Origin of the sequence: Halolamina sp. (genome assembly GCF_036626355.1) — an archaeon.
Classification (GTDB): domain Archaea; phylum Halobacteriota; class Halobacteria; order Halobacteriales; family Haloferacaceae; genus Halolamina.
In genome coordinates this window covers 1-56134 of the sequence record NZ_JAZKRY010000005.1, presented here as the reverse complement: position 1 = coordinate 56134, position 56134 = coordinate 1, and the positions used below count along the sequence as shown (strand labels likewise).

Here is a 56134-nt window from a genome sequence, read left to right as displayed (position 1 = left end):
CCGCGGCAAGAGGCTCCGTGGCTGGGCCACGAGGGCCCAGCAGTTCGCGCGCCGCGGGCGGTTACTCCACCGGCTGGAGGAACATCACGTTCACCCGGCCGACGGCGTCGAAATCCCGGAGCCGGTAGACCAATTCGCGGATGCGGCCGGCGTCGCCGGTGCAGAACACGGTCTCCAGACACCAGTCGCCATGGTGGAGATGCTGCGTCGTGCCGATGACGTCCTGATACTCGTGCTGGACGGTGTGGAGGTCGCCGATAACCAACGTGTGTTCGTAATCGAACGCCAGCGCGGCGACGGCGTCGCCGTCGATACTCTCCAGACTGGTGTGGCGCTCGATATACTCCTGCATCGCTTCGCGGACGGCCCGGGAGCGGGACTCCATTGCCTGCTCCTGCCACGTCTCGTCGAAGGAGTCCAGCACGTTGCTCGGAACGTTGAGGCTGGTTCGCACGCACCCCTGTCGGTCGGGGCCGCACTTCGGTATTACGCCCTGCCGGATTCGGTCGTACCAACCACTAATCCCGTGTCCGGCTGCGTTGTGAGCGTGCTCCACGGCGACGCGCTCGGACTGCTCCTCGGCGCCGTCCGGGATGGAGCCAGGCCACGGCTGGGCGGTTGCAGCCACGTCCGCGCTGGACCAGCCAACAGGTGGCTCGCCGGTTTCGCGGCCAGCGTCATCCTCGGAGTGGGCCACCTCCTCAGCAGTATCGCGACGGTCGGGCTGTTCTGCCCCCCAGCGACGTATTGCAGTACGCATAAATCCATTCACGCCGTCCCCCCGCTATGACTACGGAGGCGTTCACCTACAATGGGGGGCGTATCGACCCCGGCGAACGGCAGCGGCTCCGATTCACCATCAGCCAGACGTATCTCGGCGACCCGATCCGCATCCCCGTGACGGTCATCAACGGCGAGGAGCCGGGGCCGACCGCCTTCCTCTCGGCGGCTGTCCACGGCGACGAACTCAACGGTATCGAGGTCGTGCGCCGCGTGGCCAACGACTGGGAGCTCGCGGATCTCGCGGGGACGCTGGTCTGTCTCCCCATCATCAACGTGCCGGCGTTTCTCGCCCAGCAGCGCTATCTCCCCGCCTCCGAGCGTGACCTGAACCGCTCGTTCCCCGGCGCACCTGACTCGACGGCGGCAAAGCGGATGGCCGACCAGATCTTCCGGAACTTCATCGAGCCCTGCGAGTTCGGGCTGGATTTCCATACCTCGACGCGCGGCCGGACCAACACGCTCCATGCCCGTGCGGACATGGCCAACGACGACGTGTCACGGCTCGCCCACGCGTTCGCGACCAACGTCATCATCGATACCGCCGGGCCCACGGGGACGCTCCGGCGTGAGGCAACCGCTGCGGGCACGCCAACGGTCACGATCGAGATGGGTGAGGCCCACCGGTTTCAGGGGGAGTATATCGACCGGGCGCTGACGGGTGTCGAGAGTGTGCTCGCGGAGTACGGTATGCTCCCGCAGTCCGCCGTCACCTGGCCCGGCTGGCGCACCGTCGTCACTGGCGAGCAGGAGCGAACGTGGCTCCGAGCCGACGCCGGTGGTATCGCCGACATGCACGCCGACATCGGCTCGCTGGTCCAGGCCGGCGAGCCTGTCGCCACCATCTCCAACCCGTTCGCCAGCGATCGCTCCGTCGTCGAAGCGCCGTTTCCAGGGCTGCTCGTCGGGGCCCTCGAGAACCCGATCGTCTACCCGGGGAACCCACTCTGTCACTTGGCGCAGTTGGACGAGGGGACGCGCCGGGTGGTGGCAATGCGGCAGGGGCTCGACGTGGATGCCGACGATGACTGCTGACTCGGCCGAATATTTTCCCCACTGTGCGGTGCCTGTGGACTGTTGGGACAGGACGAGAGTGTGGGTCACGGCCGCGAGACGGTAACTTCTATACCCCTCGCGCACCGAGTTATCTTGTTACATGAGTCAGTCGTACGACCGGGGAACCGTCGAGGACTTCGGCCGGTGGCGGTCCTTTACCGCCGGCATGTGGGCATGGATATTCCACAAGTTCACCGGCTGGGTTCTCATCGGCTACCTGTTCACACATATCGCAGTCCTCTCGACGGCCATCACCGGCCCAGAGGTGTACAACACGACGATTCAGGGGCTGGAGAGCCTCGCAGTCGTGCGCCTGCTGGAGGTGGGGCTGCTTGCCGTGGCCGTCTTCCATATCCTCAACGGGGTTCGGCTACTGATGGTCGACCTCGGGGTTGGGTTGGAGGCACAGCAGGAGAGCTTCTACGCGTCGCTGATCATTACGGGCGCCATCACCGTCGCGAGCGTCCCGACGTTCCTCGCGGGGGTGTTCTGAAGTGGCTGAACATTACTCCTCGTTCGATCGCACGGGCACGCGGTGGCTGCTCCAGCGCCTGACGGCGGCGTTCCTCGTCGTGGTGCTGGCGTTCCACTTCTTCCTGCTCCACTTCGTCAACCACGCCGCCGACGTGACGTTCATGGGAACGTCCGCCCGGATGAGCACCTGGACGTACTTCTCGCTGATGGTGCTGTTCCTGCTGACGGCAACGTTCCACGGCGTCAACGGTGTCTATAACGCTGTCTCCGGGCAGGACGGCATCGAGGGCTGGAAGAAAACCGCGCTGGCCGCGGTGCTTACTGTCGCCAGCCTGGTGGTGGTGGTACAGGGGCTGCGAACCGCACTCGTCTGGACGAACCTCTTCTGATAATGAGCACGCAACTCGAACAAACCGACGACGAGACTGAATCGGAGGCCGAGGCAGCTGCGGAGTCGCCCGGCCAGCGCCGACGGCGCGAGAAGGCCGACCGGCAGTTCGGCGAGCGCGAAGCCGAACCCGAACCTGACCTGGGCGAGGACGCGGTCCTGCTGAAGGTGTTCCGCTACGACCCCGAGGTCGAGGGGAAACAGGAGCCGCGCTTCGACGAGTTCCGGGTCCCGTTCACCAAGGGGATGACCGCCCTCGACGCGCTCATCGCTGCCCGCGACACGTACGACTCCTCGTTGACGTTCCGGCACTCCTGCCGGCAGGCGGTCTGTGGCTCCGACGCCCTCTTCATCAACGGGCGCCAGCGCCTCGCCTGCCAGACCCAGATAGCGGAACTGGATGGCGACGCGGTCCGCATCGAACCGCTCCCCCACCAGGAGGTCGTGAAGGACCTCGTCGTGGATATGGAGCATTTCTACGACCAGATGGAGGCTGTCGAGCCCTACTTCCAGACCGACGAAACCCCCGAGGGCGAACTCGAAGAGCAGTTCCAGACCCCCGAGAACCGCGAGAAGATCAAGATGTCCACGCGCTGTATCTGGTGTGGTGCGTGTATGTCCTCCTGCAACATCGCCGCCAACGAGAACGAGTATCTCGGTCCAGCGGCCATCAACAAGGCCTACCGCTTCGCGATGGACGACCGGGAGGGTGAGAGCATGAAGGAGCACCGTCTCGAACTCATCGAACAGGAGAACGGCGTCTGGCGCTGTCAGACCCAGTTCTCGTGTACCGAGGTCTGTCCGAAGGATATCCCGCTCACCGAGCACATTCAGGAGCTCAAGCGGGAAGCTGTGAAGTCGAACCTCAAGTTCTGGTAATCATGAAAGAATACGACGTAATCGTGGTCGGCGCCGGCGGCGCGGGACTCCGCGCGGCTATCGCGGCCCAGGAAAACGGCGCGGACGTTGCGATGGTGACGAAACTCCACCCTGTCCGGTCACACACCGGCGCGGCGGAGGGTGGCATCAACGCGGCGCTCCGCGAGGGTGACGACTGGACCGATCACGCCTACGACACGATGAAAGGTTCGGACTATCTCGCCGACGCGCCAGCGGTTGAGGCGCTGACCCGCGAAAGTCCGAAAGAGACGATTCAGCTCGAGAACTGGGGGATGGCGTTCTCCCGCGACGAGGACGGCGTCGTCTCCCAGCGGCCGTTCGGCGGTCTCTCGTTCCCGCGAACCACGTACGCGGGCGCCGAGACCGGCCACCACATGCTCCACACGATGTACGAGCAGGTGGTCAAACGAGGCATCGAGGTGTACGACGAGTGGTACGTCACCCGCCTCGCCGTCACCGACGAGGAGGAACCCGAAGCCCGCGACTGCACGGGCGTCGTCGCCTACGACATCAAGAGCGGCGAAATCCAGGGGTTCAGTGCGCGGGACGGCGTGATTCTCGCAACTGGCGGGCTGGGGCAGGTGTACGACCACACTACCAACGCCGTTGCCAACACCGGCGACGGCGTCGCGATGGCCTACCGCGCCGGCGTCCCCATCGAGGACATGGAGATGATCCAGTTCCACCCGACGACGCTCCCATCGACGGGTGTGCTCATCTCCGAGGGGGTCCGGGGCGAGGGCGGGATTCTCTACAACGCCGAGGGCGAGCGGTTCATGTTCGAACACGGCTACGCGAACAACGACGGCGAACTCGCCTCCCGTGACGTCGTCTCCCGCGCCGAACTCAACGAGGTGAACCATGGCCGGGGAATCGAGGACGAGTACGTCCACCTCGACATGCGGCATCTGGGCGAAGACCGCATCCTCGACCGACTGGAGAACATCCTCCACCTCGCGGAGGACTTCGAGGGTGTCGACGGGCTGGCGGAGCCGATGCCCGTCAAACCCGGTCAGCACTACGCGATGGGCGGCGTCGAGACTGACGAGTGGGGCGCTACCTGCGTCAACGGGCTCTACGCCGTCGGCGAGTGTGCGTGTGCGTCGGTCCACGGCGCCAACCGCCTCGGTGGTAACGCGCTGCCCGAACTCACCGTGTTCGGTGCCCGTGCCGGTCGACACGCTGCCGGCGCCGTCGACGAGGAGCCACTCATCAGCACTGGCTGGGACGTGGACAGCGAGGAGGGCGAGAACGTCTCGCCCGTCCCGCTGGGCGAGGCTGACCTCCCCTCCGCGGGGAAGGGGGCGCTCGCCGACGGCGGCCGAGCGTCGCCGTCCGATGGAGCCGACAGCGGGACGTCCGTCGCGACTGACGTCGAGGGCGTCGTCGCGGAGGCCGTCCAGGCCGAGAAAGCCCGCGTGCGCTACCTGCTCGAGAAAGACGAAGGGGTCAATCACGCGGAGGTGCGTGCGGACGTCCAGAAGACGATGACCGAGAACGTGAACGTGTTCCGCGAGGAGAGTGCACTCGAGGACGCGCTCCGGGATATCCGGGAGGCACGCCAGGAGTACCAGCACGTCACGGTGTCGGACCCGTCGCGGACGTACAACACGGACCTCATCCACACCATCGAGACGCGGAACCTGCTCGACGTGGCCGAGGCCATCACCGTCGGCGCGGTCGCTCGCGACGAGTTCCGCGGCGCCCACTGGCGCCAGAAGCATCAGGAGCGCAAGGACGACGAGTGGCTCAAACACACGATGCTCTCGTGGAACGACGGGAGTCCCGGCCTCTGGTACAAGCCGGCGGTGCTCGAAGGCGAGGAGAAAACCTACGAGCCGAAGGTCCGGAGCTACTGAACCACCAGCACTGTTTTTCGGGGTGGGTTGTTATCGGGTTCAGCCCCTCGTCCACGAGCGGCTGCGACGTGTCAGCACGCAGCTGCGGTACGTCTCAGAGTGCCTGCTATGAGTATTTTCAGGAGTGGCGTCGAAGGATGTCGTATCGGACGCCAACTCCTCTGTATTGTTTCGCGATGGTGGTAACGAATCATCGCAGTCACTATCAGTCACCAGTCGTTTCCGCATCGCTCGTCGGTTTGTGTGCGCCGGCGGACGGCGGCGCGCCTATCGCAGAGAACGGTCCGCTACCGGTCAGTTTCCGCGGGTTGACCGCGCCGCCCGCACATCACTGCCGTCACGGATTTTGTCCTCACAAGATGGACAGACCCGTGGGGTTTCCCGCCCCTCGGGAGTGAACACCCGCACGTACCGCCGCGTGACGAACGAACTACAGTTCTGGCACTCTGGCATCGGTTAAGATTTCTTGAACACGTATGTAAAGCTTGGGCTTGCGATTCGCTCTCATGATAACCGGCCGACTCGTGCCGTCGACGACTGTCCAGAAATTGATAGATTGGCGTTCGCCTGTGGGAACGGGCCACGATGCTCGTGACCGACCGTCGCCGAAATGCGCGCGATCCGCAGGTGCTAATGCTCCTTACTGCGAATCTCACGTGCTGGGCCGCGAGCATCGTGTATCGGCATGGCGACCACATCTGCCTGAAACCTGTGTTTCCGACAGTTAGTGGCGGGAACCGGGCTCACCGGCCGTTCCGTAGCACATTTTTCAACTACTGATTTCTACGAACGTTTTCCCCGAGCCCGGCGGTGAACCGGTCGCCCGCGCGACCGTCGTAGACGACGGCACCGCCGACGACCGTTATCTCCGGGAACACGGCCTCCCGTCCCTCGAAGGGGCTCCAGCCGCATTTCGAGTGGAGGGCCTCGCCCTCGATCTCCTCGGTCTCGTCGAGGTCGACGAGCGTCAGATCGGCGTCGTACCCCTCCACGACGCGGCCTTTCCGGTCGAGCCCGAACCGCTCGGCTGGCCCCTCGGACACGAGTTCACAGACCCGATCGAGCGTCAGCCGCTCCTCGCGCACCTCCTGGAGCAGGAGCGGGAGCATCGTCTCGACGCCGGGGACGCCCGACGGCGCCGATTCGAGGTCGGTCTCTTTCTCGGTGACCGTGTGGGGCGCGTGGTCGGTCGCGATCATGTCGACAGTCCCGTCAGCCACCCGCTCGTAGAGCGCTTGGCGGCGTCCCTCGGTCCGGAGCGGCGGGTTCATCCGCCCGAACGTGCCCAGATCGTCGAGATCATCACGGGAGAGCAGCAGGTGATGTGGAGTCACTTCACAGCTCACGCCAGCATCGCTCGCGATATCGACCGCTTCGGGCGTGGAAGTGTGTGCGATATGTAGGTTCGCGCCGGCACCGCGGGCGACCTCACAGGCGTCCTCGACCGCCGCGATTTCGGCTTCGGCGGTCCGATACTGGCTCCAGCAGTCGGCGTCTGCATCGCGGCCCGTCCCGCCGGTATTGCCCTCCAGTGCGCTCTCGTCGAAGCGGTCAGCGTCCTCGGCGTGGACTGTCACGGGGACAGCCGCCTCCCCAGCGTGGGCGAGCGCCGCTTCGAAGCGCTCGGCATCGATACCCATGTCGCCGGTCGAGTCGGCGAGGAACACTTCCCCCAGCGCGAACAACGGGCACTCGAGCAGTTCGTCGGGCTTCCAGTCGGCGTTGACGCCGCCGTTGATGCCGTAGTTCACCAGGGAGTTCTTGGCGAACGCCTCCTTCTGGTCGAAGCGCTCGCGGTCGACGGTCGGCGGCGACGTGTTGGGCTGGTCGACGACGGTCGTGACCCCACCCGCGGCCGCCGAACGCGAGCCGGTGGCCCACGTCTCCTTCTGCTCGTGGCCCGGCTCGCGGAAGTGGACATGGACGTCGATTGCACCCGGGAGCAGTGTCAGCCCGGTGGCGTCGACGGACTCCTCGTTCGGCAGCGAGTGGAGGTTCTCGGCGATGTCGGCGATTCGCCCGTCTTCGGCCCGAACGTCCCGGACCCGGCCGTCTGGGAGTTCGGCGTCGGTGATGAGCATACGTCAACTCCGAGCGGCCCGCTCCTAAGCTTCCCGGCCTGTTGGTCCGATCGGGCCGTTACGACGAGCCGGCGTCCAACTCCTCGACGCCCGTCTCCCGGCCGTCGACGATGGCGCGTTCGAGCGCTAACTGAACCGGTTCGGGCGTCGCGGGCCCGCCAGCGGCGGCGACACAGCCGATCGAGTCCGGGTCGAACGGGACACCCAGCTCCGCGTACACTGGAGAAAGAACGCCACGAACGGCCGCCCGGTCGGTGACGACGACGACGCCCGCGACGAGGGCGGCGTCGGCCGTCACGCGCTGGGCGATGCCGGCGACCTTGCCTCGTTCGGGTTCTGTGTTTCGCCCCACGACGGGCGCCTGGACGGAGTACTCCCCGGGACAGAACGAGTTCGGCGGCTCGCCGGACTGAGCATCGACGCCGAGGGAGCCAAGCGCCTCGACCACGGTGTCGACGGCGGCTTCGTAGCGCTCGGTGAGCCCCTGGCGGGCATTCGCGAGCGGTTCGAGCGAGGCGAAGGCAACAGTGGTGCCGGTGTAGGCGACCGCTCGACCGCCGACCGAGCGCTCGACGGGTGGGAACTCGTGGGCCTCGGCGGCGGCTTTCGCCGCGTCGTAGCCCGGTTCGTTGGCATCACGCCGGCCGAAGGCGAGGTGGCGGTGGGGCGTCCACGCCCGGACCACCGGCACGCCGGTCTCGGCGACCTCGTCCAGTAGCTCACGAGTGGCTTCGCGGTCCGCGGTCGGCGAGTCGGCCCGACCCCTGACGACGCGCATGGTCGGGGGACGGGTCCGAACAACCTAAGCGTGACCGTCGCCTCCGACCGGGCATGACCGACGGGGCCGGCAGTGCTGATGCCACATCGGGCGCCACAGAGTCGGCAGTATCCGAACCGATCGCGCTTCCCCCGTCCCTGCTGGCGCGCTTCGAACGCTTCACCTCCTACAACTCCCCGTATCCGGCTCACGACCGGGGCTGTGCGATCGACCTCTACCCCGAGTCGAACGCCGGCATCTCGCCGGTCCCGGGAGCGGTGCTCGACACCCGAACCGTTCGGTGCCCTGACCGCACGTACGCTGTTGGCGAGGACCACCTCATCCTCATCGACGTCGCCGACGACTGGGCGGACGGTCGCGGTGCGGAGCTCACCGCCCGAGTGCTGCACGTCGACCCCGCTGTCGAGGCCGGCGACCGGGTTGAGCCCGGCGACCCGCTGGGCGAGATGGTGCGCTCGGGCTTCTTCGGCCAGTGGGTCGACAATCACGTCCATCTCGGCTTCCGCCCCGCTGGCGCGAACCCCTACCGGGCCTCGGGCTCACTCCCACTCGCTCCCGATGTCCCGGTCAGCGGGGCGACGTGGGATGGGACTGGAACCGTTGTCGAGACGGGGGAGACCTACGCCCGACTGGATGCCCCAGCCCACCCCGAGCCGGGTCACTGGGCGACGGTTGCGAGCGACGAGGGGACACCGCTCGACGGCGGCCTCGCTCACTACTCCGGCGGCGGCGTATACGGCGTCGATGACCCTGCGGCAGGACGAGACCTCTCGCTTCTCGGAACCCCGGTCGGATCCGTGGCACCGCGGGCGGAGGGTGGGGTGACTGCTTCGGCCACGGCCGACGTGACATGGAACGGCGTCGAGATCCGCGCGAACGACGAGCGGGCGACGGGCCTCTCGTTGTTCGCCTCGACGGGCCCGTTCGGCGCGAAGCTCGTCTTCCACGAGGGTCACGCGTTCTCGGTTGGGGACGAGCTCTCTGTCGAGATTTCGCCGGGGGAGTCCGTGCGGCTCGGCTGATCGCTCTACCCGATAAACGCCGGCCCGTTCCGTTCTCTCGGTGTCTCCATCCCCCGGCTACTTGCCTATCCCAGCCGGCGGGCTCGTTCAGCGCCTCGACGCCGAGGACCCGCTTGCGACGGAGGTAGCGTCGGTGACGCTGAACGTGAACTATCTCCGGCAGGCGACCGGCGACCTGCGTGGGACTGCCGAAATCATCCGCTCGGGCTCGACGGTCGGCGTGAGCGATGTCGAGGTGACGACTACGTCGCCGGCGGGCGACGAGAAACTCGTCGCCACCGGTCAGCCATCACACCGGCTCTTTCGCTGATTCGCTCCGTCGACCGACGCCAACGCCACGTCGTCCAGTTCGGTTATCTCCCCGAACAGCCAGTCGGCGTGCTCGACGGCGTACTCCTTGTGTCCCTCCTCGATGTAGCCCAGTGCGTCCTCGACGAGCACCGGGCGGTAATCCCGGAGTCCGGCGCTGCCGGCGGTGTGGAGCACGCAGACGTTCGCGAGCGTCCCGCAGATGAGCAGGTCGCCGACGCCGTGGGTGTCGAGATACCCCTCGAGGTTGGTCCGGTAGAACGCGTCGTAGGTGTGTTTCTCGACGATGTGGTCGCCCTCGCGCACGTCGAGGTCGTCGTGAAGCTCCGCGTCCCACGTCCCTTCGACGACGTGCTCGCCCCAACGCTCGAACTCGTCGTAGTAGTGGGTCCCGTCGAACTGCTCCTCGGGGTGGACGTCACGGGTGTAGACGACGGGCGCGCCGGCGTCGCGAGCCCGCGCGACAAGCTCTGTGACCGGCTCGATCGCGGCCTCGCTATCGGGTGCAAAGAGGCTCCCGTCCGGGTGGCAGAACCCATTCTGCATGTCGACGACGATGATGGCGGTGCTCTCTGGCTCGTACATAGTCGATGCTGAGGGCCTGAGACTCTTAGGCGTTCCCGATACGGCGAGGTGGTGACCCGGCGTCGGCGTCTTTTTACGGATACCTCCCAAATTAGAGGTATGCGACGTGCCCTCACGAGCATCGCGATGGCGCTTCTCGTTCTCGGCAGCCTTGTCCCCGCTGCCGCGGCGGCGCCCGCACCGGCACTGGAGCAGATCGGGGCGGAACAGACCTCATCGGCTGCATCGACGGAGTCGACGGCGATAGATCGCTCGACCACCGACGGGCCGCCGGACCCCGAGGAAGATCAGTTGGGATGGGAGAATGGCTACTGGCATAACGAGTCCATCGACGTGAACCAGAGCGACGGCCTCTCCGAGGCGGAACTGAACGCGACGGTCTCGCGGGCAATAGCCCGGGTGGAGGTGATCCGGCGGATGGAGTTCAACGAGACGGTCCCGGTCGACATCATCTCCCGTGAAGAGTTCCGCAACCGCTCGGGGAACCGAACGGTCAACGAGACGTTCCGGGCCTTCGACGACACGAAGTTCGAGGCGCTCCTGCTCGTGGGAGAGAACGAGGACTCCCTCGAAATACAGGAGGAGAATCGCGGGAGCTCGGTACTGGGCTACTACAGCCCGTCGGAGAATGCGATCGTCATCGTCTCCGAGAACGCAAGTTCGCCACAGATCGACGAGTTCACGCTGGCTCACGAACTCGTCCACGCGCTGCAGGACCAGCAGTTCAACCTCAGCAGCATCCGCAGTGAGACCCGCGACGAATCTAACGCCAACTCCGGCATCATCGAGGGCGACGCGAGCTTGGTCGAGCAACGCTACAAGAACCGCTGTGGCGAGGGCGGCGCCTGGAACGGGAGCTGTGTCCGCCCGGCAGTCTCTCTCGGCCAGGGTGGCGGTGGCGCCCCCGCGAACCTCGGTGTCTACTTCCTGAAGTTCCAGCCCTACAGCGACGGGCCACCGTTCGTCGCCTCCATCTACCGCGAGGGCGGCTGGGACGCGGTCAACGCCGTCTACAACGACACCCCCGAAAGTGCGGAGCAGGTGATCCACCCCGAGAAATACGGCGAGGACTCACCGACCGCGGTCGAACTCACTGACGAGAACAGCGGGGAGTGGACGCGACTTCGCCCGCCAAACCGGCTGGACTACGCCGAGGTGGGCGAGGCCGGCATCGCCTCGATGTTCGTCTACCCGCTCTACAACGAGGGCCAGGGTGGCAGTATCGTCCAGCCACAGAACTGGCTGAACTACACTGACGACGGCTCGGTCAGCCAGTTCGACCCGCTCAACTACGGCTTCGCCTACGCTGCGGGCTGGGACGGCGACCGGATGCATTTCTACCGGAACGCTGACGGTGAGACCGCCTACGTCTGGCGGCTGGTCTGGGACAGCCCCGCAGAGGCTGAAGAGTTCCGTGAGGGCTACGAGGAGCTCATCTACTACTGGGGCGCCGAGCAGGTCTCGGAGACCACCTACCGCATTCCCGAGGGTGACTCAGCGTTCGCCGACGCGTTCCATATCTCGGTCGAGGGAGAGACCGTCACGATCGTCAACGCGCCCACGACTGCGGAGCTGAGTGAGATCCGGAGCTCGGTCAACAGTAACAGCAACGCTGAGGAGACGGCGACGCCGACGGAGACGGAGACGGAGACGACAACGCCTGCGAACAACGCCGGAACAGAGAACACGTCGCCAGTGACAGAGCCCACTGGCACTGAGAGTCCCGGCTTCACGGTGCTCACGGCGACGCTTGCCCTGCTGCTCTCGGCGCTACTCGCGCGACTGCGGTAGACACGGCCAACGCTTTTTGCCACCGCGAACCCATCTTTTGGTGTGGAGCTCCGGACACTCGCCCTCGTCTGCTGTCTCGTCCTCGCCGGCTGTTCGGCGCCGACGCCCGCGTACGACGACACCCCCGTCGAACCGACCGAGACGGACGTCGGAACCAGCGACCCCGGTTCGGTCAGCGCGCCTGCTGACCCCGAGGAGGACCAGTTGGGTTGGGAGAACGGCTACTGGTACAATGAATCGATCGCGATCAACCAGTCGGACGGGCTGAACGAAAGCGAACTCGAGGCGTTCATCGCCCGAACGATGGCGCGCGTCGAGTGGATTCGGGGCGCGGAGTTCGAGTCGACCGTTCCCGTTGAGGTGATCTCCCGTGAGGAGTTCCGAAGCGGCCCGGGTCGGGACACGACCGTCGACAGCTCGCGGGAGCGCGCCCGCGAACAGCTCTGGGAGGGGATGCTGCTCATCGGTGAGGACCGAACCGTCGGCGCGGCGTACGAAGAGCTCTACGGCGGCACGGTGCTCGGCTACTACTCGCCGAGAGAGGACCAGATCGTCATCGTCAGCCAGAACGAGACGCCCGTCGTCGACCGGGTGACGCTGGCTCACGAACTCGTCCACGCGCTGCAGGACCAGCGGTTCACCTTCCTCCGCGGCGACACCCACGACAGCGGGATCGCCGGCACCAGCGTCACCGAGGGTGACGCGAGCTACGTCGAGCAGCGCTACGAGGAGCGCTGTGGGGCCAACTGGAGCTGCGTCGACCGACCGGAACAGTCCAGCGGCGCCGATATCGCAGATCGCAATCTCGGGGTCTACGTCACTATCTACGCGCCGTACAGCGACGGCCCGGCGTTCATCCACGATATCTATCAGCGCGGTGGCTGGAACGCGGTGAATCAGCTCTACAGCCAGCCCCCGGAGACGACCGAACAGCTCATTGATCCCGAGCGCTACCCGGACGACGGGCCCGAGACGGTGCAGGTGCCCGATCGCTCGGGGGAGAACTGGCAGCGCTACGGGGGTGCCGAACGCGTCGGGGAGTCCTCGACTTACGCGATGCTCTGGTTCCAGCGCGGGCTGAACCGCTCGACGTTCTCGGAGGAGTCCGACCCCTACTCCCGGTACAACTACACCGCCGAGGCGACAGACGGGTGGGCGGGCGATACGTTCGTCACCTACCGGAACGGCGACGCCGGCGGCTACGTCTGGAAACTTCGCTGGGAGAGCCGGGATGACGCCGTCGAGTTCGCGTCGGCCTACCGGACGGTACTCGTCGACCGGTTGAACGCCTCGGCGGTCGAGCCGAACGTCTACCGCGTTCCGGACTCCAGCCCGTTCGGTGACGCGTTCCGCGTGACACGGGACGGGCGGACGGTCACCATCGTCAACGCACCCCAGGTCCGTGCGTTGGAGAACGTTCACGCCAGCGAGGAGTAGACGACGGTAGAACGGTCGGGTCGGTGTTGTCCCCGAACTCACACCGATCGTAGACGGTTTCTACCCGTTCGCGGTCGAACACTTCCTCGGGGAGCCCTTCGAACCACTGCGCGTCCTCGATTACCTCGTCCGCCAGCCCCAGTTCGGTGTCCACATCGTCGTCCTCGGCGACGGCCTCGTAGACCACGGTAGTCCACCCTGTCGTCTCACCGGTTGCTTCGTTCTCGGCGACGAGTTCGCCGACGGAATGTGGCCGGACGGGCTCCGCCTCGACGCCGGTCTCCTCCGCGAGCTCCCGGACCGCGGCTTCGGCGAGCGTTTCGCCGGGTTGGAGCGCACCCCCAGGGATCATCCAGCCGTCGGCCCACGGCTGCTGGATGAGGAGCACCCGCCCCTCGCTGTCGAACGCGAGGGTGAGAACGAGCCAGCCGGCGTCGACGACCTCCGATTCGGCTCGCTCGGCGAACGAATCGGGATCTTCAGTATGCCGGGTCTCGGTGACGTGCAGGTCGTCGTACCGTTCGCGGGGGTCGTCGACGGACATCGTCTCAAATTCCTGTCGGATAACGAAAAACTGTTCGGACCACTCGCGGGGAACGGTTCGTCGCTGTGCGTAACGACCCACTTTTGGTCGGCTTCGTCGAACCCTGACGCATGCCTACGTTCGATATCGTCAGCGAGGCGGCCATCGCCGATGGGCGGGCCACTGCTGCCTACTTCGCGCGGACCGAAGAGGCGCTCCGCCACACTGGGAAGAACCCCCGCGTCACCTGCGAGGTGACCGCCGACCAGTTCCCGACCGGGGCGTTCGAGCTGTTCGCGGGCGTGAAAGACGCTGCGCACCTGCTGGAGGGGATGCCCGTCGACGTCGACGCGATGCCGGAGGGGACGCTGTTCGACGGCGGGCCGGTGCTCCGACTGGCGGGGAACTATCTGGATTTCGCTCGCTACGAGACGCCGCTCCTGGGCTTTCTCTCTCACGCCTCCGGCGTCGCGACAGCGGCGCTGGAGGCCCGCGTCGCCGCACCCGACAGCCGGGTGCTCTCTTTCGGGACGCGGCACGTCCACCCCGCCATCGGCGCGATGGTGGAGCGCTCGGCCCTCGTCGGCGGCATGGACGGCTTCTCCCACATCGCAGCCGGTGAGCTCCTGGACAAGGAGCCCGGCGGCACCATGCCGCACTCGCTGCTCATCTGCTTCGGTCGGGGGAACCAGGAAGCGGCCTGGCGCGCCTTCGACGAGGCCGTCGAGGAGCACGTTCCCCGGGTCGCGCTCTGTGACACCTACTCCGACGAGAAAGACGAGGCGATTCGAGCAGTCGAGGAGCTTGGTGACCGCATCGACGGGATCCGCCTCGACACGACCGGCTCGCGCCGCGGCGACCTGCGCCATATCGTCCGGGAAGTCCGGTGGGAGCTCGACGCCCGGGAGCTCCCCCAGACCGATATCCTGCTCTCGGGCGGGCTGACGCCCACGGAGCTCCGGGCGCTGCGGGACGTGGCGGACGGCTTCGGCGTCGGCGGCTACGTCGCCAATGCCGACCCGGTGGATTTTGCGCTGGATATCGTCGAAGTCGACGGCGAGCCGGCTGCAAAGCGCGGGAAGCTCTCGGGCGCCAAGGAGGTCTACCGTACCGAGACGGGTGGCCACCACATCGGCCTGCGCGGCCGCGATGGGCCAGGCGGCGCCGAGTCACTGCTCGAACCGCTGATTCGTGACGGCGAACTCGTCCGTGAGTTCAGCATCGACGACGCCACCGAGCGGGCGGCGGTCGAGGCCGAGGCCGTTGGGTTTCGGGCCGAGGAGTAACCACTCTCACCGAACCCCTTAAACTGGTCAGCGACGTACTCTCACCCGGCAGAGAGAGCCCGGTTCCCGTGTCCCAGCCCGCAAGCAAGGGACATGAGGAAAGTCCCCCCACCGCCGGACGGGCGACCGGATGCAAATCCGGAGTCGGAGACGGCTGGCTCTGGAACAGAAACGAGACCCCCCACCCTGACCAGTGACGCGCGCGAACCGACCCGCAAGGGAAGGGAGTTAACCCGCAGAGGGCATGTGGCGCCTCGCGCCACAAACTGGGCGAGCGGCGGAAGCCGTGAGCCGACGGGTGGGAACGGATGGAACGGCGAAACCTCGCCGGTGCAAATCCGTACCCGTAGGTAGTCCGGCGAGCCAGGAGCGCCTGGCCGGGTGCGGATGCTCAGCCGAATGCCGGGACGAACAGAAGGGGGCTTACTCCTCTCAGCCGCTCAACACTCACGAGCGGCGGCGCCAGCCAGCGCGGCGACGTCGCAGGCCCGAACGCCTTTGGGCGGCGCCTACCTTGTCCCAGCATATGCATCGTCTCGTTCCGTTCGCCCTCGTCCAGCTCGTTCTGGGCGACTGTGTGGTGGCGTCGCTGCCCTCCGTCGAGGGAGCGCTCCGGAGCGAGTGGTGGCGGGACCATGAGTGACGACGATACGGAGCCCGCGGACGAGCGTCGTGACATCGACACCGGTGCACTGGTTGACGCGCTCGCCAGATTCGGCGGCAGCGACGCCGAGCGCAGAACCGTCGCGCGCCAGGCCGCGGATCTGGCCGCCTCCCGCAAGCACGCGCGGGACCGCTCACACCCGCTGACTGCGGATGTCGTCGTACACGAACTCGCCGACGCCCGCGAGGGCTCGCCGGCCGAGCGCTGGAACTGGTGGATGGGCGCCCTAGAGGTCGCCTACGGCGGCTACGAGCCGTTCCAGGTCCGGCGGTATCCGGGCGGCGACGACGCACAGCCGTAACGCCAGGCGCCGTCCGAACCGACGCCCACAAGCCCGACCGGCGCCGAGAACAGGTCGATGCAGCTTCGTTTCCTCGGCGGCGCCCGCGAGGTGGGCCGGAGCGCGATCCTCGTCGACGAGTCGCTCCTGCTCGATTTCGGTCTGCTCGCGGGCAACCCGCCGCGCTACCCCATCGAGACGCCGTCGCCGGAGGCAGTAGTCGTCTCCCACGGCCACCTCGACCACGCCGGTGCTGTCCCGGCGCTGCTCTCGGGCCGTGACCGGCCGGCGGTTCACTGGACGCCGCCGACCAGCGAACTCGCGCGGACGCTCGCAGAGGACACGCTGAAGCTTCACGGCAACTCTCCGCAGTGTCCGTTTACCCGGGAGGAGCTCCTCCGCCTCGGCGAAGCCGAGCAGCGCCACGACTACGGCGAGCGCTTCGAGGCGGGCGGCTACGAGGTGACGTTCTTCGACGCCGGCCACATCCCTGGCAGTGCGCACGTGCTCGTCGACGATGGGGAAACTACCCTGCTCTACACCGGCGATTTCCACACTGCTGATCAGCGCCTCGTCTCCGGGACGACCGCCCGCCCGGACGCCGACGTGGTGATCTGTGAGAGCACGTACGCCGACGTGACCCACGAGCCCCGGGATTCTGTCGAAGGGCAGTTCGCCGAGCACGTCGAGACGACGCTCTGGGAGGGTGGCACCGCTGTTGTCCCCGCCTTCGCAATCGGCCGGACCCAGGAGATGCTGCTGGTCTGCGAGGCATACGACATCCCCTGCTACGTCGACGGGATGGGAAAGGCGGTCACGAAGATGCTCCGCCGGTACCCCGAGTTCGTCCGGGACGCGGCGGCGCTCCAGCGGGCGAAATCCCACGCGCGGTTCGTCACCGGACGGGACGGCCAACGGAAACGGATTGCCGAGAAGAACGCCGCTATCGTCACCACGAGCGGGATGCTCTCGGGCGGTCCAGCGATGACGTACATCCCCGAAATCCGGGCGAACCCGACGAACACGGTGACGCTGACGGGCTACCAGGTCGAGGGGACGCCGGGCCGGGAGCTCCTGGAGACGGGGCGCGCCGAGATCGATGGGCGCATCATGCCCATCAGTGCGCGGGTCGAGCAGTACGATTTCTCCGCACACGCCGACCGCGAGGGCATTCTCGCGTTTCTCAGCGCCTACGAGGACACGCCCGTCCTCGTGAACCACGGCGACCGCTGCGAGCAGTTCGCTGCCGACCTCCGGGCAGCCGGGTTCGAAGCGAGCGCACCCGAACTCGACTCCTCGTACAGCGTCTGAGGTGCTGTCGCCGTCGCTCCCCACTCAGCCGCCGAATTCGGTTTCCAGCCAGTCGAACTGTGCGTTCAACTCCTTTCTGCGCTGGCGTTTGATAATCGTCGCGTCCATCAGCTTGCCGACGAGCGCGACGTCGATCTGGAACTCCGTTTCGGCCGTCACCACGGAGCCGTCCTCTGTCGGTTCGACGGTGTAGCGCGTGACCATCTCGTCGAAGATCCCGTCGCGCTGGCGATACGCGAGGTCCGCGTCAGGCTCGTCGAACAGTTCGAGCGTCAGCTCGATGGTGGCGATGCCGACGCCGTTTGTCAGTTCGATGCGGTCGCCGTCGACGACGACCCCGTCGAACTCCGCGGCACGCATGAACGGTTCCACGTCGCGGATCTTCTCACGGACTGCGTCGGGTGCGGCGTCGAGCGCTACCGATACTGTGAGAGAGTTCATACGGAGAGTACGGCCACCCCACGGATAGGTTCCCTCACGAATATCTCTGGGTTAGCGTGGCTCGGACCCGTTGGCTGCAGCCTGACTTGCCCGCTCGGCCAGCTGTTTCGCCTCGCCGATTCGGCCCGGAATCCCCGCTCTCGACACGTAGTTTCCCGACAGCTGCACGCCAGTCGGTGTCTCGACCCGGTCGAGCGCGCTCCAGGACGTGTCGTAGGCCGGCATCCCCCGCCGGAGCCGGTGGACGTTGACGACACGCCCCGCTACTCCCGTGAGTTCCGAGAACTCGCGTCGGGCAGTTTCGCGTATCTCCGAGGTCGACCAGTCGACGAGCCCGGGTGTCCGTGCCCCGCCGAGGAACACCGTGTAGTGGTCGTCACGGTCGAAGAGATCGGCGTTGCAGGTCACACCGAGCGTCCGGAACGCCTCCTCGTACTGAACCTGGAACCCCGTTGCATCCATCGTCGTTTCGGGCACGAGATGGACCAGCGCCAGCGGGTTGTAGGTGAGCCGACGGAGCTCCGAGGCCGCCGCTGGAGCGATGGCGTCGAGCAGCGTTGCGGTGACATCTGCAGGCGTCGTCAGCACGACGCGGTCGACGATCCTCATGCCCGAGGCCGTCTCGAGTCCGAACCGGTCGTCGAGGTCCCGAACCGCCTCGACGGGCGTGTCGAGGTGGATTCGGTTGCGATGGCGCTCGTAGATCGCCCGCGGGAGCGCCTGCATCCCGCCGTCGAAGGACACGACCGGGGACGGGTCCGAGCGTCCGAGTTTCCCCCGCAGCGCTGCTGCGAGCAGACTTCGGTCGACGCCGTACGTGTCCAGCGCGCGGAGCAGCGAGTACTCCATCTCCATCTCGTCGGGGTGGGAGCCGTAGATGCCGCCGTAGAGCGGCCCGACGAGGTACTCGGCGGCTTCCGCCCCCAGCGTTCGCGTGAGGCTCTCCTCGACGGTTTCCCCGGCCCGGGGCGGGTCGGTCAGCGGCTCCAGCAGCAGCCGCAGTTTCCCCCGAACGGAGAGGAGGTCGGTCGCGACGGCATCCCCGATGCTGAAGGGAACGCGACGAAGCGCGCCGTCGCGATAAACGAACAGCGGGCCGTCGTCCGCTTCGCGTCTCTGGTCACCGATACCGAGCTCCCCGACGAGCGACGCAACCGGCGGGGAGAGCCGGGTTCGCTGTGGACCGAACTCGAGCGTTCGGCCGTCGACGGTACGGCTCCTGATAACGCCGCCCGGTTCGGCGGACGACTCGAAGACGACGCTCTCGGTCCCCCTCGGTGTCAGATACTGCTGTAGCGCCAGCCCGGTGAGCCCCGCGCCGACGATTCCGATCTTCATGGTGAGTGCCAGTGGTTCGCCGTCCGGTGACTACTACGCTCGGCCGAAGATGTTCTCCTCTCGGCGACCCGAACGTGTTCGGAGCCACGCACAGGTGCGGTCCCGGCAGGTGTCCGGACGATGCCCGGCGCTCCCGAGTCGGTTCAGTCCGGCCAGCAGCCCGAAACCGAATTACCGCTGGCGCTGAACACAGAGCCGTGACGACCGCCTCCGCGACGGTGTCTCGGTGGACGCGCCTGTTCGTGGTCGCGAGCCTCGTGTGGCTCGTCTGCTGGCAGGGTGCCGTCGTCGCGGGCGCCGGCCGAGGGGTTGCGGTCACGCTCGGGCTCTACGGCTTCGTGCTCCACATGGTGTTCGGCAAGGCGTACGCGCTCGTTCCCTCCTACTTCGACCGGAGCCTCGCTGTACCGCGGGCGCCGGCGCTCCATCTCCCCCTCGCCGTCGTCGGAACGGCTGCTATCGCGGCGGCGGCGGCTGGCGTCGTCCCGACACACTGGGCAACGATCGGCACCGGCTTCTGGGCGCTCGGCTGCGGCCTCTTCGTCGGCATCCTCGCGTGGAGCGTCCGCGACAACATCACCGGGCGGGAGACGGGAACCGTCGACGCGAAAGCTGACCGACGGGCCGTCGACCGCATCGCCAACGCGTTCGTTCCGGTGGCGTTGGGCTATCTCCTCGCCGCGGCGTTCCTGCCGGTTCTCGACGTAGTCGGTGCCCTCCCCGCCTCGCTTCCAGCCGGCGGCCCGCCGCTCTCGCATCTGTTCGCCGCCGGCACCGCCGCGCTGCTCGTGTTCGCCATCGGCTTCCGGCTGCTCCCACGCTTTCTCGTCGTCTCACCCCGGACACCGCTCGTCGGCACCGTGCTCGCGGCCGGCGCGGTTGGACCGCTTCTCCTGGTGTCGTCGTTCGGCGCGGGATGGCTGTTCCGCCTCGGCGCGAGCCTGGAAGCGGTCGCGTTGGTTGGCTTCGCGGTCGCGTACGCCGATATGTTCGGCCGGAGCGACCGGCGGCGCATCGGCCTCTATCTGTTGCTTGGGTCCAGCGCCGCCGCCGTCGCCGTCGCCGTTCTCGGGCTACATATGGCGTTTACCGGCCTTTCCCTGCCAGTCGCCGAGGCCCACGTCAGAGTCGCGCTGCTTGGCTTCCTCGGCCTGGCGGTGGCCGGCGTCAGCTACCAGTTCTACCCGCCGGGCATCGCCACGGTACCGGGTATCGACGACAGGACGGCCGCCCTCGCTGGGTGGCTGCTCGTCGCCGGCGTCGCAGTGGAGAGTATCGGACTGCTCGCGAGTGTGGAGAGCGCGAACCTCGCTGGCCGGTGGATAGCGCTTGCGGGTGCCGTCGTCCACGCGACAGTCGTCTTTTCGGTGTTCTGGGCGCGCTCGAATCGATAACGTTCGAGCGGTTCTCAGACCCTTGGAATCCCCCATATCGGTTTCACGCCGGCAGCCCAACACGAACACATGTTCGATAACCGAACGGATGCCGGTGAGCAGTTGGCCGAACGGCTCCACACGGAGGGGGTGCACGCGGATGTGGTTCTGGGAATCCCTCGCGGGGCGCTCCCAGTCGCCCGCCCAGTTGCGGACAGGCTGGACCTCCCGCTGGATATCGTCGCCGCGAAGAAGATGGGTGCGCCGAACAACCCCGAGTACGCCATCGGCGCGGCCGCCCCGGACGGCAGCGCCTGGCTCAACGACGAGGCTATCCAGCAACTCGACGTCTCGGATGCGTATCTCGAGTCGGCACGGGAGCAAGCAGCCGAGACCGCTCGTGAGAAAGAGGAGACGTACCGGGAAGGGCCGCCCGAGCCAATCGAGGGCCGGCGGGTCCTCCTCGTCGACGACGGCGTCGCGACCGGCGCGACGATGCTCGCGAGCATCCGCCGGCTGAAAAGTGGGGGTGCTGAGTCCATCATCGTCGCGGTGCCGGTGGGTCCGCCGTCGACGCTCGACCGCATTCGGCAGGAAGCTGACGAGGTCATCGCGCTCGAGGAGCCCGCACGGTTCGGTGCAGTCGGGCGGTTCTACCGGAACTTCGGGCAGGTGACCGACGAGGAGGCACAGGAGTATCTGACGACTTAGCGACCGAACGGGTAGAGTTCGGGCACCTGCTCGCGGTCCGGATGGAGGTCCAGCGGGTGGAGCGATCCTGACTCGTCGATATGGATGAAGGCGTCGTAGCGCTCGCGCAGCTCCGTCGGGACGTAGTTCCCCGACTCGAGTGAGGGGTGGTAGACCACGCCGATGGCTCGGTGCCCGCGCTCCTCGGCCAGCGCGTCGCCAGCCGCGATTCGGCCCGTGAACAGCAGGCGGTCCTCGCCGCCGGCCCGGTGAAACACGTCCTCGTAGCTCCCCTCCATCGCCTCGGGGACGCGCATTGACTCCATCTCGGCACCCCATTCGTCGGCCGCGATGACTGACCCGTGGTGGGAGCCGAAGCCGACGAGTGCGACCTCCTTGGGGGGGTAGCGTTCGCGCACGAGTTGGCCGATGTTCAGCCGGCCCCGCTGGGCCATATCGGTCGCGCGGGCGTCGCCGATATGGGTATTGTGCGCCCAGACGATGGCCGTGGCGTCGTCGCCGTGCTGCTCGATCAGGCGATCCAGGGTATCCGCCATGTGGCGGTCTCGGACGTTCCACGAGTTCCCACTCCCTGCAAGCGAGCGGTAGTACTCCTCGGCATTCCTGGCGACGCGCGCGTTCTGTTCGACGTTGAACTGCTCGTCAGGACTCTCGTCGCCGTCGTACGTCGGCGCCTCCTCTCGCAGGCGAGTCAGTACGTCGACCACCTCGTCCTCACAGGTTTCCGGGACGAGCCGGGTCGACCGGCCGTACTCCCGCGCGTCCTCGCCGTAGGGCTCGAAACAGCGGTACGCGTCCCGGGCGAACTCGACGGCTCCGGGGTCGGTCGCCTCGAGATGCTCGACGACAGCGTCCATCGACTCGAAGAGGCTGTAGACGTCGAGGCCGTAGAAGCCGGCGGGGTCGTCCTCGAACTCCCGGTTGTGGAGCGCGAGCCACTCGAAGAACTCGACGGTTTCCCAGTTGGCCCACATCCAGGTCGGCCAGCGAGTGAACGTTTCCAGCGCCTCGCGGACCGTCTTGGGCGCGTCGGGCCGCCCCTTCACGAACCGGTTCAGGATGTAACAGCTGGGCCAGTCACCCTCGACGGCGACGAAATCGAAACCGTGCTCCTCGATGAGCCGCGCCGAGAGCTGTGCGCGCCAGCGGTAGAACTCCGAGGTGCCGTGTGAGGCCTCGCCGAGCAGGACGAACTGTCGGTCGGCGAGGTAGTCGACGAGGCCGTCGAGGTCGCCGGGGCCGTCGAGCGGGCGCGAGCGCCCCTCGACCTCTTCGACAGCGTGCTCGATGGCCTCGGGCTCCTGCCACGCTGCTGGGTTCCCGCGGGGAGACATGGTGGCATAGATGTGTCGGCAGCAAGAAAGCTGTCGGGGGTCGAGAAGACCGAACCGCCGTGGAGAACCCGGTTCAAACCGCCGGTGACAGCAGCTCCACGATGTCGGCTGGAAGCTCTGCGGTTCGACCTCTCGGTTAGGAACGACGCTCTCGAGTATGTCCATACCGGTGGTGACGGAGGACTCGGCCGTGGCGTCGTCGACGCCGGCGCGGTCGATGAACTCGTCGCCGTCGAACTCTTCGGTGAGAATCTTCCCGAACTTTGCAGGGAGGTCGTGGGCGGTGTCGGTGGCTTCGCCCTCCGAGATGGACGTGCATAACGCTCGTGGCCGGTTCACAGCGGAACCGTCGGCTGCCGTGTACTGGCTTCGCCCACACGCGGGAGCCTTTTGCCTATCCGGAGCTAACTTGCCGGCAATGTCAGAACTCGATCCCGAGGGCCCGGATGACGCCGCCGACCAGGCGGCCACCACGGACCGCCGGGAGCGGGTGGGGGAGCCGGTCGTGCGGGCCGACCCCGAGATCACTGGGGAGCGCGCGAGCGACGCAGTCGACTTCGACCCGGACGACCCCGAGAGCGTCGACCTCGCCGCCGAGACGCTCCAGGCGTTCGTCGACTCCGAGAAGCTCGACGGCGACGACTCGGTCGCGATGTTGCGCGGCGCGGCAGCCTGTGCAGCGCTCGTGCGCGGGGTCGGCTCCTACCGCGCCGCCGCCGAGCGCGCTGGCGACGCGCCTATCTCGTTCATCCGCAAGTGGGCGCGGGTCCACGACCTGCCTCAGTCCGTCCGGCGCCACGTCGCCCGTGGGGATATCGCCCCCTCAGCGGCCAAACACATCGCCCGCGTCGAAGGGACCGAGCGCCTCGACCTCGCCTGGGCGACGCTCGACCACGACCTGACGGTTCGGGAGGTGCGCTCACTCGCGAGCGAGGTAGGAAGCGGGACGTCGGCGGCGGCGGCGCTACGAGAGTCAGGCGTCGAATCCGGATCGGTGGACCTCTCACTGTCTCAGGAGGCGTACCGAGAGCTTCGGCGTGAGGCGTCGATGCGCAACTGCGAACCTGGCGACGTGGTCACGGAGGCGCTCGAAGACCGCTACGCGGAGTAGGGCGTCGTCCAACCCAGTGTCGGGTTCAGTCAGTCACAGATGGGCGCTCAGGCCAGGAAGTTCCGCGCCGTCTCCGCGATGGTCTCCCGTGCCTGCTCAACCTGGTCCCAGTGTACCGTTTCGTCGGGGAAATGTGCCTGCTCGATACTCCCTGGGCCGAACACGACGGTCGGAATGCCCGCGGCAACGTAGTGGCGTGAGTCCGCGCCGTAGGTCGCCCCCCGTGGCTCGGTGTCGTCGATGCCTGTCTCACCCATCGCCCTCTGGAGGTCACGGACCACTCGCTCCTCGGCGTCGGTCTCGGCAGGTTCAAACTGGATGCTGAATCGCTCGAACGCCGGTACGTGCTCCGAGAGCCACTCGCTCTCCTCGACGACCTCGCCGAATCTCGCCTCGAACTGCGCTTCCACCTCGTCGACCGTCTCGCCTGGCACGACGCCGATGCGAATCTCAGCTGTCAGCGACGAGGGGACCGAGGAGGCCCAGTTGCCGGCGGTCACTGTCCCGAAGCAAACCGGCGCGGGAATGGGGAACTCCTGGTAGAGCGGGTGGCTGATGCTTGCAGTGCGTTCGCCCTCCAACTCGAGTAGCGCGGTTCGGATGGTCTCGAAATGCGGGAGCACATCCTCGCCGACCCAGCGGCTGGCGGCGTGGGCCGCCCGGCCCTGTATCTCCAGGCGCTTCATCACGGTGCCCTCCGTGGCGGTGACCGCCTGGAGTTCGGTGGGTTCGGCAACCAGCGCGGCGTCGCGCTCGAACGGATAGGGGTTCGAGAGCGCCGCGGCGGCGGCGCCGATGCCGCCTTCCTCCTCCCCGACGACCGCCTCGACGATGAGTCGGCCGTCCAGTCCGGCTTCTTCGGCGTCATCGGCGGCGTCGAGTGCGGCGAACACACATGCAGCGAGGGGCCCCTTCATGTCGACTGCGCCGCGGGCAGTGAGCGTCTCGCCGGAGTCGCTCTCGTCCCAGACAGCCTCGAACGGCGGCGAACTCCACGCGTCCTCGTCGGCCGGAACCACGTCGAGATGGCCGTTCAGGACGAGCGTCGGCCCGGCGTCGGCGTCGCCAACCTCGAGGACGCCTGCGACGCTTGGACGGTCGGCAACCTCGATGGCAGCCGGGTCGTCAGGGAACGAGGGGTGGTCGGCGAGTAGCTCGGCGTCGGCCAGCCATTCGTAGGTCTCGAACCCCAACTCCGACAGTCGGCTGCGGAACCACGCCGCAGCCGCGGCCTCCTGGCCGTCGGTGGTCTCGAACTCGATGAGCCGCTCGGTGAAACGACGGAGGTTCATGGTGACGGGTCGGGCTACGGTGCTTTAGCTTTCGGGGAAGCGGCCTGGGGCGCCGTGTTGGTTCTAAACGCTTATGGGGCGGCCGGAGTTAGAACAACTGCGGGCTGATAGCTCAGTTAGGGAGAGCGTCTGGCTTTTAACCAGACGGTCGGGGGTTCAAGTCCCTCTCAGCCCGCTTCTCCGGCGAACTACCTGAACCGTGAGAGGCGTCGCTGGAGGGCTTGAACCCTGGAAGTCGCGCGCAGCGAACCGAAGTGAGCGAGCACGTCTTCCTCCGGTTCAAGTCCCTCTCAGCCCGTAACCGACCGCCGAGCCACAGCGAGGCGTGTCGTTCGTCGTGAGAGAGACTCTGAATCAGGGAACGAAGCGAAGCGGAGTGACTGGGGTTCAACTCCCTCTCAGCCACAATCACCTCACTATCCCAGCTCGAACTCGACCCCATCATCACTCGCACGCCGGAACTCCAGCAGGATTAGACAGCCGCCGAGGTCGCTCTCGTCGATTGTGAGTTCGCCGCCGTACACGTCGAGCAGGCGGTCGACGAAGAAGAGCCCCAGCCCCTGTCCGTGTCGAACCGCCGACCCGCCGCGCTCGAGCACGCGGTCACGGCGCTCCGGCGGGATCCCTCGCCCGTCGTCACCGACCCGTAGCGTAATCGTCTCCTCGTCGGCCACGGTATCGATAGCGATGGTCGGTGTCGGCCCGGTGTGCTCGACGGCGTTCTCGACGATGTTCCGAACCGCCGAGGTGACCGTCTCGTCAGCCCGAATATGGAGGCCCGATGGGACGTCGACCTGGAGCGTCGCCGCCTCGGTGTCGACCGTGTTGATCGCCTGTTTCAGCGCGCCGGCGAGATCGACCGGGTAGAGCGTCGCCTCATCGTCGGTGACGAGATGCCGGCTGAACGCGCGGGCGGTCTGGCCGCGGTCGAGACTCCCTTTCGTCCGCTCTTTGGCCACCTCGATGGACTCCACGACGCGCTCGTTCGCTGCGAGCTCGGCGGCGGTCTCCAGATGGCCGAGAACGACGTTGGCGTCGTTCCGGAGGTTGTGTCTGAGCACGCGGTTCAGTACTCGCAGGCTCTCCTGGCGGTTGTGTCGGTTGGTGAGGTCGACGAAACCGAAGACAGCGCCGCGGCGCTCGCCGTCGACGTAGATGGGTGTGGCGGTCCCCGCAACCTGCAGCCGGCGGCCGTCTCCGGTACGGAGTTCGAACTCCTCACGCCAGTTCTTGCCGGCGGTGAGGCGGTCAGTCGCTGCTTCGAACACCGCTGGGTCCACGAACAGCTGCGCAGGGGTGGTGTTCAGGAGCGCCTCGTCCCCCCAGTCAAGCGTCTCGAGACAGGCGTCGTTGGCGTCGACGATGCGGAACGCGTCGTCGGTGATGAGGTTCGCACCGGTGGCTGCCGCGAACGCCTCTCGGTAGAGCGCCGGGTCGACAGGGCGGTCAGCCATCGTCGGATGTGTGGCTCACGGTGTGTTCTCCCCTTGATAGCTCCCGCCGTACGTCCCCTCGTGTTCGGCTCCGGAGAGCACGAACTGGCCGATGCGGGCGCCCTGTTCGATCTCGATTTCGTGGTGGACCTGCAGTAACCCCTCGCCGCGCCCCTCGTAGCCGGCGTCCCAGACAGCAGTGTTGAGCGTACAGGCGTTGCGAAGCAGCGTCGAGCGCGGGAGCACGAAGCCGACGTGCTCCTCCGGGACACACAGCACCTCGCCGTAGCGGACGATGTAGCCGCCCGGGGGGAGTCGGTAGGTGGGTGGGTCGTCGCCCACCGGGTCGACCTCGGCGCGGTCGCCGATGGATTTCCCGTCGCGGCCGACATGGCCGGCGGACTGCTGCTCGAAGACACGCTCGACGGTGAGATCGACACCGTTGGGTTGGATGGCTACGGCTGGAAGCGGGGCTTCGGTGCCGGTCCCCGCAGCCTCGATAGCTGCCGCGACGGCCCGGCCGGAACGGAACATATCGCGGGGGAGCGCCTGGGTGGGCTTAACGGTGGCGGAGTCGGCGATGGCGTCGGACGGCTTCTCGCCGGATTTATATCTCAGCCGAGCGCATCTTCGGACGATATGGGAAAGACAATCACGGAGAAAATCCTCGACGATCATCTCGCTGAGGGTGAGCTTGAACCCGGCGAGGAAATCGGGATCGAGATCGACCAGGTACTTGCACAGGACACGACCGGCACGATGGTCTGGCTCCAGTTCGAGGCGCTCGACCTGGACGAGGTCCAGACCGAGCTTGCGGCCCAGTACTGCGACCACCAGACCTACCAGTTCGACTTCAAGAACACGGACGACCACCGGTTCCTCCGGTCTGCCGCGGGGACGTTCGGCGCGCATTTCTCTCGTCCCGGCAACGGTATCTGTCACAACGTCCACAAGGAGAACTTTGCCGCGCCCGGCAAGACGCTGCTGGGCTCGGACTCCCACACGCCGACACCCGGCGGGCTCGGTGAGCTGGCCATCGGCGCCGGCGGCCTCGACATCGCCGTCGCCATGGGGGGCGGCGCCTACTACGTCGAGATGCCCGAAGTCGTCAGCATCCGGCTCGAAGGTGAGCTGGGCGAGTGGGCGACCGCGAAAGACGTCATTCTGGAGCTGCTGCGGCGCCTGAGCGTGAAAGGCGGCGTCGGCAAGGTGTTCGAGTACACCGGCCCGGGCGTGGAGACGCTCTCGGTGCCCGAGCGGACCACCATCACGAACATGGGGACCGAACTCGGCGCCACCTCCTCGATCTTCCCGACCGACGAGAAGACGGAGGACTGGCTCGACCGCGTCGGCCGCTCCGACGAGTACGTCGACCTCCAGCCCGACGAGGACGCCGAGTACGCCGACGAAATCGTCGTCGACCTCTCGGAGCTCGAACCGCTCATCGCCAAACCCTCGATGCCGGACAACGTCGTCCCCGTGCGCGAGGTCGCCGGCGAGACCGTCGAACAGGTGATGGTCGGCTCCTGTACGAACGGCGCCTACGAGGACATCCTCCCGGCCGCGAAGATGCTCGAGGGCCGCGAGGTCAACAAGAAGACGGAGATGATCATCGCACCCGCGAGCAAGCAGGCCTCCGAGATGCTCGCCCGCGAGGGCTGGACGGCCGAGCTGATGGCCGCCGGCGTCAACTTCTCGGAGGCGACCTGTGGCGCCTGTATCGGTATCGGTCACGTCCCGGGTAGCGACACGGTGTCGCTCCGGACGTTCAACCGCAACTTCGAGGGTCGCTCGGGCATCGAGGACGACTCGGTGTTCCTCTGCTCCCCGGAGGTTGCCACCGCGGCGGCGATCAAAGGTGAAATCATCGACCCGCGTGATCTGGCCGACGAGCTGGGCGACCTCGAGGACCCCGGTTTCGAGATGGGGACGGGCTACGACCGCGAGGACGCCGACCTCATCGCCCCCGATGAGGCCGTCGACGACGAACTCATCAAGGGGCCCAACATCGGCGACGTGCCGCTGAAGGACGCTCTCGACCCGGACCTGGAGGGCGAGGTGCTGCTCCGGATGGGCGACAACATCACGACCGACCACATCATCCCGGCCACGTCGGATATCCTGAAGTTCCGCTCCAACGTGCCGAAGCTCTCGGAGTTCACGCTCTCGCGTGTCGACGAGACGTTCGCCCAGCGCGCGCTGGACGCCGACGGTGGCTTCCTCGTCGCCGGCGAGAACTACGGCCAGGGCTCCTCGCGAGAACACGCGGCGCTCTGTCCGATGTACCTCGGTATCGAGGGCGTGCTCGCGCGCAGTTTCGCCCGCATCCACAAGGCGAACCTGTTCAACTTCGGGCTCGTCCCCCTCACCATCGAGGAGGACGATTACGAGAACATCCAGCAGGGCGACGAGATCGAGATCATCGACGACGTTGGCAAGGGCGTGCGCTCGGGCCAGACCGAGTTCACCTACCGCGTCAACGACGAGTGGGAGGGGACCGCCCACCTCGACGCCTCCGAGCGCGAGCGCGAGATTCTCGCCGCCGGCGGGAAGCTCGCCTGGACCCGCCAGCAGTACGACTCTGGAAGTGGCGCCGCGCCGGCAGACGACTGAACGGCGTTTCGCCGCAATCAGCCGCTCTCCCGAACCGGCTCGTCGACTCATCCGATCTCCACCGTTTTCAGTTTCCGCGTATTACGTGGCCGCATCGTTTATGAGCACAACTGCGTTACTGTTCGCTATGACCTCCGCCCCCGACACGTCCGGCGTGGAGGGACTCACCATCCGGCAGGCCGAGCGGGCGGACCTCCTCGCGGTGTTCCGCATCGAGAAAGCGGTCTTCCCACAGCCGTGGCCGTTCGCCTCCTTCGAGCAGTTCGTCGGCGAATCGGGCTTTCTGGTCGCCGTCCGGGACGACGCCGTCGTCGGCTACGCGGTCGCAGACGTCACCCCGAACCACGGCCGGGATATCGGTCATCTGAAGGATATCGCGGTCCACCCGAGCGTCCAGGGCGAGGGTATCGGCCGGGCGCTGCTGGAGCGGGTGCTGCTCACGCTCTCCGTCGAGAGTGCCCACGTGGTGAAACTCGAAGTCCGGGAGAGCAACCAGCCAGCCCAGTCGCTCTACGACGACGTGGGGTTCGAGGCGGTTCGCCGTGTCCCGGGCTACTACGACGACGGCGAGGACGCCTACGTGATGTTGCTCGAGCTCACCGACTGGCGCCCAGGCGAGTAGCACGACCGGTCGGGCGCGAACGCTCCTGTTTTGACGCTCCGGCCGAACGGGTGGGTATGGGCTACAGCTGTCCGGTCTGTGAGACGCCCCAGCACGACAGCGAGCATCTGGCGAACCATCTCGCCATGACGGCGATGCTCCACGAGGACGACCACGAGGCGTGGCTGGACGACCATGTCGACGGGTGGGCGGAGCTCACTCCGCCGGCGCTGGGCAAGCGTGTCGTCGACGCCGCCGAGGAGGTCGACTACGACGAGGCGGCAGTCGAGCAGGCGGATATCCCCGAGGAGTTCCGCGGCGACCAGGCGGACGCAAGTCACGAGGGTGGCCATCAGCACGACCGCGGTGGCGTCCCGGAGGTCGGTGGCGTCGACGAGTCGGCGATTCAGGGTGCCGACTCCCTCGACGAGGAGACCGAGGAGGTGCTCGCGGAAGCCCGAGAACTCACCAAGGAGCGCCGCGAACAGGCTGCTGAGGGGGCGGAAGAGGGAGAAACTGACGACGAGATTGGCGAAGCGGGCGGTACAGACCCAGACGCCGAGGAGTGACCCGACGCCGCACCGTCACCGGTAAACCGCTCCCCGCGAATCACTAACTATGCGAACGGAAGGCGTCTTTTCACCGGAGACAGAGGCTGGGGCACGCGAGGCGTTCGAGAGTGTCGGCCCCGCCGCTCAGGTTGTCGTGCGCGAGACGGCGAAGGCGATGGAGTTCGACCGTGAGGAGTACGACGAGCGCATCACCGGCGAGGTGGTCGAAACCGCCCGGGAAGCGCTGTTCGCGTCGCTGCTGACGGTCCACGTCGGTTCAGTCGAGGAGTGGGAGGCGTGGCAGGACGACCACCCGTCCTACGACGTCCACCGCAACGGCTCCGAACACGTCGACAACGTCGTCTGGCACGTCGTGCCCTTCGCCGAGACGGCCGTCGCAGCGACGTACCAGCAGAAGGAGGAGGCGGCGATCGGCACCCTCCGCCGGCAGGCGTTCGGCCGGATCTACGACGACCTGCTGAAGGGGGCCTAACGTCGCCCGGAAACGGTTAACTCCCCGCCGACGAGAGCATCGCTGTGAGCGACAGCTATCCACCCGACGACGGTCGCCGCCACGCACGGATCGGCGACCCACACCCCGACTGGCCCGTCATCGAGAGCGTCCCGGAGTACGAGACGAGCTGGTTCGTCGGCGGCTACGACCTGGTCGAACAGCCCGACGGCAGCCGGAAGCGCTACTACTGGGCCGAACTCCCAACCGCCGTCGTCGTCACCGCCGTCACTGACGACGACGTCCTGTTCGTCGAGCAGTATCGTCCGACGATTCGCCACGAACAGCTGGAACTCCCGGCTGGGATCGTCGACGAGGGGGAATCGTTCACCACGGCGGCCGAACGCGAACTCCGCGAGGAGACCGGCTTCGCCGCCTCCTCGCTCTCGTTGCTGGCCGAGGTGTGGGTCGCGACGGGGCTGCTCAGGCACAAGCGCGCCTACGTGTTCGCGGAGGGGCTGGAACCCGCCCAGCAGGATCTGGACGAGAACGAGTTCCTCACGCCGCGGGCGATTCACATCGACGAGGCGATACCCGCCGTCCGTTCGCGGCCGACGAACGAGGCGACATTGCAGGGGCTGACCCTCGCGAAGGAGGAGGGGCTGCTGTAGCGTCGTCGCCCAACGGCTCGGCCGCCAGCAACGGGCTTAACCTCCGGACAACGCTACGTCGGCCATGGACGGCGAAATCTCGACTGCGGAGCTCCGGGAGCGACTCGACGGGGCGTCGGAACCGACGGTGGTAGACATCCGCCAGCCGCCGGCGTTCCGCCGGGGCCACATCCCCGGGAGCGTCAACATCCCGTTCCGACAGCTCCCGGACCGGGTGGCGGAGGTCGCCGACGCCGACCACATCGTGACCGTCTGTCCCCACGGCAAATCTAGCGTGCAGGCGGCCAAACTCGTCGCCTCCAACGAGGGGGCGGGCGACGCCACCGTCCAGAGCATGGCCGGCGGGCTGCGCGAGTGGGACGGCGAGATCGACCGCGCGTTCGAGGACGCCGAGGCCGACGAGGGGCCCGAGGCGCCGTTCTGAGTGGTTCCCCCTCGCGGTTGAGAGAGCACCTGCGGCGCTACTCGGTCGAGAACAGCCGCGAGAGCCTACCGAGCAGGGCGACCGCGGCGATAGCCGCCGCCGCGCCGAAGCCAGGGACGGGAACGCTGCTCGGGGACGGCTCGGTCTCGGTCGTTACCTGCACCGTCGCCGACCGGTCGCCGACGCCGATGCGGTGCTCGCCAATCTCGGGCTGTGTCAGCGTGGCCGAGACAGTCGTGCGCTCGCCCGGCGCGAGGCTCACGGTTCGCTCCGCGACTGTCTCGCCGCTCCGGGTGAAGACCACGGTTCGGTCGCCGGGGACGTTGTCGGTGTTCTCGACGGTCGCGGTGGCAGTCACCGTCCCGTTGCGCTCGACCGTCTCGCGGTCGAGTTCGAGCGCCGTCACCGTCGGCCTCGCCGGCTCTCGTACGCGCACGTCCACGCGCTTACCGGCTACGGCGACGGTGTAGGTCCCGGTGACGGTCGCCCGGCTCTCGAGGCGCACCGTCAGCTCGGTCACCTCGCTGGGGAGCTCGAACGTCTGAACGACGCCGACGGAGCCGGGCTCGTCGGGCGTGAGCGAGAGCGCGGTGTCGACGGCGATCGTCGGCGATGCCGCCGTACTGGTCGCTGTGGACGGCGCGTCATCGAGCGACGTGCCCCCGGTTGCCGGCGCGGTAGCGGGGCTGGCGGCGACCGCGGCCCCGGGGACGACGCTTATCAGGACGAGGAGGACGAGAACGACTGCGGGGGCTGTTCGGGCCACAGCGGTAGCTCGTGGCGAGACGGTTTAGTTCCGGCGTGGGGAGCCAGCGGGCGGGTGAACGTCCGCCGACGAAGGAGGTCAGGCCACGTTGAAGCCTTTTTCGCGGAGGAAATCCTCCACGCGGCCGCTGTGGTTCCCCTGGAGTTCGATAGAGCCGTCTTCGACGGTGCCCCCACACGCGAACTTGGACTTCAGGTCCGAAGACAGGCTGTCCATATCCACGTCTTTGGGGTCGAACCCTTGGATGACCGTTACCTCCTTGCCGTACCTGCGCTCGTCGATGCGGATACTGATCTGCTGAGACTCCTTTGCGACGTCCTCACAGACGCAGAGCTCCTCAGGCAGCCCGCACGTCGAGCAGACTTCACCCATTACGAACAGAAAATAGCCGCCACAACTACAAAACAGTACCGGGCGACGCCAGCAAGTGTGAACGACGACTCGGGGAAGGGCTCAACCGGTGGCCGCTTCGCTGATCCCTTACCGACGGAGCCGCCCCAGGAGCGGCGTCGTCTCCGCGACCAGCCCGTTGACGGCGGAGATTGCGGTCTCAGCATCCTCCGCTGTGGCACTGCCGCCGTAATGGGCCTGTTCGTAGAGCCGAGCGATCCGCGGCACCCGTTCGTCGTCGATGACCAGCCGGTCGACGTAGTCGCTCACGGTCTCGCCGCGGCGTCGCGCCCCGTAGCGGCTCGTAAGCAGCATCTCCAGTCGGTCGTATGCGCGCTCCACATCCTCGACGGGCGCCGACCGCGGCTGGTGGCGCAACCAGATGAACTGGTAGAGCCGCTGGTCGAGCCCGAACCGGCGGCTGGCGGCGACGCTCCCGAGCAGGAAGGCGAAGCCGTAGCCCAACTGCTCCCGGCTGGGAAGCGTCCCGCCGTCGGCCTGCTCGACCCCGTCCTCGCCGGCTGCCGGAGTGAAATCACCGAGTTCCTCCCCAGTTTCCCCCGGTCCGAGGAGTCCGGCGTCGGGCGTGCCACCCACCCCGACACTGCTATTAACTGAGCCGTTGGCCGCCGTCTCCGTGTCCGTGGTGGTCCCGCTGTCCGCCGGCGTCCAGTCTCCGGGTCCGCTTTCGGTGGTGTCGACGCCCTCCGCCTCGTTACCGCGGGCCTCAGCGAGTCGCTGGCCCTCGGCGACGTTCCGTGCGCCGCCCGGCGTCGGGTCGAACGCGACCCAGCCGACCTCGGGGAAGTAGACCTCGACCCACGCGTGGGCGTCGAGTCCGCGGACGACCCACTTGTCCTCGGCAACCCGCTCACCGGAGGTGTAGCCCGTGACGAACCTGGCGGGGACCCCCTGGGTGCGCAGCATCGTCACCATCGTCGTCGCGTAGTAGGTGCAGTAGCCGGCGTCCATCTCGAAGAGGAACGAGTCGGCGATGTTCCCCTCCGGCTGGCGGACGTTGAGCGAGTAGCGCTTCTCCGCCTCCAGATACTGCTCGATTGCGACGGCGGCCTCGTAGGGCGTGTTCGCGTCTTCGACGACCTGATCAGTGCGTTCGGCCACCCGGTCGGGCGTGCTGTCCGGGAGGCCGAGATAGCGGTTCTCGATCCGGTCGGGGTAGTCAGTGCCAGCGTTCTGTAGCTCGGGAGTGCTGTACTGGGCTACCTCGCTGACGACGGTGTAGGACTCGCCTTCGCTGATGGCCGTCGCCGCGCGGAGGCCGTCCTGCTCGGTCACCTGCGTCGCCCGCGCGACGCTCCCCTCGACGGCGACCGGTTTCCACGCCGCGGGCATGGAGTTCAGCGGCGTCTTGGCGGTCACCGTCTGCTCGACACGGCGGCTATCCCCCGGCGGCCCTGCGAGGGGGCCGTCGTACTGGGTAGCTTCGCCGGTCCGTACCCAGCCGTTGCCGGTGTAGCGGTCGTAGCTCCCGACTTTCCAGTACTCCTCCTGTTCGGACTCGATGGTGAACCGCACCTCCGGCGACAGTCGGATTGAGCCGACGATTCCGACGCTCTCCTGGTTATCGACGAGATTCGACTCCAGCGTCGGCGTGCTGTCGCCGATGAACGCGGGTCGGGCGGCGCCGCCGGGTACGAGCGAAACCGACGCCGAGAGCACTACCATGACGGTGATGACGAGTACAACGGTGTCCCACTGGATCGAGAGCGCGCCCCGCGGTGCGAGCTCTGCCAGCCCGACAGCCATCGCCGCGCCGACGACGCCGGCGAGCGTCGTCGCCATGCCGGCGTCGCCGGTAAAGATGAACAGCCCGAGCACGCTCCCACCGACGAGCACGCTCAACGGGTAGCGCCCGCGCAGCGCCAGCAGCCACGAGCCAAGCAGCGGCGCCGGCAGCACCGCGAACACCCAGACATCCGCCTGGACCAGCCGGAACACCGAGAGCCCGGTGAGCAGCGCGAGCAGGTCCCTGAGTACGGTTCCGACGTTCACGAGCGCCCGCTGGCTCTCGGGGATGGAGAAGTAGTAGATGGTGAGCCCGACCGTGAGCACGACCGCGCTGCCGATCAGCGCCCGTTTGGCGTCGAACCGGCCCGCGACGGCGGCGCCCACACCGAGCACGACCAGGATTTCGGCCACCAGGAACCCGGTCCCGCCGACCACGTCGATGACATGAAAGAGCACCTGGAGATACGCGAGCGTCAGAAGGGTGACGCCGAGCATCGCCGGGGTAGCGACTGCTTCGCGCAGTGACCAGGACCGGTCCTTGGGCAGCAACCGCTCTAGGGAGCCCGTTAGGGCCTCATCCAGGCTCTGCCCGCCGGACGGCTGGTTCGGCGCCCCGCCGCCGGGTCCGCGACCGCTCATGCGTTCACCTCCACGGTACCCCTGGTGACGGTCGGTACCGCGTCACTGTCGCGCTCCAGCAGTTCGGTGAACCGATACTCGGTCTCGCCGACCTCGATGGTCGCCTCCTCGCCCCGCCCGTGGATTCGCACGTCGGCCTCGGGGTCGGGGAGCCGTCCGGCCTTGGCTGTTGCGAGCGTCCGGAGCAGCGCGAGTTCGCCCCCGCGCTCCGGTCCCACACTTACCTCCCCGCGCGGGAGCGCCACGTCGACGGGGATATCCTCGTCGACCAGTGTGAGTGCGACGCTCGCGGTTGCCTCAGCCATCCGGTCTGCGCCGTCGACATTCGCGCCGGCGGCAATCGTGACCGCTTCGGCCTCGGCCTCGGCGGCGAACTCCTTGACGACGAGTTTGTCGCGCTTCGCGGTCGTCCGCCAGTGGATATCCCGGAGCGGGTCGCCGGGATGATACTCGCGGAGCTCCTCGAACTGATCTCGCTGCTCACTCCGGCCGTACTCCCGGAGTCTGCGGAGCGATTCCCGGCTCCAGGATCGGAGGAAGTGGACCTGGGGGTAGACCAGGACGGAGCCCGTCTCCCGAATGTGGATGCCGGTCTCCATCAGCCCGAACACGTCCGTCGCTGTCACCGTTGCCGGACCGAGCTCCCGCTCACCTCGCTGCTCGTAGCGCACGCGGTAGCTGAGTGACTCATTGCCCACTGCGGTCTGAAACTGGGCCTCGGTCGACCCGTCGAGGTTCTCGCGGACGGTGTACTCCGAAACGTCCTCGCCTTCGTCACCAGGCGGCACGATACGGAGGCCATCACCCACGTACTCACTGACGGTGCCGATGAACGGGCGGCGAAGCTCCTCGCCATCACGGTCGGTGAAGGCGATTTCGGCGGTCCGCACCTCGCCGACGTGGGCATCGGCCGGCGGCTCACGCACGATCGCGAGGTCGGGAAGCCGCGTCACTTGGACGTACGCCGCAGCCAATAGTACGACCGCGGGCACGACGACGGCGTTGAGCGACCGAGACCCGAACAGGAGTGCCAGCAGGAACCCCCCGATAGCGATGACCGCGACGCCCTTGCCGCGGTTCGTGAGGCTCATTCGACACTGACGGCGGAGAGCGCCGCCTCCAATACCTCCTCACCCGTTTGGCTGCCGGTTTTCGGTCGGATACGGTGCCCGAACACGGTCGGGGCCTCTCTCTGTACGTCGTCGGGGGTGACGTAATCGCGGCCGTCGAGCAACGCTCGGACCTGTGCAGTTCGCGCGAGCGCGATGCTCCCGCGCGGGCTCACCCCGAGCTGTGCGTGGTCGCGAGTGTAGTCGGCCAGCCGGCTGATGTACGAGCGAACGGGCTCGCGTACCTCGACCCGCGTCGCAGTCTCGCGTGCGCGCCGGAGCTCCCAGCCGTCGGTGACGGGCGTTAACTCCTCGATCGGGTGGTGGCCGGCGGTGCGCCCGATGATTTCGGACTCGTCCTCGGTGGAGGGGTAGCCCAGCCGGAGCTTCTTGGCGAAGCGGTCGATTTCGGCCATCGGCAGCTCGTAGGTCCGACCGATCTCCACGTCGTTCTGGGTGGCGATGACCACGAAGGGCTCGGGCAGCCTCCGCGTGTCGCCGTCGACGGTTACCTGCTTCTCCTCCATCGCTTCCAACAGCGCACTCTGGGTTTTCGGCGGCGCGCGGTTGATCTCGTCGCCGAGCACGACGTTCGCGAAGATGGGGCCGGGCTGGAACTCGAACTCCCGGCTCTGGCGGTTGAACACGTTCGTCCCGGTGACGTCAGCGGGGAGCAGATCCGGCGTGAACTGCACACGCCGGAACGAAACGTCGACTGACGTCGCGACCGAGCGGGCAAGCATCGTCTTCCCCGTTCCAGGAACGTCCTCGAGCAGGACGTGGCCACCCGCCAGCGACGCGACGAGGACGTGCTCGATCTTCCCCCGCTTGCCGACGATGACCCGCTCGACGTTGTCGACGATGTCATCGACCACCTCTGCCGCCGCCTCGATTGGCAGTGGCTCTGGGTCGGTCTGTTCAGGCGGCGTGCCGGTGACCCTATCCGTGTCCGGGGCCGCTTCAGTGGAGCCCGAATCAGTCATTTCGTGAGTGCCTTCCTGCTCCGGTAGTGGTCGGTGCGAGCCGTCGATCGCACATTAGTTGCGTGGAGGTCGTTCACAAGCAGCGTAAGAGACGCGTTCACGTAACTCTGCCGCCGACGGCACACCCGGTTGTCTGCCGTCTCGCAACCCTCTCGGTGGGTGAAGAATCAAGACTATGGGTGTTAGTACCCCGCGAAATTAAGTTACTCCCCGGCTAACTCGGGGTATCTACGTGGATTCGAGATGAACGCACCAACACAGGGCGGGTTCGTCGTTCAAGCGATCGAGGGGCTCCGGGAGCTCTTCGCCGACGAATCGGTCGCCGACGATCGAGCGAGCTACGCGCCGGTGCTGGCGCGGCGGCTGTTCGGCGATGCGCTCGGCTACGACGATATCGCCTACAGCCAACGGGAGGACTGGGCGGAAGTCAGTTTCGTCGACGAGGCGGGCCGGCCCGCAGTCGTGCTGACCGCGACTGACGCTGGCCAGGATATTCGGGCCGCCCGCCATCGCGCGTTCAGCGCGGCGAGGGACGAACCGACGGTCCGCTATCTGGTCGCCACGAACCGCAACGAACTCGTCTGCTACGCCCGTTGTGACTCGGACCATCCCGACGCCGCCCCCCGTGACGGGATCACCGCCTGCCCGCTCACCGAGATCGATCTCCGCGACGCAATCGAGCGCTCGCACGGGCGCTCGCTTGCGGAGGCGCTCACTCCCGGCCAGCAGCTCTCCATCGCCAAACTTACTGCCCTCCGACGAAGCGCCGTCTCCGGCGACGATGGCACGACCCCGTCGAGCGAACTCACTCTCGGCGATCTGCGCGAGGGGAACCAGACCGGCCAGGACACAACGGCCGAGGATCTCTGTGAGACGCTAACCGCGACGCTGACGGAGACGCTCGTTCCGGCCGTCGAAGGCGCGTTCGACCACCTCTCTCGACGCATTCAGGAGTTCGCCGACCAGGAGGCCACGCTGACCGAGCGTATCGAGGAGGCGAAAGCTGACGGCGACGAGGCCACAGTCACGACCCGCCGCGCCGACCTGTTCGAACTCCGCGAGACGTACGCGACCGCCCGCCGACTCGAAGCCGGCTTCGCCCGCTGGAGCCGGGTGAGCCCGGACGCGCAGGACGAGTCGACGTTCTGTGCCGAATCCGCCGCCGTCGCACTTGACACACTGCTGCTCGCTGGCGTCGCAGCCGACCGTGGGCTGGCCGGCGATTTCGACGACTACCGGGTGTTCTGGGAGGAGCACGCCGAACACGCCGAACGGGACGCGGGGGACCTCGTGCGGGCGGTTCGCGAGGAACTCGCCGGCGTCAGCGAGGACGCCACCGACGACGGCACGTTCGCCTGGGTGTTCGAGGCCGACATCGGCGATGCCTTCGACGAGGCGGTTACAGCGCTCTCGTCGGTCGACGTCGGCGACCTCGACGTGACCGACCTGACCGACGCCTTCGACAGCCACCTTGGCACCGACGGGCGCGCAGTCCGGGGTTCGACCCGACCGGCGACAGCTGGCCTCCTGCTCGACCGGGCAGGGTACACCGATAACGCACGCATAACCGGCGAGGGCGTCGACCTGCTCGATCCCGCGTGTGGTGACGGGAGCGTCCTCGTGGGCGCCGCCGACCGCTTGCTCGCCCGACTCGACCGCACCGATGCGTCGCCTGCCGAGGCACTCGCCACTGTCCGCAATCGGCTCCACGGGCTCGATATCCACCCCTACTCGGTCCATCTTTCGGAGGCCAGACTGCTGCTCCGAACTATCGACGTGCACGCCGACGCCGCCGTCGAGGACAGCAGCTTCTCGCTGGGTCGGTTCTCGGTCCACCGAACGGACGCACTCCGGGACGACCAGGGCACCGGCGTCGCCAGCGAGAGTCGGCGCGGACAGCGCCGGGAGGCGGCAGCAGCGATGAAACAGCGCTCCGGCTTCGGCTTCGTTGTCGGCGACGTGCCGACGACGAACCGGTCGGCACTCACGGATGGGCCGGCGCTTGCAGCGTACGACGAGTATGGCAACGCTGCGGGCGACTACGACCTCTCGACCGTCTTTCTCGACCGTGCAGCCGACTGGTTGGCCCCGGGCGGACGGCTTTCGCTCGCGGTCGATGGCGACCTGCTGGCGTCCTCAGCGGCAGCAGGCGCGCGGACCCAACTCGCCGACAAGTTCCGGCTGCGCGAACTCGTCGACTTCGACACCGGGAGCGGGTCGACGCCGCTGTTCGTCGCCGCCGAGCGCCGCTCGTCCAATGGTCGGGAAGGCGACGAGATGGGTGCGGATACCGAGTTCACCTACGCCCGCGTGACGCCGACGTTCCTCGACCTGGTTCGGGAAGGACTGGTCCGACCGGACGAGGCGGGCAACGCGCGGCCGGCTGAGTTGGTCGGGCGCTGTCTCCCCGACCAGGCCGGCGGCTCACCCCCGCCGATGGAGACGGTGCTGGTCGAACTGGACCTGATCTGTGACGCGACTGTTAACGGCTCGGCACCCGTCGAAGTCGAGTCGGTCGAGACCGAGGCGCTCGTGGACGGTGACTGGTCGTTCGCCGCGAGAGCGTCGGTCGAGGACCAGCAGTCGGACAGAAACGCGGAACTGGAGACGGACGCGGCGGAAGCGGCGGAGCCGGAGCTCTCGCCACTGGACGGGCGCACAGAGGACGAGGCATCGGTTGGGCGGCCTCAGGCCCCGCTCGACAGCTGGACGGAGGAGTAGGCACCCCCGCTTTGCCGGAGAGCACAACGCATTAGGAGTGCGCCACAGAGCACCCGCTATGCAGACCACCGAGGCGTTCGCCGGACTCGACTGCGTTGACTGTGGGGACCGATTCGACGCCGAGACGGCGACGCACAACTGCCCCAACTGCGGCGGCATTCTCGACCCGGCGTACGACTACGACCGGATCGACCTCACCCGCGAGGAAATCGAGGCCGAGCCGTTCGATTCGCTCTGGCGCTACGACGCGCTGCTCCCCTTCCCCCGCGAGGCAGCCGTCTCGCTCGGCGAGGGCGCGACGCCGCTGGTCGAGTGTCCCGCGCTCGCCGAGGCGATGGGTGTGGGCGAGGTCTACTTCAAAGACGAAGGTCACAACCCGACCGGGACGTTCAAGGACCGCGGCCAGACCGGTGCGCTGACCGCGGCAGCCCAGCACGGCGCGGAGACGGTGGCGCTCAACACCGCGGGCAACGCCGGACAGTCCTCGGCGGCCTACGCAGCCCGAGCGGGGATGGATAGTCACGTCTGGCTCCCGGAGCGCGCTGGCTACACCCAGAAGGCGATGGTGGAGGTCCACGGCGGCGAACTCCACGTCACGGAAGGGGAGATCACTGACGCCGGCGCGGCCTACGCTGAGCGGATGGAAGACGAGGACTGGTACTCCGCCAAGACGTTCGTCACGCCCTACCGGCACGAGACGAAGAAGTCGATGGTGTACGAGAGCATCGAGCAGCTCGACTGGGAGGTGCCCGACGCAGTGGTCTATCCGACCGGCGGCGGCGTCGGGCTCGTCGGCATGCACAAGGGCGCAAAGGAGTTCCGCGAGCTCGGCCTCATCGACGAGCTCCCCGGGATGTACGCCGCGCAAGCGGAGGGGTGTGCCCCCGTCGTCCGCGCCTGGGAGGAAGGCAAATCCATCCACGAAGCCTGGGGCGGAGAGAACATCACGACGGTCCTCAACGGCATCGCCGTCCCCGACCCCGGCGCGAGCCCGCTGATTCTCGACGCGCTGGAGGAGAGTGGCGGCGGCGCTGTCGCTGCGGAGGATGAGGCCATCCTCGACGCCGCAATCGAGGTGGCTCAGACCGAAGGACTGGAGATGGGCGCAACGTGTGCGGTCGCGGCCGCAGGCGCCTTCGACCTGGCTGCGGACGGCGAACTCGGCGAGGACGACACGGTCGTCCTGCTGAACACGGGCGCGGGGAACAAAGACGTGGACACGCTCCGCAGCCACCTCGGCGAGCGGCAGTTCGAGGCCGAGGAGTAGGCAGGACGCAGCTTTAACAGTCGGCCCCCGGAACGTGGGCCATGGGAATCGACGTCGACGCCTGGCGAGAGCGGATTCCTGCCATCAGCGAGCACGGCCGCGTCCACCTGAACAACTGCTCGGCTTCACCGCTCCCCGAGCGGGGGCGGGAAGCCAGACGCGAGTGCGAACGGGTCTGGATCGAGGAGCCAAACCCCTGGGAGACGTGGCTCGCCAAGGTCGACGAGGCCAAGGAGCGATTCGCGGGCCTCATCAACGCCGACACCGACGAAATCGCGGTGGTCTCCTGTGCGACAGAGGCGCTCTCGCAGGTCGCAAGCGCGCTTTCCTACGACGAGCGCGACCAGGTGGTCACCACCGACCTGGAGTTCCCGACCGTCCCGCAGTTCTTCCGCGCCCAGGAACGCAAGCGCGGTGCCGACCTCCAGGTTGTGTCGGCGGCGGACGGGCGCCGCGTCGGCGTCAACGCCTACGCCGAAGCCATCTCCGAGCGGACGAAGCTGGTCTGTACCGCTCACGCCCACTCTTTCACCGGTGGACTGATCGATGCGGGTGGCGTCGCCGATGCGGTCCACGAGGACGGTGGCTACCTCTTTCTCGACGCCTACCAGTCCATCGGGGTGGTCCCGATCGACGTGGCGGCCCAGAACATCGACATGCTGACTGCCGGGACGCTGAAGTTCCTGCTTGGCGGCCCAGGCATCGCTTTCCTCTACGTCGACGACGACGTGGTGGCGGAACTCGAACCGGCGAACCTGGGCTGGTTCGGCGTCGACGACGTGTTTGGCTTCGAAACCGAGGCGCCCGAGTACGCCCCCGGCGCCCGGCGCTTCGAGATGGGGACGCCCCCGGCCCCGAACGCCTACCAGGCCAGCGCCGGGATGAGCGTCATCGAGGAGGTCGGCGTCGACAGCATCCGGGAGCGCGTCCTCGAGCGGACGGCCGAACTACTCGTCGGCGCCGAGGAGCGCGGCTTCGCCGTCCGCACGCCCCGGACGGACGCCCACCGTGGCGCCGTGGTCAACGTCCAGGTCGCAGAGCCGGCGGCCGCGGCCGAGTCGTTACTTGCCGACGGCATCTGCGTCAGCACCAGAGCGGGTGGTGTCCGCTTCTCGCCGCATTTCTACACAACCGAGGCGGACGTGGTGACGGCCCTCGACGCGCTGGCGGCGGTCGCGACTCCGGTCTGAAGTGGTACCGGACCCGGGACAGAGTCGGTCACAGGGGGTTCAGCGTCATCCACCCGGTGACTGCGTCGGTGCCGACCGCCCTCACTTTTTACCGGATGCCGCCGAAACGCCGCCAATGACCACGATCAAGGACTCCGTCCACGACCATATCGAGGTCGAGGGCGTCGCCGCCGACCTGCTGGATACGCCCGCGGTGCAGCGCCTTCGCCACATCAAACAGCTCGGGACGGTCCAACTCGTCTACCCCTCCGCCAACCACACCCGGTTCGAACACTCACTCGGCGTCTACCATCTGGCCGAATCAGCGTTGACTCACATGGGCGTCGACGGCATCGACGCCGAGCGCGTCCGGGCGGCGGCGGTGCTTCACGACATGGGTCACGGCCCGTTCTCGCATAACATCGAGTCGCTCACGCACCGCGAGACGGGGAAGTACCACGACGACGTAACGGACCTTCTCAGCATCGGGGAGGTCGGTGACGTGCTCCGGGCCAACGGACTCTCACCGGACCGGGTGGCGGGACTGGTCGCCGGCTCCGGGAAGTACGGCCAGCTCGTTTCCGGCGAACTCGACGTGGATCGGATGGACTACCTCGTGCGCGACGCCCACCACACTGGCGTCCCGTACGGCACGATCGACCCCGGGCGGCTGGTCCGGGCGCTTGAGTTCGTCGACGGCGAACTCGTGCTCGGGCCGGGCAACGTCCAGACCGCCGAATCGCTGCTGGTGGCCCGGGCGCTCATGAACCCGACCGTCTACTCCCATCACGTCGCTCGTATCAGCAAGGCGATGCTCCGGAGTGCGTCGGAGCGCCTGCTCGCCAGTGACCCCGACCTGACCGCCGAGGAGCTCCGCCGGATGGACGACCACGGCCTGATCGTCGCGCTCCGACTCACCGACGAGACCGCGGAGTTCGCCCGCCGCTATGCGGAGCGGGACCTCTACAAGCGGGCGGTCTGGGCGGAGCTGGGCGGCGTCCCCGACCGCGTCCTCCAGGCCGGACACGAGGAACTCCGGGAGATCGAGGCGGCGGTCGCTGCAGCCTGTAACCTCGATCCGAAGGAGGTGCTCATCGACGTGCCGAGCGAGCCGTCGATGACGGAGTCAACCAGCCGGGTGATGGTCGGTGACGAGATGCGGGAGCTTGGGCGGCAGTCGCCGCTGGTGAAGGCATTGCGGACGGCCCAGTACCAGCAGTGGCGCCTCGGCGTCTACACCGTCGAGCCCGCGACCGGGCAGGTGGGCCGGGAAGCAGTCGACCGCCTGGGACTCGACGTGGACGAGATGCTCGTCAGTGAGCGCCGCGGCCGGACGGCGACGCTGGACGAGTTCGTCGGCAGTGAGTCGCCGGACCGGTAGCATCAGGCTGCTTGCCCCCGTTTCACCGAGCAAAGACTCCGCCACCGAATCGTCGTCGCCGGGGCGGCGTCTCTCGTCGCAGTAGGCCTGTACGCGGTTCTTGCAGCCGGAGAGTGGCTCCTCCGGTAGGGCTGGGTCGGCTGCGCGGGTCGCCCGGACCCGCGGATTTATCCGAACCGGGCGACCAGAGGGAGCTATGACTGGAACCGTCGAGTTCATTCATCTCGCGGACGAAGCCGGTGCCGACCCGGAACCCCAGGACACCGTCGAGGCCGTCGGCGACAAGGGGCTGTGCGGCGACCGCTACTTCGACGATGCGGGGACGTTCTCCAGCCCGGACGAGGAGAAACGGCGTGATGTGACGCTCATCGAGGCCGAGGCGCTGGAGCAGGCCGAAGATCAGTACGACGTGGCGTTCGAACCGGGCGCCCACCGCCGGAACGTCACCGTCCGCGGGGTCGGCCTCAACCGCCTCGTGGGCGAGCGCTTCCGCGTCGGCGACGTGGTACTGGAGGGCGACGAACTCTGTGACCCCTGCAACTATCTCGAGCGGACACTCGAACAGACGGGCGTCGAGGACGCACTGGTCCACCGCGGCGGCCTCCGCTGTGGCATCGTCGAGGGCGGGGAAATCACGGTCGGTGACGACGTCGTTACTGACGAGTAGCTCCCGCCTCGCGGTGCCGAACCGGTGCGTTCAGGAGTGCCCCCCGCCCAGACAGCGCCATGGTCGAACTCGACGAAGAGACGAAACTCTATCTGGGCTTCGCTCTCCTCGCACTGGTTCTCGGAATCGCCGTCGACGTTTACGCCGGCCAGGCCGACTGGGTCGCCTTCGCGGTTATCCTGATCGTGGGGATGGTGGCGCCCCGGGTGGCGATGAAGCTCCTTGACGTTGATAGCGCACTCGAGCAGGATTAGAGCCGTTTGGACCGTCCCGCTGCGCTCCAGGCGTCCGCCGGCGTACCCTCACGCACGCGGACGGTTCGGCGCTGGAGCGACGCTACCTTGCCCGCGAACGCCCAGCGCTTGTCCTCCCAGCTCTCCTCCTCGCGCTCGGCGGCTGCCGCTTCGGCCTCCTGGTCGCGGATGTGCGCACCGATGGCAGCGACGATGGCCGCCGCCTCGTTCTCGTCGGCATCCGGTGGGAGAGTGAGCTGGTCGGCGAGAGTGGATTCCTCGTCGCCGTTCGCCGTGGACTCGGTCATATCGGGATATTCCCGTGTTTCTTCTGGGGCGTCTGTTCCCGTTTCCCCTGCAGCATCTCCAGGTCGTCGATGAGCCGCTTGCGGGTTTCGGGCGGCTCGATGACGTCGTCGACGAAACCGCGGTCCGCAGCAGTGTAGGGGTTAGCGAACTCCTCGCGGTACTCGTCGATGAGCTCCTGCCGGCGGGCCTCGGGGTCGTCGGCCTCCGCCAGTTCGTCGCGGTAGAGGATGTTCACGGCGCCTTTCGGTCCCATCACCGCGATCTCGGCGGTGGGCCAGGCGTAGTTCACGTCGGCGCCAACGTGGCTGCTGGCCATCACGTCGTACGCCCCGCCGTAGGCTTTCCGGGTGATAACTGTGAGCAGGGGTACGGAGGCCTCACAGAACGCGTAGAGCAGCTTGGCCCCGTGACGGATGATGCCGTCGTGCTCCTGGTCGGTGCCGGGCATGAAGCCGGGCACGTCGACGAACGTGAGGATGGGCACGTTGAACGCGTCGCAGGTCCGGACGAACCGGGCGCCTTTCTCGCTCGATTCAATATCCAGTGTCCCGGCGTTGACCCGGGGCTGGTTGGCGACGATACCGACCGAGCGACCGTCGAGGCGGGCGAAGCCGACGACGAGGTTCTTCGCGAACGCCTCGTGGACCTCAAAGAACGAGCCCTCGTCGACAACCGAGGAGACCACGTCGTGGATGTCGTAGGGTTTGCGCGGTTCGTCCGGGACGACGGTGTTGAGCGACTCGTCGGCACGCTCAGGATCGTCCCAGGGGTCGACCCGCGGCGGGTCCTCGACGTTGTTCTGCGGGAGGTAGGAGAGCAGCTGCCTGATCTTGTCCAGGGCCTCCTTTTCGTCCTCGGCCGCGAAGTGCGCGACGCCGGAGGTCTTGGCGTGCGTGACGGCGCCGCCGAGCTCCTCGAAGCTCACCTCCTCGCCCGTGACCGTTTCGACGACGTCCGGGCCGGTGATGAACATGTGGCTGGTGTCTTTCACCATGAACGTGAAGTCCGTGATGGCGGGAGAGTAGACCGCGCCGCCGGCACACGGGCCCATGATGCCCGACACCTGCGGGACCACACCGGAGGCCTCCTGGTTGCGCCGGAAGATCTCGGCGTACCCCCCAAGCGACGCGACACCCTCCTGGATCCGGGCGCCGGCGGAGTCGTTGAGCCCGATGACGGGCGCGCCGACCTGCATCGCCTTGTCCATCACCTTGCAGACCTTCTCGGCGAACACCTCGCCAAGCGACCCCCCGAAGACGGTGAAGTCGTGGGCGAAGACGAACGTCTTGCGGCCGTTCACCTCGCCGTAGCCGGTGACGACGCCGTCGCCGTACACCTGTTTCTCCTCCATCCCGAACTTGTGGTTACGGTGGGTTCGGAACTGGTCGAACTCGTTGAACGTGCCATCGTCGAGGAAGTAGCCGATCCGCTCACGGGCGGTCATCTTTCCTTTCTCGTGCTGGCGCTCGATTCGCTCCTCGCCGCCGCCTTTCAGCGCTTCGGCGCGCCGCTCGCGGAGCTCCTCGATGCGGTCCTCCATCGTCATGCTGGACCACCTGCAGTCATTGTCTGAAGGTCAGCCAGATTCGGCAAAAGGGTTCCGAACCAACGAGGTCAGGACAACGCGGGCGACCAACGGGAGCGAGCGGAAAACTGACCTCGAGACGCGAGCGAAAGTTGGCGAGCCACGGCGTTTAACCGCACGCCAACCCGCACTCCACCAATGGGTGACACGCGCGGTGCGCTACTCGATGCGCTCGAAGATGGGCCGGTTGCCGGCCCGGCGCTGGCCGAGGAGCTCGGGGTCTCCCGCGCCGCCGTCTGGCAGCAGGTCGAGGCGCTCCGCGAGGAGGGGCTGGCCATCGAGAGCACCGACGAGGGGCACGCCGTCACCAATATCCCGGAGTTCGGCGGCGCCGGAATCGAGTTCGGCCTCGACGCGCCCTTCGAAATCGAGTACCACGACAGCATCGCTTCGACTAACGATCGAGCAAGCGAGCGAGCGTCCGCGGGCGCCGGGGAGCTGGCTGTCGTCGCCGACGAGCAGACCGCCGGGAAAGGGCGGTTGGAACGCGGGTGGTCAGGGCCGCCGGGCGGGATCTACTGCTCGCTCGTAATCCGTCCCGACCGTCCGCCGGCCCACGCGCCCATCTACACGCTTGCGGCCGCGGTTGCGGTCACCCGCGCCGCACGCGAGGCTGGGGTGGACGCGGTCATCAAGTGGCCGAACGACGTTCTCGTGAGCGGGGCGGGACCGGAGGTTCCGCTCGAAGCCGGCGGCGGTGCCGCCGCCGACGCTGCGAACGAGAGCCAGTCGGACGGAACGTCCGACGACGTGTTAGTCGTCGACGCTGACGCCGACCGCGGCGGGAGAAAGCTCTGTGGCATCCTCACGGAGATGGAGGGGCAGGCCGACCGGGTCGCCTGGCTCGTCGTCGGTATCGGCGTCAACGCCAACATCGACGTCGACGAGAGCCGCAGGCTCTCGTCGGCCAACCAGAAATCTTCGATTTCTGGTGACGCCGCGGCGCTGCCGGCGGGCGCCACTTCGCTCCAGGCTGCACGCGGAAAACCAGTCGAGCGCCGTCTGTTCCTTCAGCGGCTCCTGGAGGAGTTCGACCAGCTCAGGAACGACCCCGATTCCGTGCTCGACGCGTGGCGCGAGCACGCCGCAACGCTCGGCCAGCGGGTTCGCGTGGAGACGCCGGGCGGTGAGGTGGTGGGCGAGGCCGTCGACGTCGAGTTCCCCGGCGCCCTCGTCGTCGAGACTGACGATGGCGACCGAAAACGGGTAACTGCGGGGGACTGTGAGCATCTCCGGCCGATCTGAGCACCGGGCCGCTACATGGAGCCGCCGTCCTCGCCGACCCGGACCGTGAGCACCGGGACGTTCGAGCCCCGAACGACCTTCTCCGCGACGCTGCCGAGCAGCAGGCGGTCGATGCCGCCGCGACCGTGGGTCCCCATGACGACGAGGTCACAGTCCTCCCGCTCGGCGTAGCGCACGATCTCCGTGCTGGGCGAGCCCTCGATGATGGCCGTGTCGACGGGAACGTCGAAATCGTCACCGACAGCTTCGACCATCCCGACCGCATCCTCGGCGTCGGCCCGGAGCATCTCCGAGACTCCTTCGAAGGCCCCCTCCATCGGGAGTGTCGAATGGCTCGCGACATTGACAACGTAGAGGGCATGGACGGTGGCGCCGTGGACGTGCGCGAGATCGATGGCATGCTGGACCGCGCGTTCGACGCCTTCGGAGCCGTCTGTGGGAACGAGGATGCGCTCGTAAAGGCCCATGTGAGTATATAACGACGTTCGGCGCATATGGGTTAAGTGTTGCTCCGAAACCCAGCCACGGCGAGCGACCGACCGCAGCTTCGTGCTGCGTTGATGAGAGCGTCGCTCTCGTGAACCTCCTCACGGGACGTCCCCCGTGATAGTGATTACGGCGAATAGGTGCATCGACGGCGTCGAACGACGCCGGGTCAGGGGCTCCCGTCACCGACACGGATGGTCACGGCGGGACAGACTCGCAGTAATCACTATGAGTGTCCGACGACGGAACGGAAACGCACTAACGGGGTACGCCCTAACGTCGACCCATGACTGCCCCCCTGCTCGTCCGCGCGGCTCGCGGCGAGCGCACCGAGCGCCCGCCGGTCTGGCTGATGCGACAGGCCGGCCGGCATCTGCCGGAGTACCGCGAACTCCGCGAGGAGTACACGTTCCGCGAAGCTATCGAAGACCCCGAGATCGCCGAAGAGATTACGCTCCAGCCCTACCGGCGCTACGGCGTCGACGGCGTCGTGATGTTCTCGGATATCCTCACCTGTCTCGAGCCGCTCGGGTTCGACTATCACATCGAATCCGGTGTCGGCCCCGTCATCGAGAACCCCGTCGACGGCCCGGACGACGTCGCGCGGCGCCGCGGTGACGTGCGCGACGAGCTCTCGTTCGTCGCCGACCTGCTGGACCGCCTGAGCGAGAGCGTCGCCGACGAGGACGCCGTGCTTGGCTTCGCTGGCGGGCCGTTCACGCTCGCCTCCTACGTCGTCGCCGGCGGTGTCGACCATCGCCGTACTGCGGTCCGGACGTTCCGCGCGCGCCACCCGGACGCGTTCCTCGAACTCATGGAGCGTTTCGCCGGCGTTGTCGCGGAGTATCTCCAGATGCAGGCCGACCACGGCGCGGACGCCGTCCAACTGTTCGACACCTACGCCGGCGTGCTCCCGCCGGCGGACTACGAGCAGTACGTCCGCCCGCTACACAGGGAGATTCTCGACAGCGTCGACCTCCCGACCGTCGAGTTCGTCCGGAACATGGGTGGTCGACTCGAGAGCCTGGCGGCCACGGGTGCTGATGTGGTCGGACTCGACTGGACCGTCGACATGACACGGGCCCGCGCGGAACTGGGTGAGACGCCCGTTCAGGGAAATCTCGACCCCTCGCTCCTGTTTGCCGCTCCCGAGACGGTCCGGGACCGAACGGCGGAGATCATCCGGGCCGCTGGGCCGGAGGGTCACATCCTCAATCTCGGACACGGGGTCAACCGGGACACCCCTATCGAGGGCGTCGAAGCGTTCGTCGAGACCGCACAAGAGTGGGAGTGGTGAGCGATCGGCAGTCTTCATTCGGGAGCGTCCGATAGCAGTTCGTTCGCCGAACAGTGTTCTCCGCCGTGCTCCGGGACGGTCCACGTTGCCCGCCAGGTTCAGACCGACCGGCAACGTGCGAGCTCGGCAACGTTCCTGTCATGACATCCTCCTCGCCGTGAACGGCGAGGTTTCCTCACACTGGGGGGTATCGGTTACCGACCCACGGAGGCAACTTGCGGGTTTGTCTGCTCCTCGTTGGGAACTGAGCGTGGTGACTCTGCCCACTCACGATCGTCCCACTCGAGGCATACAGGCCGTGCCATCGACCGTGGTACCGTTGTCTGCCGCCGAAGGAACGTCTCTGACGCCTACGAGATCGGCGTGTCCCTCGAAGCCACACGGACACGTCAGCGTGTCGCGGTGGCGCGTCGTCTCTTCCGTCGAGCCACAGTTTGGACACTCCTGACTTGTCCACACCTCAGATCGAATCTCAACCGACATACCGTACTTCTGGGCCACCGTGTAGACCGTGGGACTCCCCGAGATGCGGGTGTCTCCGGATAGTTCCATTGCACTGTCCGTGGACTCACTCTCACTCCCCTCGTCGCCAGCCTCGTCGTCGCTGCTCGAACTGTATCCCGCCAGCGCCGTCGTCCCCTGAACTGGGGTCATCTCTGATAAACTGGCTTCTCATACGTGGAACCCCACCGGTCGATGGAACCGACGCGCTACGGCTCACCTGATAGACCTATATATCGCTCCGTTCCCGTTCCACCCACCCGGTTCCCTCCCTATCACAGGGTACTGCTTCGCTCCGCAAATAGCAATACGAACCGCAATTAGCAGCAGCTTTGCCCCGAGCGCAGGGGGATGAGGATGAGAATGAGCGATTCCGTTTCTCCGTCTAACGGGGGCGACCCCCAGAAAACGGGACCCGGTGGTCGTTCGGGCCGGGAGAGAGCCGAGCCGCTACTCCGGTTGGCTGTCGTCGCGTACGACGACAGCTCCGACCGGGCGACGATCTATCCCCCGAATCAGACGGGGATGGGCCAGTTAGAGCGGTGGCTGTCGGTCGATGTTTCGGTCGTCGTTGACGTTTCAGCGTGGCGATAACGCTACCTCGACGATTCGCCGGATTCGTTCACGGTCTCTCTCCGAACTCAGCCGCCGCCGGACTGCGTCGAGAGCTCGCCCGCCAGCTTCCGCCCTTCACGAACCCGCGACGGGAGACCCATCCGGCCGGCGTAGTTCGTCGCCAGCGTGATCCCTTCGGGGAGGTTGATACGCTCGGTGGCGGCCCAGGACTCGTCCCAGGCGGGGAACGCCTGCCGGATGCGCTCGACGTTGAGCACCTCGGCGTCGACGCCCATCACCTGGGCGAACTCCTCGGCCGCCGTTTCGCCGAGTTCCTCGGGGACGCGCTCGACGGCTTCGGGGTCGTGCATCCCGCCCAGGAAGGCAGTGTAGATGCCGTCCCGGTCGAAGAGGCTCGCGTTCCACGTCACGCCGAGCGTTCGGAGCGGCTCGGTTCGGCGGACCTGGTAGCCGAAGCCCTCAGCCACCGCGTCGCTGTGGAGGTGGACCAGCACGAGCGGGTTGTAGTTGAGGTCGTGGAGCGCATCGGCGCTCTCGGCGTCGACGCACTCGACGATATCTGCGGTCACGTCCGCCGGCGTCGTCAGCACGACCCGGTCGAACCGCTCCGTGCCGGTTTCGGTGTGAACGAGCCACGCCTGCTCGCCGGTGCCAGCCCCGGTATCACCGGCTCGCTCGATCCCGGTCACGGGCGTCTCACGCCGGAGTCGGCCCGCGTGGGTCTCCGCCAACGCCTCGGGGAGTCGCTGCAGCCCGCCCTCGAAGCTCGCGGGAGGTGGCGTCTCGTCGTCGCTGAACACCAGTCGTGAGAGCGCCGGACGGAGCAGGTTCCCGTCACGCTTCTCCAACCCCATGATCGGCTTCAGCGCGTGTTTCGCGGGCATCCGTGCAGGGTCCGAGCCGTACGTCCCGCCGAAAAGCGGGGCGATGAGATTCGTGTACGCCTCGCGCCCGAACTTCCGGACAAACGCTCGCTCGGCGGACTCCTCGGGGTCGATATCACTCGTCAGCGGTTCGCCGAGCAGCCGGAGCTTCGCCGGCCAGGAGAGCAGGTCGGTCCGGTAGAACGCGCGTAGCGAGCGTGGTACCTCTCGGAGCTGACCGTCGGCGTAGACGTAGAGCGGCAGGTCGTCATCGGCGGTCAGCAGTTCGTCAGCGATACCGAGATCGGTCACCATCGCCCGGATGGCGTCGGTCAGGCGCAGGCGCTGGGGGCCGCATTCGAGCAGGCGGCCGTCGAGTCCGCAGCTGCTGACGACACCGCCGACCTCGTCAGTCGACTCGTAGACGACGGCGTCGACGCTGCGCTCGGAAAGCGCGTGGATGAGCGAGAGGCCAGTGATGCCGGCGCCGACGACGGCGACGCGGGGGCTCTCGTCGTCGATGTCACTATCGCCTGCGTCTCGGTCGCTGGACGATGGTGCGGGGCTCATTCGTTCCGGCGGGCGTTCAGACACATCGCGTCGGGTTCGGGGCGGCATTTGCACGGCTGGAGGCCGTAGAGGTCCGGGTCGAAGCCGGCAACCAGCGGTTCGACCAGATCCGAGAGCAGGCCGATGAACCGCTCGTCGTCGTACGGAACGGGGACGCGGCTGAACTCCAGACCGCGTTCTTCGGCCTCCTCGCGGAGTTCGACGTCGAGTTCCGAGAGCGTCTCGCTCTGTTCGTGCATGAAGCTTGTCGGGTCGACGACGATCCGATCCGCGTCGACAGTCTCGACGACGTCCTCGACGTCGGGCTGTGTCCACTCGACGTCGCGGTTGGCGTGGTTCTGGTAGCCCAGCTCGTAGGGTGGGTTGCCGAGCATCCCGGCAACCATGTCGCAGTACTCCTCGACGTACTGGACGTAGCGGCTCCCCTCGTCGAGGTAGTATGTCGGGGTTCCGTGGGCCGAGAAGACCAGGCGAGTGTCCTCGTCGAGTTCGAGCCCTTCGCGGTCGAGCGTCCGGCGGATGTTGTCTGCGCGTAGGCGGGCGTATGCGGAATGGGTGTGATAGCCCGTGATCTCGTCGTATTCGACCTCCCAGCCCAGCTCATCGACGGCCGCAGAGAGCTTCTCCAGGGACTGAACGGTTGTCGAGGGCCCACAGAGCGGGTAGACCGGGAGGCCGACGAGGTGGTCCACCCCGCCAGCCTTCGCGGCCTCGGCGGCGTCGCCGATGAACGGCTCCATGAACTGGAAGCCGAGATACGTCTCGATCTCGTAGCCGCGGTCCTGGAGCTCCTGTTCCAGCAGGTCGGCCTGGCGCTCGGCGTGAGCGTTGAGCGGCGAGCCGTCGATCTCCGCGTACTCCTCCATCAGGCCTGGCGCGCGGCGCTCGGCCAGCGAGCGAGCGCGCTCGCGAGCGGCTTCCTCGGTGGTATCGCCCTCGATGTCCATGTTCGCGAGGAAGATCCGTTCGAGGTAGTCGACGACCGCGTCACGCTCGGCGGCGGCCGGCTCTCCGAAGTTCAGGACGGCGATACCTGTAGTCATGTGCAGGAGATAGCTGGTGGCCATGGAAAAACTGGTCGGTTCGCCGCGCGGGCGCGCGAGCCCAAGTGGATTACTCCGACTCCTTTTCGCCCTCGCCGTCCGCCGGAGCCTCCTCGTCGTCGTTGTCCGCCACCTGCTCACCGGAGTCATCGCCGCTCAGCGCAGCGGAACCGACGGGGCTAGCGCGGTCACCGGTCGCCTCACGCACCGCCACCTGCGCCTCCCCGCTGGTGTCGTCGAAGACGTGATGCTGGTGGGGGTAGGCCATCTCCACGTCCACGTCGCGCTCCTCGAGGAGGTCCCAGATGCGTGTCTGGACCTTCGAGCGCGCGGTCAGCAGCTTGTAGGGGTGGTCGACCCAGTAGCGAAGCGTGAGCAACACGCCGTTGTCCCCGAACTCGTTGATGTAGCAGGATGGTCCTGCCGGGTAGCGTGCTGTGCCGATGCGGATATCCGGGCCGCCCCGGATAACCCTCTCGGCGCCGGCAGCGGCTTCCTCGATCAGGGCGCGAGCGGTGGCCACGTCGCTCTCGTAGGTCACCAGCACGTCCAGGGAGAGCCGTGCTCGTTCGTCCTCCGCCGAGAAGTTTACAACCTGCTGTTCACGGATGACGTCGTTGGGTATCACGACGAACGTGTTCTCGAGGGTGAAGATTTTCGTGTAGCGGATTGTAATGTCGTCGACGAACCCACGGGTGCCGTCAGGAAGTTCGACCATGTCACCGATTTCGTAGGGCTCGTCGGCCAGCAGGAACAGCCCATTGATCACCGAGCCTACCAGCGGCGCGAGCACGATCCCTACGACGGCCGAGAACACGGTGACTGAAAGGACGATGTTGCCCAATCTCAGCCCAACCAGTCCTGCCCCGATGAGGAGGAAAAACAGGGTGACGAGGAGTCGAGCCCCGCGAAGCACCATCTGTGCCACGCTCTGCCGGCGGAACCGCCGGGCGATGGGTCGGCCCAGCAGCCGGACGACGTAGCGCGAGACGGTGTAGCCGAGTGTCCCGAACAGCACGAGGACGAGGAAGCTCAACGCCGGCGAGTTCGTCCACTCGGGGAGCCACTTCGTCAGCAGGGCCGACAGCCACGATTCTGGAGAGCCGTCGCTTTGCAATGGGACCGATGCGACCGGGCCGAGTGAGTGCACGCTGGCTACTCCACCGCCCCTGGAAAAAACGTTGCCGTCGAACCCCGCCGGCTATCTCTGGAGCAACTGCCGCGACCGACAGTTGCGCCGGCGGTGTCGAGCGCAGCCGTCGCAGGCGAACGCGTTAGCTCGCGTTACCGTCGATTACTGCCTCGAACACCGGGAGCACCCATTTCACCTGGGCCCCGTCCTCGACAAACACGATGGTTCGCGGCGGCTCCACCGTCTTCGGCCGCACGCGGAGGCCAGCCTGCTCGGCAGCGGCTGCGGCGTCGTCGGGAGCGACGCGGAACTCCACGTAGGCCCGGTCAGGCTGGACGAACACCTCGGCGATGGCGTCGTCGCTGCCCTCGTCGCGAACGCGGTAGGCGAGCGCGCCGTCGGGTGTCGGTTCGACGTCCGGGCTGGCGTCGGTCACCGCGAGCGCGGTCGGGGTGGTGCCACTTTCCAGTTCGGAGGCGAGCAGTTCGGCGACCCGGTGGCCGTCGGAAAGACGGTCAGTCCCCACGCTACTCACCCTCCAGAAGCTTCGAGCGGGCGCTTCTCGCCGCATCGCCCACCTCGATATCCTCCCGGCGGGCGTAGACGACTGCGGCGGCCTCGATGGAGACGTCGAGTTCGCGCTGGAGTCGGTTGATACCGGCGACGGCCGTCTGCTTCTCGACGCCCCCGGCAGTCAGCCGGTCGAGCACCTTCTCGAAGGCGTTCTGCTCCCGAAGGATCGAAGCGTCGGGAGCGAACCCCTCCGGGACGGTGACGCTCTCGGGGTCGAACTCCGCGACCAGTTTGCCGTCGTCGCGAGAGAGGAGACCGCGGCCAAGCGCCACGTCGACGACGCGCTTGGCCTGGTCAGGCGAGAACCAGTCCCGGTCGAGCGAGAGTGCAACGACGAACTCGCCGTCGCCGAGTCGGCCGCGGCCCTGTTGGCGGAACGGCACGGCGACGGTGACCTCCAGACTCATCGTCGTGAACGGGGGTCCCGCCGGGCCTAAGCGTTGCGGACCGAGAGTCGAACGCTTCAAGTGCTCGGTCACCGTTCTCGCCAGTATGAAAGACCAAGGACGCTCGAAGCGAAAGCGGACGGGCGGTCGCCGCGTGCGGTCCCACAAGAAGAAGCGACACCAGCTCGGTACCGAGCCGACCGAGACGACCATCGGCGAGCCGCGGTTCCGAACCGTCGACGCCCGTGGCGCCGACACGAAGACCCGGGCGCTCTCGACGAACACCGCGCAGGTCGCAGATGGCGAGGAGACGGTGTCGGCCGAGATCGAGGACGTGGTCGAGAACCCCTCGAACGTCAACTACGTTCGGCGGAACATCATCACGAAGGGCGCGGTCATCGAGACGAGCACGGGCAAAGCTCGCGTTACCTCCCGCCCCGGCCAGTCGGGCCAGGTCAGCGCTGTCGTTATCGAGGACTGACGGTCGGTTTTCTTCGGTTTTTAGGGTATCGCGTCGTGCCGAACGGTTTCGCAACCTCTCCGGACTGATAGTGATTACTGCGAATAATTGCACCGACGGTGTCGAAAGCCGCCGGTTCAGGGGCTCCCATCACCGACACGGATGG

At 67.1% G+C, this 56134-nt stretch carries 55 protein-coding genes, 1 tRNA gene, 1 other RNA gene and 2 pseudogenes; 34 read left to right on the top strand and 25 right to left on the bottom strand.

Going from position 1 to position 56134, the window contains the following annotated elements; genetic code table 11:
* Nucleotides 1-61: 61 nt before the first annotated feature.
* A complete protein-coding gene (locus tag V5A38_RS01670; RefSeq protein ID WP_332324008.1) occupies nt 62-454 on the bottom strand; it encodes a CopG family transcriptional regulator in 393 nt (130 codons plus the stop codon).
* Between the two features lie 93 nt (nt 455-547).
* Between V5A38_RS01670 and V5A38_RS01665 the strand changes: the two are divergent.
* From V5A38_RS01665 to V5A38_RS01640, 6 genes and pseudogenes are all read left to right on the top strand, one after another.
* Nucleotides 548-730 (top strand): annotated as a pseudogene (locus V5A38_RS01665) (hypothetical protein); the annotation flags it as partial.
* Between the two features lie 56 nt (nt 731-786).
* The gene (locus V5A38_RS01660) at nt 787-1815 is read left to right on the top strand and encodes a succinylglutamate desuccinylase/aspartoacylase family protein (RefSeq protein ID WP_332324007.1); all 1029 of its coding nucleotides are present in this window, start codon (nt 787-789) and stop codon (nt 1813-1815) included.
* A gap of 121 nt (nt 1816-1936) precedes the next feature.
* Entirely contained in the window at nt 1937-2329 is a 393-nt protein-coding gene (gene sdhC / locus V5A38_RS01655; RefSeq protein WP_332324006.1) for a succinate dehydrogenase, cytochrome b556 subunit, read from the top strand.
* A 1-nt stretch (nt 2330) separates the two neighbouring features.
* Nucleotides 2331-2699, top strand: a complete 369-nt coding sequence (locus V5A38_RS01650) for a succinate dehydrogenase (protein WP_332324005.1) — start codon at nt 2331-2333, stop codon at nt 2697-2699.
* Between the two features lie 2 nt (nt 2700-2701).
* A complete protein-coding gene (locus tag V5A38_RS01645; RefSeq protein ID WP_332324004.1) occupies nt 2702-3577 on the top strand; it encodes a succinate dehydrogenase/fumarate reductase iron-sulfur subunit in 876 nt (291 codons plus the stop codon).
* Between the two features lie 2 nt (nt 3578-3579).
* Nucleotides 3580-5457 (top strand): FAD-binding protein, encoded by a 1878-nt coding sequence (locus V5A38_RS01640; RefSeq protein ID WP_332324003.1) that lies wholly within the window; start codon nt 3580-3582, stop codon nt 5455-5457.
* 773 nt (nt 5458-6230) lie between these two features.
* Here the strand turns inward: V5A38_RS01640 and V5A38_RS01635 are convergent.
* Both V5A38_RS01635 and V5A38_RS01630 read right to left on the bottom strand, forming a co-directional pair.
* Entirely contained in the window at nt 6231-7538 is a 1308-nt protein-coding gene (locus V5A38_RS01635) for a dihydroorotase (RefSeq protein WP_332324002.1), read from the bottom strand.
* Between the two features lie 58 nt (nt 7539-7596).
* On the bottom strand, nt 7597-8316 hold the full coding sequence (locus V5A38_RS01630; protein WP_332324001.1) for a lipoate--protein ligase family protein: 720 nt from the start codon (nt 8314-8316) through the stop codon (nt 7597-7599).
* Nucleotides 8317-8369: 53 nt separating this feature from the next.
* Here V5A38_RS01630 and V5A38_RS01625 point away from each other — a divergent pair, with 53 nt between their 5' ends.
* Both V5A38_RS01625 and V5A38_RS01620 read left to right on the top strand, forming a co-directional pair.
* Complete coding sequence (locus tag V5A38_RS01625) at nt 8370-9338, top strand: hypothetical protein (RefSeq protein ID WP_332324000.1); 969 nt, start codon at nt 8370-8372, stop codon at nt 9336-9338.
* Between the two features lie 61 nt (nt 9339-9399).
* Entirely contained in the window at nt 9400-9648 is a 249-nt protein-coding gene (locus V5A38_RS01620; RefSeq protein ID WP_332323999.1) for a PaaI family thioesterase, read from the top strand.
* Here the strand turns inward: V5A38_RS01620 and V5A38_RS01615 are convergent.
* Nucleotides 9621-10232, bottom strand: a complete 612-nt coding sequence (locus tag V5A38_RS01615) for an isochorismatase family cysteine hydrolase (protein ID WP_332323998.1) — start codon at nt 10230-10232, stop codon at nt 9621-9623. The genes V5A38_RS01620 and V5A38_RS01615 overlap by 28 nt on opposite strands.
* 99 nt (nt 10233-10331) lie before the next feature.
* Between V5A38_RS01615 and V5A38_RS01610 the strand changes: the two genes are divergently transcribed.
* Together V5A38_RS01610 and V5A38_RS01605 are read left to right on the top strand one after the other, a co-directional pair.
* Nucleotides 10332-12023: an Hvo_1808 family surface protein gene (locus V5A38_RS01610; RefSeq protein ID WP_332323997.1), complete on the top strand. Its 1692-nt coding sequence runs from the start codon at nt 10332-10334 to the stop codon at nt 12021-12023.
* A gap of 42 nt (nt 12024-12065) precedes the next feature.
* Nucleotides 12066-13460, top strand: a complete 1395-nt coding sequence (locus V5A38_RS01605) for an Hvo_1808 family surface protein (protein WP_332323996.1) — start codon at nt 12066-12068, stop codon at nt 13458-13460.
* Here the strand turns inward: V5A38_RS01605 and V5A38_RS01600 are convergent.
* Nucleotides 13408-14004: an NUDIX hydrolase gene (locus V5A38_RS01600; RefSeq protein ID WP_332323995.1), complete on the bottom strand. Its 597-nt coding sequence runs from the start codon at nt 14002-14004 to the stop codon at nt 13408-13410. The genes V5A38_RS01605 and V5A38_RS01600 overlap by 53 nt on opposite strands.
* A 110-nt stretch (nt 14005-14114) precedes the next feature.
* Here V5A38_RS01600 and V5A38_RS01595 point away from each other — a divergent pair, with 110 nt between their 5' ends.
* The 4 genes from V5A38_RS01595 (at nt 14115) to V5A38_RS01580 (ending at nt 17524) form a co-directional block, all read left to right on the top strand.
* Nucleotides 14115-15269, top strand: a complete 1155-nt coding sequence (locus V5A38_RS01595) for a nicotinate phosphoribosyltransferase (RefSeq protein WP_332323994.1) — start codon at nt 14115-14117, stop codon at nt 15267-15269.
* Between the two features lie 47 nt (nt 15270-15316).
* Nucleotides 15317-15707: RNase P RNA component (gene rnpB / locus V5A38_RS01590), an RNA gene on the top strand.
* Between the two features lie 197 nt (nt 15708-15904).
* A complete protein-coding gene (locus V5A38_RS01585) occupies nt 15905-16234 on the top strand; it encodes a hypothetical protein (RefSeq protein WP_332323993.1) in 330 nt (109 codons plus the stop codon).
* Between the two features lie 57 nt (nt 16235-16291).
* The gene (locus V5A38_RS01580; protein ID WP_332323992.1) at nt 16292-17524 is read left to right on the top strand and encodes an MBL fold metallo-hydrolase; all 1233 of its coding nucleotides are present in this window, start codon (nt 16292-16294) and stop codon (nt 17522-17524) included.
* Between the two features lie 24 nt (nt 17525-17548).
* Here the strand turns inward: V5A38_RS01580 and V5A38_RS01575 are convergent, their stop codons facing one another.
* Complete coding sequence (locus tag V5A38_RS01575; protein ID WP_332323991.1) at nt 17549-17965, bottom strand: SRPBCC family protein; 417 nt, start codon at nt 17963-17965, stop codon at nt 17549-17551.
* Between the two features lie 51 nt (nt 17966-18016).
* Entirely contained in the window at nt 18017-19303 is a 1287-nt protein-coding gene (gene hemG / locus V5A38_RS01570; protein WP_332323990.1) for a protoporphyrinogen oxidase, read from the bottom strand.
* A 197-nt stretch (nt 19304-19500) separates the two neighbouring features.
* Between hemG (V5A38_RS01570) and V5A38_RS01565 the strand changes: the two genes are divergently transcribed.
* Both V5A38_RS01565 and V5A38_RS01560 read left to right on the top strand, forming a co-directional pair.
* Complete coding sequence (locus V5A38_RS01565; protein WP_332323989.1) at nt 19501-20697, top strand: hypothetical protein; 1197 nt, start codon at nt 19501-19503, stop codon at nt 20695-20697.
* Nucleotides 20698-20766: 69 nt separating this feature from the next.
* Entirely contained in the window at nt 20767-21387 is a 621-nt protein-coding gene (locus V5A38_RS01560) for a phosphoribosyltransferase family protein (protein WP_332323988.1), read from the top strand.
* Here the strand turns inward: V5A38_RS01560 and V5A38_RS01555 are convergent.
* Nucleotides 21384-22721, bottom strand: coding sequence for an erythromycin esterase family protein (locus V5A38_RS01555; protein WP_332323987.1), 1338 nt, complete (start codon nt 22719-22721; stop codon nt 21384-21386). The genes V5A38_RS01560 and V5A38_RS01555 overlap by 4 nt on opposite strands.
* A gap of 12 nt (nt 22722-22733) precedes the next feature.
* Between V5A38_RS01555 and V5A38_RS01550 the strand changes: the two genes are divergently transcribed.
* Both V5A38_RS01550 and V5A38_RS01545 read left to right on the top strand, forming a co-directional pair.
* Nucleotides 22734-23042, top strand: coding sequence for a hypothetical protein (locus V5A38_RS01550; protein ID WP_332323986.1), 309 nt, complete (start codon nt 22734-22736; stop codon nt 23040-23042).
* A 97-nt stretch (nt 23043-23139) separates the two neighbouring features.
* The gene (locus V5A38_RS01545; RefSeq protein ID WP_332323985.1) at nt 23140-23832 is read left to right on the top strand and encodes a hypothetical protein; all 693 of its coding nucleotides are present in this window, start codon (nt 23140-23142) and stop codon (nt 23830-23832) included.
* Between the two features lie 47 nt (nt 23833-23879).
* Here the strand turns inward: V5A38_RS01545 and V5A38_RS01540 are convergent, their stop codons facing one another.
* Nucleotides 23880-25124, bottom strand: coding sequence for a M20/M25/M40 family metallo-hydrolase (locus tag V5A38_RS01540; RefSeq protein WP_332323984.1), 1245 nt, complete (start codon nt 25122-25124; stop codon nt 23880-23882).
* 101 nt (nt 25125-25225) lie between these two features.
* Between V5A38_RS01540 and V5A38_RS01535 the strand changes: the two genes are divergently transcribed.
* A tRNA-Lys gene (locus V5A38_RS01535) sits at nt 25226-25299 on the top strand.
* A gap of 241 nt (nt 25300-25540) precedes the next feature.
* On the opposite strand, the gene V5A38_RS01530 is transcribed toward V5A38_RS01535, so the two are convergent.
* Nucleotides 25541-26578, bottom strand: a complete 1038-nt coding sequence (locus V5A38_RS01530) for a PAS domain-containing sensor histidine kinase (RefSeq protein ID WP_332323983.1) — start codon at nt 26576-26578, stop codon at nt 25541-25543.
* A gap of 15 nt (nt 26579-26593) precedes the next feature.
* Nucleotides 26594-27091 (bottom strand): deoxyuridine 5'-triphosphate nucleotidohydrolase, encoded by a 498-nt coding sequence (locus V5A38_RS01525; RefSeq protein ID WP_332323982.1) that lies wholly within the window; start codon nt 27089-27091, stop codon nt 26594-26596.
* 105 nt (nt 27092-27196) lie between these two features.
* Between V5A38_RS01525 and V5A38_RS01520 the strand changes: the two genes are divergently transcribed.
* The 6 genes from V5A38_RS01520 to V5A38_RS01495 all read left to right on the top strand — a co-directional run bounded on the left by V5A38_RS01520 (nt 27197) and on the right by V5A38_RS01495 (nt 31868).
* Nucleotides 27197-29170 (top strand): aconitate hydratase, encoded by a 1974-nt coding sequence (locus V5A38_RS01520; RefSeq protein WP_332323981.1) that lies wholly within the window; start codon nt 27197-27199, stop codon nt 29168-29170.
* A gap of 127 nt (nt 29171-29297) precedes the next feature.
* Nucleotides 29298-29792 (top strand): ribosomal protein S18-alanine N-acetyltransferase, encoded by a 495-nt coding sequence (gene rimI / locus V5A38_RS01515; RefSeq protein WP_332323980.1) that lies wholly within the window; start codon nt 29298-29300, stop codon nt 29790-29792.
* A gap of 56 nt (nt 29793-29848) precedes the next feature.
* Nucleotides 29849-30340, top strand: coding sequence for a DUF5810 domain-containing protein (locus tag V5A38_RS01510; protein ID WP_332323979.1), 492 nt, complete (start codon nt 29849-29851; stop codon nt 30338-30340).
* A 49-nt stretch (nt 30341-30389) separates the two neighbouring features.
* Nucleotides 30390-30815: a DUF5809 family protein gene (locus V5A38_RS01505; RefSeq protein ID WP_332323978.1), complete on the top strand. Its 426-nt coding sequence runs from the start codon at nt 30390-30392 to the stop codon at nt 30813-30815.
* A 44-nt stretch (nt 30816-30859) separates the two neighbouring features.
* A complete protein-coding gene (locus tag V5A38_RS01500) occupies nt 30860-31444 on the top strand; it encodes an NUDIX hydrolase (RefSeq protein WP_332323977.1) in 585 nt (194 codons plus the stop codon).
* 64 nt (nt 31445-31508) lie between these two features.
* Nucleotides 31509-31868 (top strand): rhodanese-like domain-containing protein, encoded by a 360-nt coding sequence (locus V5A38_RS01495; protein ID WP_332323976.1) that lies wholly within the window; start codon nt 31509-31511, stop codon nt 31866-31868.
* Nucleotides 31869-31905: 37 nt separating this feature from the next.
* On the opposite strand, the gene V5A38_RS01490 is transcribed toward V5A38_RS01495, so the two are convergent.
* The 5 genes from V5A38_RS01490 to V5A38_RS01470 form a co-directional block, all read right to left on the bottom strand.
* Nucleotides 31906-32634, bottom strand: a complete 729-nt coding sequence (locus V5A38_RS01490; protein WP_332323975.1) for a CARDB domain-containing protein — start codon at nt 32632-32634, stop codon at nt 31906-31908.
* A 78-nt stretch (nt 32635-32712) separates the two neighbouring features.
* The gene (gene yciH / locus V5A38_RS01485; RefSeq protein WP_332323974.1) at nt 32713-33006 is read right to left on the bottom strand and encodes a stress response translation initiation inhibitor YciH; all 294 of its coding nucleotides are present in this window, start codon (nt 33004-33006) and stop codon (nt 32713-32715) included.
* A 108-nt stretch (nt 33007-33114) separates the two neighbouring features.
* Entirely contained in the window at nt 33115-35412 is a 2298-nt protein-coding gene (locus V5A38_RS01480) for a transglutaminase domain-containing protein (RefSeq protein WP_332323973.1), read from the bottom strand.
* Nucleotides 35409-36503 carry a DUF58 domain-containing protein gene (locus V5A38_RS01475; protein ID WP_332323972.1) on the bottom strand — a complete coding sequence of 365 codons (1095 nt, stop codon included), beginning with the start codon at nt 36501-36503 and terminating at the stop codon, nt 35409-35411. The genes V5A38_RS01480 and V5A38_RS01475 overlap by 4 nt, the downstream gene beginning before the upstream one ends.
* Nucleotides 36500-37504, bottom strand: coding sequence for a MoxR family ATPase (locus V5A38_RS01470; protein WP_332323971.1), 1005 nt, complete (start codon nt 37502-37504; stop codon nt 36500-36502). Before V5A38_RS01470 ends, V5A38_RS01475 begins: the two co-directional genes overlap by 4 nt.
* Before the next feature lie 243 nt (nt 37505-37747).
* Here V5A38_RS01470 and V5A38_RS01465 point away from each other — a divergent pair, with 243 nt between their 5' ends.
* The 6 genes from V5A38_RS01465 to V5A38_RS01440 all read left to right on the top strand — a co-directional run bounded on the left by V5A38_RS01465 (nt 37748) and on the right by V5A38_RS01440 (nt 44963).
* Nucleotides 37748-40225 (top strand): hypothetical protein, encoded by a 2478-nt coding sequence (locus tag V5A38_RS01465; RefSeq protein ID WP_332323970.1) that lies wholly within the window; start codon nt 37748-37750, stop codon nt 40223-40225.
* Nucleotides 40226-40283: 58 nt separating this feature from the next.
* Nucleotides 40284-41492 (top strand): threonine synthase, encoded by a 1209-nt coding sequence (locus V5A38_RS01460; protein WP_332323969.1) that lies wholly within the window; start codon nt 40284-40286, stop codon nt 41490-41492.
* A 41-nt stretch (nt 41493-41533) separates the two neighbouring features.
* Nucleotides 41534-42682: an aminotransferase class V-fold PLP-dependent enzyme gene (locus V5A38_RS01455; RefSeq protein WP_332323968.1), complete on the top strand. Its 1149-nt coding sequence runs from the start codon at nt 41534-41536 to the stop codon at nt 42680-42682.
* A gap of 115 nt (nt 42683-42797) precedes the next feature.
* Complete coding sequence (locus V5A38_RS01450) at nt 42798-44042, top strand: HD domain-containing protein (protein WP_332323967.1); 1245 nt, start codon at nt 42798-42800, stop codon at nt 44040-44042.
* 196 nt (nt 44043-44238) lie between these two features.
* Nucleotides 44239-44709, top strand: coding sequence for an MOSC domain-containing protein (locus V5A38_RS01445; RefSeq protein WP_332323966.1), 471 nt, complete (start codon nt 44239-44241; stop codon nt 44707-44709).
* A gap of 59 nt (nt 44710-44768) precedes the next feature.
* Nucleotides 44769-44963, top strand: a complete 195-nt coding sequence (locus V5A38_RS01440; RefSeq protein ID WP_332323965.1) for a hypothetical protein — start codon at nt 44769-44771, stop codon at nt 44961-44963.
* On the opposite strand, the gene V5A38_RS01435 is transcribed toward V5A38_RS01440, so the two are convergent.
* Nucleotides 44960-45250 carry an acc operon protein gene (locus tag V5A38_RS01435; protein ID WP_332323964.1) on the bottom strand — a complete coding sequence of 97 codons (291 nt, stop codon included), beginning with the start codon at nt 45248-45250 and terminating at the stop codon, nt 44960-44962. The two genes, V5A38_RS01440 and V5A38_RS01435, sit on opposite strands and share 4 nt — an antisense overlap.
* On the bottom strand, nt 45247-46791 hold the full coding sequence (locus V5A38_RS01430) for an acyl-CoA carboxylase subunit beta (protein ID WP_332324009.1): 1545 nt from the start codon (nt 46789-46791) through the stop codon (nt 45247-45249). The genes V5A38_RS01435 and V5A38_RS01430 overlap by 4 nt, the downstream gene beginning before the upstream one ends.
* 183 nt (nt 46792-46974) lie before the next feature.
* On the opposite strand from V5A38_RS01430, the gene V5A38_RS01425 reads away from it, so the two are divergent.
* Nucleotides 46975-48081, top strand: coding sequence for a biotin--[acetyl-CoA-carboxylase] ligase (locus V5A38_RS01425; RefSeq protein WP_332323963.1), 1107 nt, complete (start codon nt 46975-46977; stop codon nt 48079-48081).
* A gap of 11 nt (nt 48082-48092) precedes the next feature.
* Here the strand turns inward: V5A38_RS01425 and V5A38_RS01420 are convergent, their stop codons facing one another.
* A complete protein-coding gene (locus V5A38_RS01420) occupies nt 48093-48548 on the bottom strand; it encodes a universal stress protein (RefSeq protein ID WP_332323962.1) in 456 nt (151 codons plus the stop codon).
* Between the two features lie 305 nt (nt 48549-48853).
* On the opposite strand from V5A38_RS01420, the gene hemE reads away from it, so the two are divergent.
* Complete coding sequence (gene hemE, locus V5A38_RS01415; RefSeq protein ID WP_332323961.1) at nt 48854-49864, top strand: uroporphyrinogen decarboxylase; 1011 nt, start codon at nt 48854-48856, stop codon at nt 49862-49864.
* Nucleotides 49865-50058: 194 nt separating this feature from the next.
* Here the strand turns inward: hemE and V5A38_RS01410 are convergent.
* The 6 genes and pseudogenes from V5A38_RS01410 to V5A38_RS01385 form a co-directional block, all read right to left on the bottom strand.
* Nucleotides 50059-50362: pseudogene (locus V5A38_RS01410) on the bottom strand (zinc ribbon domain-containing protein); the annotation flags it as partial.
* A gap of 644 nt (nt 50363-51006) precedes the next feature.
* Complete coding sequence (hemG, locus tag V5A38_RS01405) at nt 51007-52374, bottom strand: protoporphyrinogen oxidase (RefSeq protein WP_332323960.1); 1368 nt, start codon at nt 52372-52374, stop codon at nt 51007-51009.
* Nucleotides 52371-53417: a ferrochelatase gene (hemH, locus tag V5A38_RS01400; RefSeq protein ID WP_332323959.1), complete on the bottom strand. Its 1047-nt coding sequence runs from the start codon at nt 53415-53417 to the stop codon at nt 52371-52373. The genes hemG (V5A38_RS01405) and hemH overlap by 4 nt, the downstream gene beginning before the upstream one ends.
* A gap of 70 nt (nt 53418-53487) precedes the next feature.
* Complete coding sequence (locus V5A38_RS01395; RefSeq protein WP_332323958.1) at nt 53488-54567, bottom strand: mechanosensitive ion channel family protein; 1080 nt, start codon at nt 54565-54567, stop codon at nt 53488-53490.
* Between the two features lie 124 nt (nt 54568-54691).
* A complete protein-coding gene (locus tag V5A38_RS01390; RefSeq protein ID WP_332323957.1) occupies nt 54692-55075 on the bottom strand; it encodes a hypothetical protein in 384 nt (127 codons plus the stop codon).
* Between the two features lies 1 nt (nt 55076).
* Nucleotides 55077-55529 carry a DUF2240 family protein gene (locus V5A38_RS01385; RefSeq protein ID WP_332323956.1) on the bottom strand — a complete coding sequence of 151 codons (453 nt, stop codon included), beginning with the start codon at nt 55527-55529 and terminating at the stop codon, nt 55077-55079.
* 85 nt (nt 55530-55614) lie between these two features.
* Here V5A38_RS01385 and V5A38_RS01380 point away from each other — a divergent pair, with 85 nt between their 5' ends.
* Nucleotides 55615-55989: a 30S ribosomal protein S8e gene (locus tag V5A38_RS01380; protein ID WP_332323955.1), complete on the top strand. Its 375-nt coding sequence runs from the start codon at nt 55615-55617 to the stop codon at nt 55987-55989.
* The last annotated feature ends 145 nt before the right edge of the window (nt 55990-56134 follow it).

Bases quoted from the DNA above. Each gene is read 5' to 3' on its own strand.
- V5A38_RS01580 (WP_332323992.1), top strand. From the start codon at position 16,292: ATGCAGCTTCGTTTCCTCGGCGGCGCCCGCGAGGTGGGCCGGAGCGCG.
- V5A38_RS01445 (WP_332323966.1), top strand. From the start codon at position 44,239: ATGACTGGAACCGTCGAGTTCATTCATCTCGCGGACGAAGCCGGTGCC.
- V5A38_RS01430 (WP_332324009.1), bottom strand. From the start codon at position 46,791: ATGGAGGACCGCATCGAGGAGCTCCGCGAGCGGCGCGCCGAAGCGCTG.
- hemG (WP_332323960.1), bottom strand. From the start codon at position 52,374: ATGAGCCCCGCACCATCGTCCAGCGACCGAGACGCAGGCGATAGTGAC.
- V5A38_RS01505 (WP_332323978.1), top strand. From the start codon at position 30,390: ATGCGAACGGAAGGCGTCTTTTCACCGGAGACAGAGGCTGGGGCACGC.
- V5A38_RS01455 (WP_332323968.1), top strand. From the start codon at position 41,534: ATGGGAATCGACGTCGACGCCTGGCGAGAGCGGATTCCTGCCATCAGC.
- V5A38_RS01435 (WP_332323964.1), bottom strand. From the start codon at position 45,250: ATGACCGAGTCCACGGCGAACGGCGACGAGGAATCCACTCTCGCCGAC.
- V5A38_RS01660 (WP_332324007.1), top strand. From the start codon at position 787: ATGACTACGGAGGCGTTCACCTACAATGGGGGGCGTATCGACCCCGGC.
- V5A38_RS01520 (WP_332323981.1), top strand. From the start codon at position 27,197: ATGGGAAAGACAATCACGGAGAAAATCCTCGACGATCATCTCGCTGAG.
- V5A38_RS01495 (WP_332323976.1), top strand. From the start codon at position 31,509: ATGGACGGCGAAATCTCGACTGCGGAGCTCCGGGAGCGACTCGACGGG.
- V5A38_RS01645 (WP_332324004.1), top strand. From the start codon at position 2,702: ATGAGCACGCAACTCGAACAAACCGACGACGAGACTGAATCGGAGGCC.
- V5A38_RS01625 (WP_332324000.1), top strand. From the start codon at position 8,370: ATGACCGACGGGGCCGGCAGTGCTGATGCCACATCGGGCGCCACAGAG.
- V5A38_RS01475 (WP_332323972.1), bottom strand. From the start codon at position 36,503: ATGAGCCTCACGAACCGCGGCAAGGGCGTCGCGGTCATCGCTATCGGG.
- rimI (WP_332323980.1), top strand. From the start codon at position 29,298: ATGACCTCCGCCCCCGACACGTCCGGCGTGGAGGGACTCACCATCCGG.
- V5A38_RS01600 (WP_332323995.1), bottom strand. From the start codon at position 14,004: ATGTCCGTCGACGACCCCCGCGAACGGTACGACGACCTGCACGTCACC.
- V5A38_RS01465 (WP_332323970.1), top strand. From the start codon at position 37,748: ATGAACGCACCAACACAGGGCGGGTTCGTCGTTCAAGCGATCGAGGGG.
- V5A38_RS01540 (WP_332323984.1), bottom strand. From the start codon at position 25,124: ATGAACCTCCGTCGTTTCACCGAGCGGCTCATCGAGTTCGAGACCACC.
- V5A38_RS01575 (WP_332323991.1), bottom strand. From the start codon at position 17,965: ATGAACTCTCTCACAGTATCGGTAGCGCTCGACGCCGCACCCGACGCA.
- V5A38_RS01460 (WP_332323969.1), top strand. From the start codon at position 40,284: ATGCAGACCACCGAGGCGTTCGCCGGACTCGACTGCGTTGACTGTGGG.
- hemG (WP_332323990.1), bottom strand. From the start codon at position 19,303: ATGAAGATCGGAATCGTCGGCGCGGGGCTCACCGGGCTGGCGCTACAG.
- V5A38_RS01420 (WP_332323962.1), bottom strand. From the start codon at position 48,548: ATGGGCCTTTACGAGCGCATCCTCGTTCCCACAGACGGCTCCGAAGGC.
- yciH (WP_332323974.1), bottom strand. From the start codon at position 33,006: ATGGGTGAAGTCTGCTCGACGTGCGGGCTGCCTGAGGAGCTCTGCGTC.
- V5A38_RS01480 (WP_332323973.1), bottom strand. From the start codon at position 35,412: ATGAGCGGTCGCGGACCCGGCGGCGGGGCGCCGAACCAGCCGTCCGGC.
- V5A38_RS01545 (WP_332323985.1), top strand. From the start codon at position 23,140: ATGTCAGAACTCGATCCCGAGGGCCCGGATGACGCCGCCGACCAGGCG.
- hemH (WP_332323959.1), bottom strand. From the start codon at position 53,417: ATGACTACAGGTATCGCCGTCCTGAACTTCGGAGAGCCGGCCGCCGCC.
- sdhC (WP_332324006.1), top strand. From the start codon at position 1,937: ATGAGTCAGTCGTACGACCGGGGAACCGTCGAGGACTTCGGCCGGTGG.
- V5A38_RS01425 (WP_332323963.1), top strand. From the start codon at position 46,975: ATGGGTGACACGCGCGGTGCGCTACTCGATGCGCTCGAAGATGGGCCG.
- V5A38_RS01470 (WP_332323971.1), bottom strand. From the start codon at position 37,504: ATGACTGATTCGGGCTCCACTGAAGCGGCCCCGGACACGGATAGGGTC.
- V5A38_RS01385 (WP_332323956.1), bottom strand. From the start codon at position 55,529: ATGAGTCTGGAGGTCACCGTCGCCGTGCCGTTCCGCCAACAGGGCCGC.
- V5A38_RS01450 (WP_332323967.1), top strand. From the start codon at position 42,798: ATGACCACGATCAAGGACTCCGTCCACGACCATATCGAGGTCGAGGGC.
- V5A38_RS01630 (WP_332324001.1), bottom strand. From the start codon at position 8,316: ATGCGCGTCGTCAGGGGTCGGGCCGACTCGCCGACCGCGGACCGCGAA.
- V5A38_RS01615 (WP_332323998.1), bottom strand. From the start codon at position 10,232: ATGTACGAGCCAGAGAGCACCGCCATCATCGTCGTCGACATGCAGAAT.
- V5A38_RS01440 (WP_332323965.1), top strand. From the start codon at position 44,769: ATGGTCGAACTCGACGAAGAGACGAAACTCTATCTGGGCTTCGCTCTC.
- hemE (WP_332323961.1), top strand. From the start codon at position 48,854: ATGACTGCCCCCCTGCTCGTCCGCGCGGCTCGCGGCGAGCGCACCGAG.
- V5A38_RS01380 (WP_332323955.1), top strand. From the start codon at position 55,615: ATGAAAGACCAAGGACGCTCGAAGCGAAAGCGGACGGGCGGTCGCCGC.
- V5A38_RS01530 (WP_332323983.1), bottom strand. From the start codon at position 26,578: ATGGCTGACCGCCCTGTCGACCCGGCGCTCTACCGAGAGGCGTTCGCG.
- V5A38_RS01640 (WP_332324003.1), top strand. From the start codon at position 3,580: ATGAAAGAATACGACGTAATCGTGGTCGGCGCCGGCGGCGCGGGACTC.
- V5A38_RS01610 (WP_332323997.1), top strand. From the start codon at position 10,332: ATGCGACGTGCCCTCACGAGCATCGCGATGGCGCTTCTCGTTCTCGGC.
- V5A38_RS01525 (WP_332323982.1), bottom strand. From the start codon at position 27,091: ATGTTCCGTTCCGGCCGGGCCGTCGCGGCAGCTATCGAGGCTGCGGGG.
- V5A38_RS01635 (WP_332324002.1), bottom strand. From the start codon at position 7,538: ATGCTCATCACCGACGCCGAACTCCCAGACGGCCGGGTCCGGGACGTT.
- V5A38_RS01560 (WP_332323988.1), top strand. From the start codon at position 20,767: ATGTTCGATAACCGAACGGATGCCGGTGAGCAGTTGGCCGAACGGCTC.
- V5A38_RS01555 (WP_332323987.1), bottom strand. From the start codon at position 22,721: ATGTCTCCCCGCGGGAACCCAGCAGCGTGGCAGGAGCCCGAGGCCATC.
- V5A38_RS01595 (WP_332323994.1), top strand. From the start codon at position 14,115: ATGCCTACGTTCGATATCGTCAGCGAGGCGGCCATCGCCGATGGGCGG.
- V5A38_RS01510 (WP_332323979.1), top strand. From the start codon at position 29,849: ATGGGCTACAGCTGTCCGGTCTGTGAGACGCCCCAGCACGACAGCGAG.
- V5A38_RS01585 (WP_332323993.1), top strand. From the start codon at position 15,905: ATGAGTGACGACGATACGGAGCCCGCGGACGAGCGTCGTGACATCGAC.